Raw genomic sequence first — 57671 nt, 5'->3', positions numbered from 1 at the left:
CTGATTATTATGAAGTTTGATTTCCTGTTGGTATTTATTGATCAGGAAAATACAATTCGTAATTCCGATTACAATAATTAATGGCGGAATGATCGCCGTTAGAATCGTGATTTTATAATGAAATAATCCTAAAGTTCCGAAAGACCAGATTACTCCAACAATCAAAATACAGATGGAGATAAAGGTAGCTCTGTACGAACGGAAGAAGAAAAAGAAAATCAAAGAAACTGTTAGTAATGCCGCGCCAATAAAAAGCCCGATTTCACCTTTCATATTGTCAGCATTGATCGTTCTGATGTAAGGCATTCCCGAAACACGCAAATCGATTCCTGTGGTTTTCTCGAATTTATCAATTTTCGGAACCAGATTTTCCAGAATAAATGTTTTTCTTTCAGCGGTGTTTACAAGTGCTTTGTTGATGTAAATGGCCGAACGAATACTGCCGCTTTCTTTGTTGTAAAGCAATCCTTCGTAAAAAGGTAAATTATGAAACAAGTCATATTGTATCTTTTTTAAATATTCCGGATCTGTTGCTTTGTTTTGATCGATGAACGGAGCAAGAACAAATTTTTCGTTAACGGTATCTTTTTCCAGTTTCTTTAAATCGTTTAAGGAAACTACTAGATCTACTTCTTTTGATTTTTTAAGACCCGTCATTAATTCATTCCAGGCAGCATAATTTTTTGGCGTGAAGAATTTTTTATCCTGAAAACCAATTACAACCAGGTTTCCTTCTTCGCCAAATTTATCCAGAAATTTTTGATAGTCTTTGTTTGCAATATGATTTTTCGGAAGCAAGTTTGCTTCGGTATAAGTCATGGAAAGGTTTTTCCATTGGTAACCAAGGAAAATGGTCAGGGCAGCGACCCCAACGAGTATAGAAATTCTATTTTTAAGTATGATTCGGGCTAATTTTTCCCAAAATCCAACTTGTACGGCGTTTTTCATAAAAATTGTAAAATGGATGCAAATGTAGTGAAAAGTGCTCGAAATCATAAATATTCGGCTTGGTTTTTACGGTTTGTTAACACAATTGGACTGCTCCCGTAATCTAAAAATGGGATATTTTGTAGCATTCTACGCTAGGTTTTCTCATCTTTGTATCTCATTTAAAAAGGCGTAGAAAATGAATTGGATTTTATTAGTAATCGCAGGACTTTTTGAAGTTGCATTTGCCTCTTGTCTGGGCAAAGCCAAAGAAACGACAGGAATGGTTTCGACTTATTGGATGATTGGTTTCTTCGTTTGTCTTTCTATCAGCATGTTTTTGCTGTATAAGGCGACACAGGTACTGCCTATTGGTACTGCCTATGCAGTTTGGACAGGAATTGGAGCCGTTGGAACTGTTCTGGTTGGAATCTTAATTTTTAAAGAACCCGCTACTTTCTGGCGAATATTTTTTCTTTCGACTTTAATCGCTTCGATCATTGGGCTGAAATTTGTTTCCAGTCATTAATGAATGTTGGCACGCGGATTTTACAGATTAAACGGATTTACACGGATTGGTTTATTTTATGCGATTTAAAATTTAATCCAATCTTACAAAATCTGTGAGAACCAAATTTAATCCGTAAAACCCGTGGGCAAAAAAAACTTTTAAACTTTACATAAACAATGCAAGAAAACAATACAATCACTTTTATTTTTCTGGCGATTCTTTTATTGCTTATCGTTATCATCTGTTTTTTGATGTATCAATTGATGCAGTTCAAAAAGGCAAAGGACGATGCTGAGAAAAGTTTCTATGCACTCGAAATGAAGGTTAATGACTTGCAGTTGGAAACTTTAGAGTCTAAACTGAATCCGCATTTGTTTAAGAATATTTTAAATTCGATACAATCTCATGCGTATCAAACCTATTTTGCTTTAGATAAACTGGCCAATGTATTGGACTATATTCTGTATGAGAGCAAAAAGAAATTTGTTACTGCCCGGGAGGAGATTGACTTTGCACTCAATTTAATCGAAATCAATAAAATTAAAGTCAGTCCACTTTTTGAATTGAAAATCAAAACCAATATCAATAAAGAAGACAAATTGTACGAACAGCCTTTATTGGCACCGTTAATTTCGATTGATTTAATTGAAAACGCTTTTAAACATGCCGATCTTCAGAGTGCCGATGCCTTTATCTCGGTAGTTTTTGAGTTTAGAGACAATGCTTTTTTTATGACGGTTTCGAATAAGATATCAAATAAAAAAGTCTTAAAAAAAGAACGAAGCGGTTTTGGTCATGCTACTTTAGAACACCGACTAAGGATTATTTATAAAAACAACTTCAAACTCGAAAGGTTTGTTGAAAATGACGTTTATATTGCTCATCTAAAAATAGATTTACTTGAATACAAAACTGAAATGCTTGCTGCTGGACGATGAGCTGCCGGGCTTAACGTATCTGAAAATGCTTTGTGAACAGATTCCTGAATTGGAAATTGTAAAAACATTTAACAATCCCGAAAAACTCCTTGCCGAAATACCGAATCTCGATTTTGATTTGTTAATATCGGATATCGAAATGCCAGGGATCGACGGTTTGCATCTGGCAGAAATGCTGGACAATAAACTGGTTATCTTTTGCACCGCTTACAAAGAGTATGCTGCCGAAGCGTTTAATATTGACGCGGTAGATTACATTACCAAACCGGTAAAACTCGAACGTTTGCAGAAAGCGATTTCGAAAGCCCTGGAGCGTTTCGATAAGCCTGATGCAGCAAAGAAGTTCATTCAGTTAAATACAGATAAAGGCAAAACATTGCTTTACTTCAATCAGATTCTATACATCAAAACGGCAGTTAGTGACAGTCGTGATAAAACCGTACTTCTTACCGACGGTAGTTTACTGAACTTAAAAAATGTGAAATTCGACACCCTTTTACAGGAACTTCCCGAAGCCGATTTTTGCCGTGTCAACAAAAAGGAAATCGTAGCAGTAAAGGCGATAAAGTTTTTTAATCACAATGAAATCGTTTTGCATCATCAGGAAAAAGACGGTAAAAACAGTGCATTGATTCTAAGTGAAACCTATCGTGCCGATTTCCTGAAAAGAGTCAAACTATAAGATGATCCGCTAAGGCCGAAGTCCGAAGCCCTGTCTGGCTGAGTGAAGTCATGTCCGGCTGATCGAAATCGTGTCAGGCTGATCGAAGTCATGTCCGGCTGATCGAAGTCATGTCAGGCTGAGCGAAGTCGAAGCCCCCCCTTTTTTTTAGTTAGAAAAGCTTTCGACTTCGCTCAGAATCACAATCGTTTTAGCTGTCGTTATTAACTTATTACAAAGTTTTTCGGACTTGTTACATGGATTGAAAATTAGCTGTAAATTTACTTTTGCACTACAGTTGGAGTGTTGATATTTGCAGCAATAAATCTAAAAAACGAGTTATGAATAATCTTAAAAACTCCTTGTTTTACATTACGGTTATTGGCGGTTTTACAGGCCTGATCTATTGGGTAATTTCAAAAGGGGTTTCACTTGAGGCCGGACGCGGAGTCGTTCATAAAAAAATAGAAAGCAACCACTGGAATGATTTTCTTCATTCGATGATAGAAAATCTACAGCATCCTTTGGCTATTTTATTAGCACAGATCGTGACTATTATTTTAGTAGCCCGTTTGTTCGGATGGTTTTTTAGAAAAATAGGACAGCCTTCCGTAATTGGAGAAATGATTGCCGGAATTGTTTTAGGACCTTCTTTGGTCGGAATGTATTTTCCTGAATTTTCTGCCGCTTTATTTCCAAAAGAATCTTTAGGGAATCTGCAATTTTTAAGTCAGATTGGTTTGATTCTTTTCATGTTTGTGATTGGAATGGAATTGGATTTGAAAGTTTTGAAAAACAAAGCACATGATGCTGTAGTTATAAGTCACGCAAGTATTGTAATCCCTTTTGCCCTGGGTCTTTCATTAGCTTATTTTATCTACCATACTTTTGCTCCGGTTGGGGTGGAGTTTGCCTCTTTCGGACTGTTTATGGGAATTGCGATGAGTATTACTGCATTTCCGGTTCTTGCGCGTATAGTGCAGGAGCGCGGAATGCAAAAAACAAAACTCGGAACTATCGCCATTACGTGTGCCGCTGCCGATGATATCACGGCATGGTGTATTTTGGCAGTAGTAATTGCTATTGTAAAAGCAGGTTCGTTTACAAGTGCTTTGTATGTAATTGGTCTGGCAATATTGTATGTAATTGTCATGCTGAAAATAGTTCGTCCGTTTTTAAAACGTGTAGGTGATTTAAATTCAACACGTGAGAGCTTGAATAAACCTGTGGTTGCCATCTTTTTTCTAACCTTGTTGTTCTCTGCATACGCTGCTGAACTTATCGGAATTCACGCTTTGTTTGGCGCTTTTTTAGCCGGAGCAATTATGCCTGAAAACAATACCTTCAGAAATATTTTTATTGAGAAAGTAGAAGATGTTGCGATCATCGTTTTACTGCCATTGTTCTTTGTGTTTACTGGTTTACGTACACAGATTGGTTTATTGAACGATCCGTATTTATGGAAGGTAACTGCCGTAATTATCGGAGTAGCCGTAGCCGGAAAGTTCTTCGGAAGTGCCTTTGCAGCGAAATTTGTCGGACAAAGTTGGAAAGACAGTTTGGCGATCGGAGCTTTAATGAATACGCGTGGTTTGATGGAGCTTGTGGTTCTAAACATTGGTTACGACTTAGGGGTTCTGTCAACAGAAATTTTTACCATGATGGTTATTATGGCTTTGGTAACTACGTTTATGACTGGTCCGGCACTTGATTTAATAGATTTTATATTTAAAGATAAGGTAACCGCCATTCCTCAGGAAATAGGAAATAAAAGCAAGTATAAAATCCTGCTTTCTTTTGCAACGCCTGAAAAAGGAAAAAAATTGCTTAAACTGGCCAACAGTCTGGTTAAAAAACAAGCCGATAATTCGATTGTGACCGCCATGCATTTGTCGTTAAGTACCGAAATACATTCGTTTGATATAAAAGACCATGAGCGCAAAATGTTGTTGCCGGTGGTCGAAGAATCAGAACGTCTGAATCAGAGTATGGTTAGCGTTTTTAAAGTAACAAACGATATTGATACTGATATTATTGATACAGCAAATCAGGGAGAGTATGATTTATTATTAGTCGGATTAGGACAGTCTATTTTTGAAGGAACCTTGCTGGGGAAAATTCTTGGATTTACGACCAGAATCGTAAACCCGGACCGTCTAATCGATAAGTTTACCGGAAAAGAAGGGTTGTTTGAAAATTCTCCTTTTGATGAAAGAACACGTCATATTATTGCAAAAAGCAAAATGCCGGTAGGAATCTTTATCGATAAAAATCTGGAAGAAATCAATCAGGTTTTCATGCCGGTTTTTAGTAAGGAAGATGCTTTCTTAATTGATTATGCCAAAAAATTAATCAACAACAACGGGTCTCAGATTACCGTTCTGGATGCCAGCGGGGAAGTAAAAAATACCAGAGATATTCAGGAAACGATTCGTTCGATCGAACAGATTGCACCGAATCACATCATGATCATGCACGACCGAACGATTAAGAAAGAATTCTTGGAGAATCAGAACTTAATGATTATCAGTTTAGACAGCTGGAAGAAATTAATAGAATCTCAGAGTACCTGGTTGAACAATACACCTTCGGTATTGATTTTGAAACCATAGAGAAATTAAATTTTAATTTTATAAATCCCAAATTCCAATTTTGCTGGAGTTTGGGATTTTTTGTTTGACACGCGGATGACACAGATTCGCTTTGCGAAAACGCTGATTTGCACGGATTTTTTGTTTCCTTATTTCTTTGAGGCTTCTCTTTCTGTTGAAACGAAACTAAACCTTCAATTGGGATTTGGGATTTAAAAAAATGGGAATTTTAGACTTAAAGACCTAAATCCAGCACATAAGAAATTTTAACGGCAATGTTATCCTCAAATTTCATTAACTGGTTCGGACCATATCGATAAAAGCCGCCGAAACCAATGCCTTTGTAAATTTTGTTTAGTTCGATTCCGGATTCAAAAAAGCCCCTGTCTAAAGTTTTATAGATTGGACCTACATGTTGTTGCGGATTTTCCATATTTCCCCATGCCATTCTCGTTACCAGTACTAAGGAAGGACGTACTTTTTTGAGGATTCTGATTCGGTCAAAGCCATGTTTAAGTTGAAAGAAGACATATTGACTGGAGAAAAACTCATTAAAAAACATCGTTTCAAAACTGTTTCGTCCGGCAAAGGTAATACGCTGGATAATGGTTTCCTTTGTTAAGTTGTTGGGCATGGTATTGTAAAGATGGGTAATGGGAACATCACCCGTAGCATAACCTCCCTGCAGAAGCAAACTCGTTTTTTGACCGTTTAGGTATTTCTTCTCGTATTCAGCTTTGAAATCTATTTTTCCAAAAGTAAAATCGTTTTCCATCACATTAGGTAATGATTGTGTGTACTGAAAAGTAAACCTTGGAAATCTTTTATCGGTTTCAGTTCTCCCGGTTGGAGTTTGCATAAAAGCACTAAAAGGAGCCCATACGATCGAAACCATTGCTGTAGTCATAATATAATCCGAATACAGCTTTCCATTGTAATTAAAAAGATAATCAAATTTAGGCTCGACATAAGTTCTCGAAAATTCCAGTACGGCTTCCGTTTTAGGAATAATTTTAGTCTGAATATTGGCTTTCCAGCCCACATATTGATAAAAAGTACTAATGTTAATCGGACGCGGATCGTAAATTTTGAAAACACGTTTGTCAACGGCAAAAACGGTACTCGCAATTTCCCGAACATCATCGGTATAATATCCGTTTACCCAGGTATTGGTGTTTTTGTCCAATAAAAATCCTGCTCCCAGACTGTATTTGTGCTGACCGTCTTTTGTACCGTAAGCCGAGTATCCTTCAATTCTGAAGTTTTTAGAAAAACGATCATTGGTAATACCGCCAAGCCCCAGTCTGAAACCTTCGTAATTGTTGTAACTGATAATCTTTTTTAAATCCAGATCAACAGGTCCGATCGGGAAATAACCGTTGATGATTTTTCGTCCAAGCCCCAAACGATTTTCTATTCTTTTCTTTATCGAAAGACTGTCAATTAACTGATAGGTTCTCTGGCTTTTTAAGTCCAGATCTTCTTTTCTGTATTCTTCCCAGAAGGCTTCCGGTTTTTTGTTGGCATCGTCTTTAATTTCAATGTAAAGTGCCGGATCTTTTATAGGGGCAGTAGTGTTATAGTGAATGTCAAAATTGTTACTCTCAGATAGCAGATAAGTAAAATCGGAAGCCGATTTTTTTCGGGGTTCAAAATTATCCTCAACATCTCCATCAAACTGAATGGTTCCGCCTAAGATTTTAATATCATCATCGTTTTTCCCTTTAACAATTTTAAAAGTAGTGTTGCTTTGGAACCATATTTTTTCACTCGGTACGTATTCAAATTCATGAATCCCGCTAATGTCCAGAACCCCTTTGATACGCATTACCGCTTTAGCTATGGCAAAATTCTCCTGATCGATATACAAAACGCCTTCTAAACCGGATGCCTTTCTTCTTTGTTTGTTTTTGAAGTAAATCATGTACGTTTCACGTCCTTTTATCGTTACCGTGTCCAGAATTTTGTAATTGTAACTTTGAGGAGCACTATTCGAAATTGGATTTTCGTATTTCGTTTCAAACAGTTCGTATTTCGGATCGTAAATCGAAATCGATTGGAGATTAAAAGCAATAACCTCATAAATAGGTTGTTTAAACCCGGACATTTTGGTTCCCAGTATCGTTTCTTTCAGTTTGTTGTTGCCAAACTGGTATTGTGAAACTTTCTCGGTTTGAAACAAGTGCTGCTTGCTAATTATTTCTTTGAATTTATAATCCGAAGAATCAATATTAATGCGCTTTTTGTCGAAATTTTTGTACGTGGCTGTTGAGTCAATTCTGCCGTCAATAGAATCAGGATTCGCTGTTACAATAAGTTTATTGTAGCTTTTGTATTCGAAACTGTTTAGTTTTTTTTGTGGATTGTTTTTGTTTTTATTCGCAATGACCTTCTTAATTATCGTGAGGGCTGGATTTTCATTTGAAACCACGACCTCCTTCAAATCGTCGGTTTTTTGAAAAAGAAAAACGGGGTAAAAAGTTTTGTGGTCCGTAATTACAATTGTCTTCGTTTGAAAACCAATGTAGGAAACGGTAAAAGTCTCCGGTTTTGAAAGAGCTTTTAGAATAAACTTTCCGTCAACATCCGTAATTGTATTAGTACTGCCGGAAGTTGTAATGGTAGCAAAAGGAAGCGGTTTGTTATTAGAGTCCGTTACAATTCCGTTTATTTGAAATTGTGCCTGAATGGTAAGCGTGAAAAACAAAGTCAACAAACAGAATAGCTTCATAGAGAATGTTATAGTTTCAAAAACGGACAACTTGTACTTTTGGTATGCAAAAATAACAATAAAAAAAATCCGTTCAGTATAATTTAACTAAACGGATTTTATTTTGTGTTGAATAGAATTACACCTTCATGATTTCGGCTTCTTTAGCAGCCAGTAATTCATCGATTTTTTTAATGTAAGTATTGGTTAAATTCTGAACCTGCTCCTCAGCTGATTTGCAAATGTCTTCAGAAGTTCCTTCTTTTTCTAGTTTTTTGATATCGGTATTAGCATCCTTACGTACGTTACGAACCCCAATTTTAGCATCTTCTGCTTCAGCTTTCGCTTGTTTAGCCAATTCTTTACGACGTTCCTCTGTTAAAGGCGGAACACTGATGATGATAACATCTCCGTTGTTCATTGGGTTAAAACCAATGTTGGCGATCATGATTGCTTTTTCAATTACTTGGAGCATGTTTTTTTCAAAAGGTTGTAGTGTAATTGTTCTGGCATCAGGAACGCTAATTTTTGACACTTGAGAAAGTGGTGTTGCAGCTCCGTAGTAATCTACAAAAACACTTCCTAACATTGCCGGAGAAGCTTTTCCTGCACGAATGTTAAGAAATTCTTTCTCTAAGTGCGCAATCGAACCGTTCATAGATTCCTCCGTACTGTCTAATATAAATTCTATTTCTTCCGTCATTTTTTTAGATTTTTAGATTTTAGAGGATTGGGTTTTCAAGTTTTAACGAAAATACTCCTCTAATTTACTAACTAATATATTTCTTTTTTTTGATTTTAAGATGGCTGGATTTTTAGATTATTGGAAATTCTCCAAAAAAACGGCATTCAAAACTTTAATCAATCTGTGTTTTTTGACAAATTAGAACTATTGCAACTTCTAAAAATCGAATAATTCAACGATCGAACAATCTAAGTAGTCTAAATGTTAACTACCGTTCCAACGTTTTCACCTTCACAGATTTTCAAAAGATTACCAATTTTGTTCATATCAAAAACAACGATTGGCAATTTGTTCTCCTGGCTTAAAGTAAAAGCGGTAGTATCCATCACGTTTAGTCCTTTTTTAAGAACATCATCAAACGAAATAAAATCAAATTTCACAGCCGATGCATTTTTTTCCGGATCAGAATCATAAACACCATCTACACGAGTTCCTTTTAAGATAACATCTGCATTGATTTCAATTCCTCTTAAAACGGCCGCTGTATCAGTTGTAAAATAAGGATTTCCGGTTCCGGCACCAAAAATTACAATTCTTCCTTTTTCAAGATGACGGTCTGCTCTTCTTTTAATGTAAGGTTCTGCAATAGACTCCATTTTCAAAGCAGTCTGCAAACGCGTTTTCATTCCTTTGTCTTCAAGTGCCCCCTGCAAAGCCATTCCGTTAATTACGGTAGCAAGCATTCCCATATAATCGCCTTGTACTCTATCCATACCGGCACTTGCACCTGCAACGCCTCTAAAAATATTTCCTCCTCCAATTACAATAGCAATTTCTACTCCTTTACTGTGAATTTGCTTAATCTCTTCAGCATATTCGGCTAATCTTTTAGGGTCAATACCGTATTGTAAATCACCCATTAAGGCTTCGCCGCTAAGTTTTAGAAGAATTCTTTTATATTTCATTTCTGTGTTGCGTTAATTTGTGCAAATATAGACATATTCTGATTTTTAGAAATAATGTTTTAAAAAAAATAATAGTTCTTTTCGTTTTGAATTTATAACGTTTTTTCGGATTTCTCCGAATGTGACAAAAGTCATTCTTTAAGTCCTCTTAAAAGTTGTAATTTTATACAACTCAAAAAAACTAAATATGAAAAGTACTATAGCGAAATCATTATTCAACAGTCATTCGTATACCGAATATCGAAAAATAGTTACCGATTTATTACTGGAAGGGAAATCAACAGGCAATGAACAATCCGAAAGCTTAACCAATTACAGTAAGCTGAATGAGGCCAGGATGAACCGACTGGAGAAAACCATGAAAGTTTCCGATGAGGTACTTTTAGAATTGGAAAATTTAAAACATAACTATATCTGGCTGGTGATTTCTGAAGGCTGGTGTGGTGACGCGGCACAAATACTTCCTATTGTCAATAAGATGGCTTTAGCTTCACATAAAAAAATAGATCTCCGAATCGTTTTTCGTGATGAAAATGACGCATTAATGAATCAATACCTGACAAATGGCGGGAGGGCCATTCCAAAAGTAATTGTGATTTGTAAAGAAACCGGAATAGCCCGAGGGGACTGGGGACCCAGACCCAAAGGTGCTAGTGAATTAATGGCAAACTATAAAAAAGAGTTTGGCGTAATTGATGAAAAAATCAAAACTGATTTGCAATTGTGGTATTTGGCCGACAAAGGATTAAGTACTCAAAACGAACTTATGGATATCATGCGTGCACTCGAAATTAGGGAGTAATATGAATAATTTTGAGCAAAACGGATATGTGTTTCTGAAGGATTTCTTTTCGGAAAATGAACTGGCAGCAATTGAAAAAGTACTCGTTAAATTTCACGAAATCTGGTTGCATGATAATGAAATAAGTTATGAAAAAGGGGCTATAAACAGTCACAGCCTGACCAAGGGAGATTGTTTAAAGGAGGAAGAAAAAACACGTCTTTTTGAATTTATAACTCAAACCAAATTTGAAGAAATACGAAGCGTTATTTTTCCTAAGTCGCCTGTTTTTTTGAATACCCAGCTTTTTTTTGATCCAAAAGAGGAAACCCGGAAGAATTATTGGCATCGTGACATACAATATACAGGAATGTCTGTTGAAGATCAAAAGAAGGCCATCAAAACTCAAAATGTAGTTCACTTCAGGATTCCCCTGAAAAGTGAACGAGGAATTGAATTGATTCCGAAAACACATCGCGAATGGGATTTACCGGAAGAGTTTGAGGTTAGAAATTCTTTGAACGGCCGTCTTCAAAGTGACGATTTAAAACGTGGAGAAATTGTAAGATTGAATCGGGGAGATTTATTGGTTTTTTCTGCCAATATGATTCATCGTGGTATTTATGGAAAGGATAGATTTTCTCTGGATATCATTTTTTGCGATAATATTCCTTTAATGAAAAGTTTTATTGATAAGGATAATTTGCCATCAACAAAAATATTGGAGAAGCTAATAAACAAACAGCTTTTTGATATTTAGTAAGTCGATAATGACGAGTAAGACTGTTGAGATAGATTCCTTGGGTTTTTAAGAAATAAATCGTTGAACAGCCTTATTTTTCAGGTATCCTACTGTAAATAAGAATTTTAGTAATAAAAAATATGCTAAAAATATTTGTATTGCTTCAATTTTTTGTAACTTGCGGGAGTCATCCCACTTCTATTATTCATTTTCTTATTTACTCTTTTTATTGGTGTTTATTTAATGTTTAACAACTAAAAATTACACTATCATGAAAAAGTTATTCGAAAGATTTTACGATTTTGTTTCGGGCTTGTTGTTTGGAGGAAAGAGTATATCTCATTACTAACTTCAAAAAACAGAGCTTATGAAATAGAACTACTTTGTAAGAAGTTGGCACATTGCTATGGGGATTCCTGAAGTAATGTGCTTTTTGTTTTTACAACAGGATTTTTAGTGGTCAAAAAGGGCTGTTTCAAAAGGGAATTGTACCTAAAATTCCATATCAAGTAAAATTGGTCTCAAAAGGAATTCCTTTTATTTTTTTCTGAAATTGCTTCGGCGGAGAAAAATGCTTATTGCAAATGTCATTTTCAATAGTATATGCTCTAGCGGAGTGGAATATAACTCTTTTGACACAACCTCTTTTTTTATAAAATGGTTTTGAAATTCTACTCCGCAGTTTTAAAATCGATTAAAAAAGGTTTTAGCCTCACTCCGTTTTGTTTTCTGAAATTATCCGAAATTAAAATTTGGTAATGTTGGCCGGGTTTTAAATCCGCTTTGATAGTCCAGGATTTCATATCCGATGACCAGATTCTTTCTGTGCTTATTCTTGGAAAAAAGTTTTCACCAAGTGGGCCAAAATCTACGCCTGTACTGCGCCCGTTTAACGGTTCCGAAAAAGTAATCGTGATTTCAGTTTCTCCCGATTTTACTTTTTGACTTCCGTTTTTAAATGCAGAGATAGATACAACGTGAGGTCTTTGTTTTTCGTAATTCTGACGTAATTTTTTTAGATTTTGCGGAAACAACTTGGTGCCATCTACTATGCGTGCCACTTCTTTTTCATTGTGGTAATCTAGTTCAATTAAGGTCTTTATTGCTTTCGCTTTGTCTTTGGATGAATTGTAATAACGTTCGCAGATTTCATAACCTATATAATATCCCAGATCTCTAACTTTTAAAAGATTTCTGTTTTCTCCCCAGATCCAGTTGTAATTGTTGCTTTTGATGTGCAAATCTGCGATGAACTGATCAATTACTTTTTGCTGATTGCTTTTCCCGAATTCAATTGCAGGAGAGCTTGATTTTTTATGGGTTACTTTACAGGAAACAAATTCGGCAACACCTTCGTAAAGGCACATCAAAAGCAAATCTTCGACCAGCTCTTTTTGCTGAGTATGCACATATTCGTGCGTGCAGAGCAGTGCAATGTTTTTTCGAGGCTCGTATTCTTTGTAAAAGGGTTGTCTCCAGGCTGGGAGTTCATCAATAACAGTAGTTTCATCTGCCAGACTTAGTTCGCTTCCAATTAAAACACGATCTTCCTGAATGGTTCCGTTTGTTCGAAATGCACCAATAGAAAAATAAATAGTGGATGGTTTTAAATCGGGATAGGCTTGTTTTAGTTTACTGATGTCGGCATCAATTTCCGGATAAAGTCCGGCGGAATTTAAAGTGTTTGGTTTTAATGAATTCCAGAATTTAGGATATTTATTTATGGCATTGATGTAGTCTTTGGCGGTATAATTTCGAACCTCGAGCAAGCTTTTTAAGCCCGGAGTAGCTTTGTCCAGATAGAGTTCTTTTAAAAAAGAGTATTGTTTGATGCTGTCTTTTTCGGCGACAATTTTATCGTAAGCCTTCCAGAAATTATCAATATCAGTGGAAACAATTTTTTGATTAACGGTTTGACTGTTTGATGAGATTGTGAAGACAAACAAGAGTAGTAAAAAGTGGTTTTTCATGTTTTGGTTTTTAATCTTGCGACTAAAGTACAAAAAAAGGAAAATACACAACTTTGCTTAAAGGGGCTTGGGAAAAAAATTATGCTTTATTCCTGCTGAAGACTTTCTTCAAAAAGTGTAATATCAATAGCATTTTTCACATCGTAATCGCCAATTTTAGTTCGGCGTAAAACCGTTAAATGCGATCCGGAATTCATAGCTTTTCCAAAATCAAAAGCCAGAGAGCGAATATAAGTACCTTTACTACAAACCACTCTAAAATCTACTTCAGGTAAAGCGATTCGGGTAATTTCGAATTCATGAATGGTCGTTTTTCTGCTGGCAATTTCTACCGTTTCTCCTGCACGCGCATGCTCGTACAAACGAACACCGTCTTTTTTTATCGCAGAAAAAATAGGTGGTTTTTGGTCAATTTCACCTAAAAATTGTTTCACTGTTTCATGAATCAGTGTTTCGTCAATATGATCGGTTGGAAAAGTCTGATCGATTTCGGTTTCTAAATCGTAAGATGGAGTAGTAGCTCCAATATAAAAAGTTCCGGTATATTCTTTTGCCTGCCCCTGTAGTTCAGAAATTCTTTTGGTAAACTTTCCTGTACAGATTAGCAATAGGCCGGTTGCCAAAGGATCTAAAGTTCCGGCATGACCAATTTTGAACTTTTTAGGAAGTCCGACTTTATTAATTAAAAGATATTTTAATTTATTGACAGCTTGAAACGAACTCCATTTTAAAGGTTTGTCAATCAATAAAACCTGTCCGTTTAGATATTCTTCAGGAGTCATTATATAATCGTAAGAGGATGAATGAAAAAGTGAATCAGCAACAGAATGATTCCTGCAATGATTCGGTAATAACCAAAAACTTTAAAACCGTTTTTAGTCAAAAATCCAATAAAGGATTTGATTGCCAGAAGCGCTACAATAAAAGCAACGACATTTCCAATTACCAGTATGTTAATCTGATCGTGAGACAGTTCGAATCCGGCTTTGTAATAATCATAACATTTTTTTACTGTCGCACCCAACATGGTTGGAACAGCCAAAAAGAAAGAGAATTCTGCCGCTGTGGTACGGGATAATTTTTGAGACATTCCGCCTACAATACTGGCCCCGCTTCTTGAAACTCCCGGAATCATAGCAATACACTGGAATAAACCAATTTTAAAAGCTTGTAAATAGGTAATTTCAGAAGAACTTTCAGTTGCATTTGGATGGTTGAACCACTCGTCAACTTTTAGTAAAATTAAACCTCCTATTAAAAGAGAAATAGCAACTGTAACAGGATTTTCTAATAAGCCATCGATAAAATCACTTAGCAATAAACCTAATACGACAGCCGGAATAAAGGCAACCAAAAGTTTAAAATAAAAATCAAGTGTTTGAAAGAATCGTTTGAAATACAAAACGACTACCGAAAGTATCGCACCAAGCTGAATGACAATGGTGAAAAGTTTAGTGAAATCTTCATGAGCAATTCCGAAAAAGGAAGAGGCAATAATCATGTGACCCGTTGAAGAAACAGGCAAAAATTCAGTGATGCCTTCAATAATAGCAAGAACGATAGCTTGTAATGTATTCATTTAATAAGATTGTTAGATTTTAGATTCTTTAGACTTCTTAGATTTTATAAAAGATTATCTGAATAATCTAAAGATCTAAGAAGTCTAAGGAGTCTAAATAAAGTCTATTTGGATTTTTTGAAAATAGAATAAATCGTGATTCCAAAACCGATTAAAACCGTGGTTGGAGCCAAACGAATACGTCTGAAATTAAAAACATCTTCATTAAAAACATTCGGATCGTTGCTTCCTCCGCCAGACATTAAGATAAAGCCTAAGGCAATAACTCCTATTCCAATTAATAGAATTTTATAGTTAATTCCGTCAAAAAGGAATTCTTGTTTAGGTGCGTGTTCTTCTTTATTGTTGTTTTTCATTTTATTTCTTTTGTGCCGCTGAGCGTAGCCAAGGCTTTTTAAAAATTTGCAAACTAAAATCTATAATCTGCGATCTAAAGTTAATACAGATCGTCAGTTCTTAAATTTAGGAAACGTTGTGTGGCAAAGTGAGTACTTACCCAGGTAATCAAAACCCCTAATCCGAATACGGCTAATAATACCAGTCCAATTAAGGCTTTATCTTCTAAAATACCCAAGCCCGGGAAATTAGTTTCTACATAGAACAAAAGTCCGATAAGGGCAATAATAGCCAGACCGGCACCTAACATTCCTAATTTTACACTGCGCATTACAAATGGCTTACGGATAAACGATTTTGTTGCACCAACCATTTGCATCGTTTTGATGATAAAACGATTCGAATGAATAGATAAACGTAACGAACTGTTGATTAGCAGAACAGCAATAACCGCAAGGAAACCACTGATAATTAAAATCCACATACTTACTTTTTTGATATTGTCATTTACCAGATTAACCAATTGTTTATCATAAACAATATCTTCAATCATGGTGTTTTGACGTAGTTTGCTTTCTATTTTAAGGATACTGTCTCTTTCAACATAATCCGCTTTTAAGTGAATGTCGTAAGAATTCAATAAAGGGTTTTCACCTAAGAAAGTCAGGAAATCTTCTCCGATAATGTCAGTGTGTTCTTTTGCCGCTTTTTCTTTTGTTACGTAAACGAATGATCTTGCAAAAGGCGCTCTTTTTAGTTCCGTATTGAAAGCTTTTATCACGCTGTCATTAGCCTCGTTTTTAAAGAAAACCGTCATGGCAATTTTTTCTTTAAAATCATTAGCCAGTTTTTTAGAATTGATAATGAATAATCCCAGTACTCCTAGTAGGAATAAAACCAGAAATACACTTAATACAACCGAAAAATAAGAGGAAATTAACCTGCGCTTTTGAAATTTATCAAAGTTAGAACTCATAGTTTGCTTAAATTATGGGGTAAAAATAATAAAGAATTTCTTTATATGAAGTTAATAACGGCCAAAGTTTTAACTTTCGTACAATAAATGTACTAAATACAAACCAGAATAAAAAAAAGTGACAAAGACCTTGAAGTTTTGCCACTTTAGCGAATTGATATTTGAAGAATGATTATTTCACTTTGTAAACTTCGATGCTTTTTAGCCAGTAAACATGTCTTGGACCTGTTTTAATATCATTTTTACAGATCAAAATCATTTCTCCGCTCTTTACGGGTTTTCCGTTTTCTTCAAACAATACATAAGTGTTTTCTCCGGTAGGATTATTGAAAATCTCGGCCCATGAAAAAGTGGCTTTGTAATCGTCAGAAGCTCTGGCAACAATATAAAAATTGCGGTCTTTATGCCCGTTTTGTTTGATTTTTGCCTTTTCTAAAATGTCTTTTAATAAAACGCCTTTGGAAACTTTGTTGTCTTTTTTTACTTCTCCACTTTGGCAGACGACTTTAAAGTTGTCGATAGTGGTCACTTTCATTTTTCGTAAAGAGTCTACAGTTAATTGCAGTGGAAATTCGACATCGCCTTTTACCTCGATTTGATGATTGACCAATTTTAAACTGTCGGCAGGATTTAACGCTTTGTGCTCGTCTTTTTTGTCAGAGGTTGTGGTTTCAGGGATAACTTTGGCTTCTTTTTTTGGAGAGTTGCACATGATGCACCCGAAGGCAACGGATAAAACCAGAAGGTAAATTTTTGTTTTCATAAGGATTTTGATTTACTGTTTTTTGAATTAATTGTTGAAAAAGCGAAGTGTCACAAAGAAATTTCTGCCTTCTTCAGGATAACCTTCTGTAAGACTATAGTTTTTGTCGAACAGATTGTTTATTCCCGCATCGATGCTGAAATTTTTAAGAACCCTGGCCGAACCGTAAAAATTAAATAAGGTATAATCCGGAACTCTTGTGCCGTAACTGGTGCTGGATCGGGATGAATTAAATTCAGAATTGGCGATGAAACGGAGTGTTTTAATCGGTGAATATTCGATTGTTCCCATCGCTTTCGTATTGGGAACATCAGTGAAATGGATGGTTGGGGCTGTCAGATTGTTTCTTTCAAGATAGGTGTAATTAAAATTGAGCAGCAAATTCTCCAGTATCGGATAATTGATCTGTGTCTCGATTCCGAAATATTCTGCCTTACCAAAATTTTGCATTTGCGATTTTCCGGGTTGAACGTTGCTAACATTTAAAATAGCATCAGAAAGGGCACTGTAGAACACGGCCGTCTGAAAGGTTACTTTATTAAATGCGTTTGCGGTATAATTGATTTCGTAGTTTGTTGCTTTTTCAGGTTTTAAATCCGGATTAGGAATGGCGGTTCCCATTCGATAAGAATACCGGTCTTTTATAGTCGCAAATCGGGTTTTTTGTGAAACGGTTGCGCCAAGTTTTTGATCGTCGTTTAATTTATAGAACAGTCCAATTTGTGTATTAAAAGCATCGCTTGCAGCTGCGGCCGGATAATCTGAAATTACTTTTGTAGTGGTGTTGTAGTCCTCAGCTTTTTTGTTTTTTCGGATGTTGTAGCTAACACCTGGAATTATGGTGAAATGATTAGAAATCTTGTAAACATCTTCGATTCCAATTAAAATAGTATTGTCTACAAAACGGCGTACCGGTTCACCAAGATTGTTTTCGCGATGAACGTCTTCTTTAAAGTGAAAGGCAATTTTCAGATCATTTTTCGGGATGAACTGTGTATGGTATTCTAGGTTTCCCCCGTAAGTATAATCGTTGTAATTGCTTTGAAAGGCTGAAGCTTTGGTTTGAGTTGAATAATTGGCGTCGTCATAACTGTCTAAGGTGTTTTTAAAACGATCGTAATATATTCTTGTTTTAAAACTGTTTTTAGTGTCAAAGTTAGAATTAGAAATGAAGTAATAACTTTCTTTGTCCCAATTTGGCCACTGCCAGTAGCGAGGTTTGGTTAAAAGAGGATTTTGGGTATCGTAACCCGTATAAACAGGATTTCCTTTTTCTCCCTGCTGGTTGATATAGCCTATAGCGTATTCGTTTTTTTCAGTTGGTGTCCACCCAACTTTAAAACTTATTTTTTGATCGGTTCGATATGAGTTGTCTCGTTGTCCGCCGTCTTCATTTTTGGTCGGTACAAAATTGGAAGACATTCTAAAGGAATTTCGGTCTAGGTAGGAATAGCCTCCCTGAACATAAAATTGGCCCAGTTTAGAACCAATGTTTAGATTTCCTTTATAGCTGTTCGTATTAATCATTCCTAATGAGCCATTGTATTCCAGTTTTTCTGATGGTTTTCTGGAAATTAAGTTAATGGCCCCACCAAGGGAGTTTGGGCCATAAAGAACAGATGAAAAACCTTTAGAAACATCAATTGCTGCAAGATCAAAAGTGGTAAATCGGGCCAGATCGACATAGCCGTCGTAAGGAACATAAACAGGGATACCGTCCATATAAACTGGAACTTGTCTCAAATCAAATCCGCGAATAGAAACCATAGATTCATTTCGGGGTCCGGAAGCCGTCAAACTTACACCCGGCAGCATATTTAATGCTTTTGAAACTTCCATTTTATTTTGAGTTTCCATTGTTTTAGAAGTGACTCTGTTTAAAGTGTCTTTGTTTTGATGGTTGGTTATGATCACTTCTCCCAGCATGAAAATATTGGAAGTTTTTACCGAATCGACAGACATTGGGTTGTTTTGCTGACTTAATCCGATAAGCGGAAAGAGTAAAAAAGGTATCATTTTTAGTTTCATAATATTTAAATGAATTTTCAGTATGTTTTAAAATGAATACTGATGATTAAAAAAGAGTTCAATTTTTAATTTTCTGTTGTTAACACTCAATGTGTTTTTTAAGGAATAGTGCAATCAACTTTTTTTATTCCTCTATTCCATAGGGTATTAAATGTGTGTTCTTTTTTATTTACCAAAAATAAGCCTTTTAAGTGCTTGTAAAATATGATTAAAATCATGCTTTAAATGGGTGGATTTTAAACGACATTTTTTAGTATAAGAGAAGCTTCGTTAAGATTTGTATGAAGCGACTCTTTTAAAATTTTAAATGTTGGGTTTCTTTTTGAGCAAAGTCTTTAATGCGCTTTTCGATTTCGTAAAACAGTGTGATGGCTTTTTCTCCCGCTTCTGTTAGTTTTGCACCACCGCCGCCTTTTCCTCCCAGTAATTTTTCAACTAAGGGATTTTCGGCACGTCGATTCATTTCTTCAACCAATTGCCAGGCTTGTCTGTAGGCCATCTTCATTTCTTTTGCGGCATTGGTAATTGAACCTGTTTTGCGAATGTTTTCTAAAAGCCAGATTTTTCCAATTCCCAAAAAAGGACCGTCTGCCTCCTCAATCCAAAGTCGAACTTCAATTGAATATTTTTTAGGGGTACTCATTAACATCTAGATTAGTGACTATGTAAAAATAACTGTTTTGTTCTGATAATGTTTTTCTTATGATTAATTTTTTTAAAACAAGAGAACAGCAACGGTTCATTTAGAAAGTAAGTAAGGGTGGTTTTATTTTGTCACAAATAAGTATTTTGCTTTTTTATTTGTTTGTCAGTGAAATAGCTTTGGTACAATCTACAATAAATGTAAATTTGCGGCTTAATTAATTTAGTGAAAAGCTTAGAACCTTAGTAACTTAGAATCTTAGTCACTTAGAAATGAAATACAATCCAAACGAAATTGAAGAAAAATGGCAAAAATATTGGGCTGAGAACCAAACTTTTGCAGCAAAAAATAATTCTGAAAAACCCAAACATTATGTGTTGGATATGTTTCCTTATCCTTCAGGAGCAGGATTACACGTAGGACATCCTCTGGGTTATATTGCTTCAGATGTTTATTCTCGTTTCAAAAGGCATCAGGGTTTCAATGTTTTGCATCCAATGGGGTACGACAGTTTTGGATTGCCGGCAGAACAATATGCGATTCAAACCGGGCAGCGTCCGGAAGATACCACACGTGTTAATATTGATGGTGGAGTAGATAAAGAAGGAAAACAAATAGCAGGATATAGAAAACAGTTGGATAAAATTGGATTTTCATTTGATTGGAGCCGAGAAGTGCGAACTTCAAATCCGGACTATTATAAACATACACAATGGATTTTTATCCAGTTGTTTAATTCCTGGTATAACAAGAATGTTGACCAAGCAGAAGATATAACAACTTTAGTTGCTCTTTTTGAAAAAGAAGGAAATGTAAATGTAAATGCAGTTTCTGATGATAACATTGGAACTTTCTCAGCTGAGGAGTGGAATGCTTTATCGGCTGACCAACAGGAGAAAATCCTTTTGCAGTACAGATTGACTTATTTGGCAGAAACAGAAGTAAACTGGTGTCCTGGTTTAGGAACAGTTTTAGCCAATGATGAAATCGTAAACGGTGTTTCAGAACGTGGTGGATTTCCGGTAATTCGTAAAAAAATGACGCAATGGAGTATGCGAATTTCAGCTTATGCAGAGCGCTTGCTTCAAGGTTTAAATGAAATCGACTGGAGCGAGTCTATCAAAGAATCGCAAAGAAACTGGATTGGAAAATCGGTAGGCGCAATGGTTACTTTTAAATTGAAAAATCACGATGAAGTAATTGATGTTTTCACAACTCGCCCTGATACTATTTTTGGAGTGACTTTTATGACTTTGGCACCGGAACATGATTTGGTGGCTAAAATTACAACACCGGAACAAAAAGAGGCAGTTGAGGCGTATATCGAGAAAACAGCAAAACGTTCCGAGCGCGAGCGTATGGCTGATGTAAAAACCATTTCGGGAGTATTTACAGGGGCTTATGCAGAACATCCATTTACGAAAGAACCAATTCCGGTTTGGATTGGGGACTATGTTTTGGCCGGATACGGAACAGGTGCTGTAATGGCAGTTCCTTGCGGAGATGAGAGAGATTATGCTTTTGCGAATTTCTTTAAAGGTCAGAACGGAATGCAGGAAATCAAAAATATTTTTGCCAACGTTGATATTTCTGAAGCTGCTTATGGTTCGAAAGACAATGTGGAGATCTCAAATTCTGATTTCCTAAACGGATTAAATTATAAAGAAGCTACTCAGGCTGCTATTACGGCGTTAGAAAAATTAGGACAGGGAATTGGGAAAACCAATTACCGTTTGCGTGATGCAGTTTTCTCCCGTCAGCGTTATTGGGGTGAGCCATTCCCGGTTTATTATGTGAATGGTCTTCCAAAAATGATTGATACGGAGCATTTACCAATTATTTTACCTGAAGTAGAGAAATATTTGCCAACCGAAGACGGTTTGCCTCCATTAGGAAATGCAGCAGTTTGGGCTTGGGACACCACAAATAATAAAGTTGTCAATACAGATTTAGTAGATCATGCAGCGATTTTTCCTTTAGAATTGAATACCATGCCAGGTTGGGCAGGAAGTTCATGGTACTGGATGCGTTATATGGATGCGCACAACGAAACCGAGTTTGCAAGCAAAGAAGCATTAGCGTACTGGGAAAGTGTTGATTTGTATATTGGAGGAAGCGAGCACGCCACCGGACACTTATTATATTCTCGTTTCTGGAACAAATTCTTAAAAGACAAAGGTTTTGCTCCAACCGAAGAACCATTCAAAAAACTGATCAATCAGGGAATGATTTTGGGAACGACTGCCTATGTTTATAGATTAGAAGGAACGAACACTTTTGTGTCTAAGAATAAAATTGGAGATCAGAATGTGCAACCGCTTCGTGTGGATGTTAATTTTGTAAACTCTTCAGATGAATTGGATGTAGAAAGATTTAAAAACTGGAGAGAAGATTTTAATACGGCAGAATTTGTTTTTGACGAAAACGGAAAATATATCGTCGGACGTGAAGTCGAGAAAATGTCGAAATCGTATTACAATGTAGTAACTCCGGATGATATTTGTAATGAGTACGGAGCCGATACCCTACGTTTGTATGAAATGTTTTTAGGGCCATTAGAGCAGGCAAAACCTTGGAATACGGCTGGTATTTCGGGAGTATTTGGTTTCCTTAAAAAGTTATGGAGATTGTACTTTGATGATAATGGTTTAATCGTAAACAACGACGAACCAACAAAAGACAATTTAAAATCATTGCACAAAACCATTAAAAAAGCGGCAGATGACATCGAGAGTTTTTCTTTCAATACCTCTGTTTCTCAGTTTATGATTTGTGTGAATGAATTGTCTGCGCAAAACTGTCATTCGAGAGCTATTTTGGAGCCGTTAGCGATTTTAGTTTCGCCTTATGCACCGCATATTGCAGAGGAATTATGGCAGCAATTAGGAAATACAACTTCGATTTCAGAAGTTTCTTTCCCGGTTTTTGAAGCGAAACATCTGGTAGAAACAAGCAAAGAATATCCGGTTTCTTTCAACGGAAAAATGCGTTTCACCATCGAATTGCCTTTGGACTTAACCAAAGAGCAGATCGAGGAAATTGTCATGAAAGACGAAAGAACTTTACGTCAATTGGATGGGAAAACACCAAATAAAGTGATTATTGTTCCCGGTAAAATTATTAACCTCGTAGGGTAATAATTTTAATTTTCAATATTTTAAAATTCCAAATTCCAACTTTTGTTGGGGTTTGGGATTTTTTTTGCGCTTATTTTTCAGCCACAAATTGCACAAATTTTGAATATAGAAATTTCAAATTCCAATTTTTGTTAGGATTTGGGATTTTTTTTGTCATTTCGACTGAAGGGAGAAATCACATCAGTTAATCGACAAAGATTGTCGGCTTAGTTTGCGGAGTTTCTTGTGTGATTTACTTCGTCAATCGCTATCGCTCGAGTATCCTTTGTTGAAAGGATGAAAAAGCTAGGGGTGAGTTTTTTTTTAAAACAGCTCCAGCGGAGCAAAATATTTATAGCAAATGTAATTTTCCGGTATCAAGAAGCTCCGGCGGAGCGGAATATAAATATTTGAGACAGCCTCGTTTTATAGTTTTTTTGTATGGACCGGAATTGATATTGTGGTGTGAAAAGATATTTTTTTATCCAAAAACAATAATTGTTTGTGGAGTATCTGAGCCCTTGTAAAGATTGGGGTTTAGGCCTATAGATGAAGGTTGAAATTTGGAATTTGGAAATTAAATTTTATTTTTTTTTAAAACGATTTGTAACATTTTGAAACATCTCGTATCCAAAAGGCGAATTTAACTAATAAACCATTTAACAACTTAAATCTATTAAAAATGAAAAAGTATATCATCTTAGTTATCGCCTTATTGTTTTCAGCAGTATGTTTAAATGTATTTGCACAAACAAAATCATATCCGTTCGAAGTTCTTAAAACCGGAAAAGGAAAACAAGCCGTTGTATTTATTCCAGGATTTGCATCTTCCGGAGATGTGTGGAAGGAAACCAGAGCCAATTTAGAAAAAGATCACACTTGTTATACACTTACCATGGCAGGTTTTGCCGGAGTGAAACCACAGCCAAATGCAAGCTTCAAAAATTGGGAAACTGAAATTGCAGACTTCATCAAAACAAATAAAATCGAAAAGCCAATTGTAATTGGTCACAGTATGGGCGGAGGATTTGCATTGGCTTTGGCAGCAGATTATCCGGAATTGATCGGTAAAATTGTTGTAGTAGACGCGCTTCCGTGTATGGCTGCTCTGATGGACCCTAATTTTAAATCAAAAGAAAATAACGACTGTTCGTCAATGGTGAATCAGATGACGGCTATGACGGAGACTCAGTTTTTAGACATGCAGAAAAAAACAATGCCAAGACTGGTTCAGGATGCTTCAAAAATTGATATGATAGTAGACTGGAGTGTAAAATCAGACCGAAAAACATTTGCCGAAATGTATTGCGATTTTTCTAATACTGATTTAAGAGAAAAAATCTCACAAGTAAAATGCCCATCATTGATTTTACTGGAGTCATATTTTGTAAATTTAAAACCTGCTATTGAAGGACAGTATCAAAATTTAAAAAATGCTAATTTTCAATATGCCGCTAAAGGGTTACACTTTATTATGTATGATGATGCAGCGTGGTATTTAAATCAGGTGAATAATTTCGTAAAATAGTACTAATGGAATTTGAAGTTATCTATAAAACGTATTGGGATAGGATTTTCAGGCTTTGCATGGGTTTTGTTAATGATTATGATATTGCTCAGGATTTGGCTCAGGAGACTTTTGTTATTGTCTGGCAAAAACTGGACACTTTTAGAAGCGAGTCGGGCATTGGAACCTGGATTTTTAGGATAGCTTCTAATAACTGTTTGCGGCAAATAGAAAAAGAAAAGCGTTTTCTTAAATCAGATCTTCCAGTGAATTTGCAGGAAGAGAAACAACAATCGTTAGAACCGCAAATCCAGTTTTTGTACCAGTGTATTGCTGAATTGCCTGAAACGGAACGTATTATTATTTCGCTCGAACTTGAGGAAGTAAAACAGGCTGAAATTGCCAAAATTGTGGGGCTTTCGGAAGCAAATACAAGAGTGAAAATTCACAGGATAAAGGAAAAACTGACTCAAAAATTTAAGGAAAATGGACCAAAATAACAATATAGATTTCAAAGATTTGTGGAAAAAACAATCCGTAAGTCAGCCCGATATGAAAGATTTATTGGGGAGATTGAAAGAATTTAAAGCAGCCGGCCTTCGCCATCTGTGGATTACTAATATTTTGCTTTTGGCAACTACTGCATTTATTCTTTTTGTCTGGTACTACTATCAGCCGGAATTTATTTCTACCAAAATAGGAATTGTACTGGTGATTGTGGCCATGGTAATGTATGTTGGTGTTTATAATGGATTATTGGTCGGTTATAAAAATATTGATACCACGCAATCCAATCAGGAGTACCTGCAGCGATTGATTCTAATCCGAAAAAAACAGCAGTTTATGCAGTCGACGATTCTAAGTTTGTACTTCATTTTATTGGGTGTCGGGATTGGTTTGTATATGTATGAGTATACTTTGAGAATGTCCCTTGTTTATGCGTTGCTAACGTATGGAGTGGTATTGCTTTGGATAGGAGTGAACTGGTTTTACATTCGTCCGAAACAAATTAAAAAACAACAAGCAAAAATCAACGATCTGATTGGGAGATTTGAAGAAATCAATAAGCAATTGGAGTTGTAGAGAAAATTTTTAGCTTTTGTAAAGTCACTTGAGGAATACCCTGACGCTAAAATGTCAAAATGACATTTTTTGAATTTGGTTCAGAATTTGCGGTTTGTACTGTAAATTTAGTAATCAATCAAAAAAAACAAAGATATGGGAAGTGGATATTTAATTCTTGCCGGAGCAATTATGTTGTTCAGCTGGATAGTGAGTTCAAGACTCAAGAGTAAATTTGAGCAGTATTCTAAACTGCAATTAAGAAATGGAATGAGTGGTGCTGAAATCGCCGAAAAGATGCTGGCTGATCATGGTATTAGAGATGTTCGAGTTATTTCGACACCTGGTCAGTTAACCGATCACTACAATCCTGCAGATAAAACCGTAAATTTAAGCGAGGTGGTTTACAACGAACGCAATGCGGCTGCGGCTGCGGTGGCTGCGCACGAGTGTGGTCATGCGGTGCAGCACGCTGTTGGTTATGAGTGGTTGACAATGCGCTCCAGATTGGTACCGATTGTAAGTGTCGCATCTAATTATGTACAATGGATTTTGTTAGCCGGAATTTTAATGATCAGAACCTTTCCGGGGCTATTGCTGATCGGAATTATCATTTTTGCTGCAACAACTTTATTTACAATTATTACGCTGCCGGTAGAGTATGATGCAAGTAACAGAGCATTGGCTTGGTTGGAAAATAAAAATATGCTGACGCAGCAAGAGCAAGCCGGAGCTAAGGATGCGTTGAAATGGGCAGCAAGAACCTATGTTGTTGCCGCTATCGGATCAATCGCAACCTTGTTGTACTATATCTCGGTCTATTCCGGAAGTAGAAGGAATTAATGAGGTAATTTGTCAATTAGATAATTTTTGATAGAGACAAGACCCGACAGGTTTTTAAAACCTTTCGGGTCTAATTGTTTATAAGGGTAGAAGAATTATCTAATTATTTCATTCTCTAATTGATACATTAAAGAGCTTCTAAAGTTGAATTTGCCTGTCGATTTGCTGATCCAGGGAAATAAAGGTTTCTGTTCTGGAAACGCCTTCTATTGCCTGAATTTTAGTATTTAGAAGCTGCATTAAGTGTTCGTTATCGCGACAGATGATTTTAATCAATACCGACCAGTTTCCTGTGGTGTAGTGGCATTCTAAAACTTCAGGGATTTTTTTTAAATCTTTTACAGCTTCGGAGTTTCTGGAGGCTTTGTCCAGATAAACACCAACAAAGGCCATGGTGTTGTATCCCAATACTTTTGGATTAACGGTGAATTTAGAGCCTGAAATAACACCGGATTGTTCCAGTTTTTTCAATCGCTGATGAATCGCAGCTCCGGAAATACCTATTTTATTAGCAATTTGCAAAATGGGTTTTCGCGCATCGTCCATCAGGTAACGCAGGATTTCTTTGTCGATACCGTCAATTTCAATAATAAGGGAGTTGATCTTCATTGGAGTTTTGATTTGAAACTAAATTTAGTTATTTGGTTGTAGTTGTAAATCAAATGTACTCAAAATGATTTGAAAAATAAAATTCCAATCTTTGAAATTCCAAATTCCAAATGGAAACTGAAAATGCTGCTTGTTTTTCTTTGTTAGAGTTTTAGTGATTTAACAAAGATTGGGGAGAGGATTGTTTTTTAAAAGAAAAATTCCAAATTTCAACTCTATGGTTGGAATTTGGAATTTTAAAAATTATTATTTTCTAAAAGGATTATTTTCCTTTGTTTGCTTCTGCAATATATTTCTCTAAAGCCATCGTCATCGAAGGTGTTTCAGGAGTTGGGGCAAGAATATCAATTCTTAAACCATGATCAAGCGCTTCTTTTTGAGTTGTGCTTCCAAAAACAGCAATTCTGGTATCGTTTTGTTTAAAGTCAGGAAAGTTTTTAAACAATGATTTGATTCCGGTTGGACTGAAGAAAGCCAAAACATCATAGTAAACATCAGCCAGATCAGACAGATCGCTCATTACTGTTTTGTAAAAAACAGCTTGTGCCCAATCTACTTTCAGATTGTTTAATGTTACGGGTGCATCAGCGTTTAACTGATCAGACGCCGGTAAAAGGAATTTTTCGTCTTTGTATTTTTTGATAAGCGGCGATAAATCTGCAAAGTCTTTTGCTCCCACGTAAATTTTACGCTTTCTATACACAACATACTTTTGCAGGTAGAATGCAACAGCTTCAGATTGGCAGAAATATTTCAATCCTTCAGGAACTTTATAACGCATCTCATCTGCTACTCTAAAAAAATGATCCACCGCATTACGGCTCGTCAAAATGATTGCAGTATAATGATTAAGATCGATTTTCTGTAATCGGATCTCTTTTGCATTAACCCCTTCCACATGAATAAATGGTCTGAAATCAATTTTTATTTTGTGTTTTTGTTGGAGCTCAAAGTAAGGAGAATTTTCCACTTTAGGTTCAGGCTGTGACACCAAAATTGTTTTCACTTTCATATTATAAACATTTACTAAGCCGCCTGTTTTGTAATCCAATAATACAGGAAATAATAAGGGGCTATTTCAAGAGCGCAAAGATATAAAATAAAATAAAATAACTTGCTGATTATTGCATTTTGATACGTTTTTATTGAAATAAAATAAGAGTACAGGCTAATACACAGCGAAATGGCGATTATTGCCAGGGGTACAATCTTAGGAATATTGTCATAATAAAACAAAACAGCATTAATAGGAAGGATTAAAACGCCTATATAAGTCCTGTAAGTTACTTTTTGTAAGTTAAAAAGTTCTGCAAATTCGTCAATGTTGAATGAAGTGGCTACAATTTTTTCAATTAAAAATTTTCCCAGAATAAAGTAAAGTAAAAAGGTAGCCAGCTGAATGAATAAAATCCAGTCTGTTTTCGATGCATATCCAAAAATGTGCATGGTAAGCTGGATGAAAAAAGCATACGAAACAACTTGTACAAAAAACAAACCAACCGTAAAACTGCTTCTTAAATGATTGTTGTCGCGATAGATTTTAGCATACTTGTCAGAAAAAATAAGCTTACTGAATTCGCTAAATCGGGTTTCGTAAGCTGATTTAGTCATGGCAACAACAGCAAAGGTCAACACGAATAAAAGTGTTGCCCAGTCTTTGTTTTCCAGAATTCGGGGGTGAAGTTGTTCAATCATAGCGATGCAAAATTAGTAATTTTTTGTATCAATAGTTTTATTATATATTTATTATGAATCAAATGCTATAAAAAGTTTACTTTTGCGGTGAAATTACTCAGAAAAATGAATGATTGTATTGTCATAATCCCCACTTACAACGAAATCGAAAATATTGAAAGCATAGTTAGAGCTGTACTTTCGCAACACAAACCTTTTCATCTTTTAATTATTGATGATAATTCGCCTGACCACACTGCCAATAAAGTAGTCGCATTACAGGAAGAATTTCCGGAACGGTTATTTTTAGAAAAAAGAGCTAAAAAATCCGGTTTAGGAACTGCCTATGTCCATGGTTTTAAATGGGCGTTAGAACGTCAGTACAATTTCATTTTTGAAATGGATGCTGATTTCTCTCATAATCCAAATGATCTTGAGAAATTGTTCGATGCCTGCCATTTTGGTGGAGCAGATTTAGCGATTGGTTCCCGATATGTAACAGGTGTAAATGTGGTGAACTGGCCCTTAAGCCGTGTTCTGATGTCGTATTTTGCTTCGGTGTATGTGAAATTTATTACAGGAATGAAAATTCACGACGCAACAGCAGGTTTCGTTTGTTACAAACGAGAAGTGCTGGAAAAAATCAATCTCAACAAAATTAAATTCGTGGGTTATGCGTTTCAGATTGAAATGAAGTACAGAACCTATTGTGCTAAATTTGAAATTAAAGAGGTTCCGATTATCTTTACTGACAGAACAAAAGGAGTTTCTAAAATGAGCAATGCCATTATCAAAGAAGCTATACTGGGAGTGATTTCACTTCGATTGAAAAAACTAGTCAATACTTTATAAAGCTATGAAAATAAATAGGGTTCTAATAAAAAATGCCAAAATTGTAAACGAAGGATCTATTTTTGAAGGAGATGTTTTAATCGAAAACGATCTGATTGTTGAAGTGGCAGACAGCATCAGTTTAAAAACATCCGATTGTAAAGTAATCGATGCCGAAGGGAATTATTTAATTCCGGGGGCTATTGATGATCAGGTTCATTTTAGAGAACCGGGACTAACACACAAAGGAGATATCGAGTCAGAGTCAAGAGCTGCGGTGGCTGGAGGGATTACATCTTTCATAGAGCAACCTAACACAGTTCCGAATGCTGTAACTCAGGAAATATTAGAAGATAAATATCAGGTTGCAGCAGTGAAATCATTTGCGAATTATTCGTTTATGATGGGGGCAACTAATGATAATCTGGAGGAAGTTCTAAAAACAAATCCGAAGAATGTTGCCGGAATAAAGATCTTTTTAGGATCTTCAACAGGAAATATGCTGGTAGATAATGAGGCAGTTTTAGAAAAGATTTTTTCAAGTACTCCGCTATTAATTGCGGTACACTGTGAGGACGAAACGACGATTAAAAATAATTTACAGCTGTACAAAGAACAATATGGTGATGATATTCCGGTAACGGCACATCACTTAATTCGCAGTGAAGAGGCCTGTTATATTTCTTCTTCAAAAGCGGTAGCACTAGCGAAAAAAACGGGAGCTCGTTTGCATATTTTTCATCTTTCGACTGCGAAAGAAATGGAATTGTTTACCAATAAAATTCCACTTGAAGAAAAGAAAATTACTGCCGAAGTTTGTGTGCATCACTTGTGGTTTACAGACGAAGATTATAAAACCAAAGGGAATTTTATTAAATGGAATCCTGCGGTAAAAACAGCAGACGATAGAAAAGCATTGTGGGAAGCTTTAAATGACGGACGTATTGATGTAATAGCAACCGATCATGCGCCACATACTAAAGAAGAAAAAATGCAACCTTATGTGAATGCTCCATCTGGCGGTCCGCTTGTGCAGCATGCGGTTGTAGCGATGTTTGAAGCGCATCATCAGGGGAAAATCAGCGTGGAGAAAATTGTGGAGAAAATGTGCCACAATCCGGCTAAGCTTTTCAAAATAGAAAAAAGAGGTTTTATCAAAGAAGGTTATTTTGCCGACTTAGTGATTGTAAACCCAAGTTTGCCATGGAGTGTGAAACCTGAAAATATTTTGGCAAAATGCGGATGGTCGCCTTTTGAGAATTTTACTTTTAAGTCGAGAATTACACATACTTTTGTAAACGGTGAAATGGTTTACAATAACTTTAAAGTAAAAGACATTCGCGCAGGAAAACGTCTATTGTTTGACAGATAAAAAGCTGATATGAAAAATTTTATAGTGATAATATTGGTGTTGTTTCTTTCTGTAAGTTGTAAAAAAGAGCTGGTAAAGCAGCCTGCAAAGCTTATCGAGAAAGATAAAATGATTGATATTATGTATGATTTGTCTATCCTTGAAGCTATGAAATACCAGCACCCGGTTTCGGCAGATTCAGTTGAAACCAGTCCTACTGCTTTTATTTTAAAAAAATATAAAGTGGATAGTGTGCAATTTTCACAAAACAACCGTTACTACGCTGCCGATTATGAGAATTATAAAAGCATATTCGATGAAGTAGGAAAGCGTCTGGCTGTCAACCAAAGAGCTACAGATTCAATTGTGAAAATTGAAGAAAAGAAAGCAGCAAAAGAAAAGAAGAAACCTATAGTTAAAGATACGATCAAGAACAAGCTGAGTAAGACGAGCTTGGATTCTATCCGAAAAACAACACGATTAAAGAGATAGTTAAAGTCTCGAAACATCTTTTATGTACGCATGTACATCCTGAAAAACCGTTCCTCCCAGAGCGGTTTTTATTTTTTCATTAGAATATAAATTACTGGAATAAGAAGCCTTTGCAGTTGCTTTTGTCAGGCGTCTTTTTTGAAAAAACAGAGTCGAAAAAATTCCGTCGGCAATCCAAAGGAAATTCATGAATAAGGGCGTGGCATGAATGGTTGGTCTTTTTACTTTTAAAGCATCGGCAATAGTATTCAGGATGTCCTTAAAAACAATATTATCGGCAATTAAGGTAAAGCGTTCGTTTTTAATGTCACTCTTCATTAACACGTCAGCTATTTTTATGACATCCGTTATGGTGACAAATCCGGTACTTCCAAGAGTGTAAAAAGAAAGACCGTTTGCAACTTTTGCATAAAGCTCTGCGCTTCCTTGTACGTGAGTTTTGTTTTTTGGAATTGGCCCTAAAATAACACCCGGATTTAAGATGATTACATCTAAACCTTCCTGTAAACCGCGCCAGACTTCCATTTCGGCTCCGTATTTAGAAATCGCGTAATCACTATGAGGTTTTTCGGGATTCCAGTCTGTTTCTTCAGTAATGTAAGTTTCATGAGCTGCTAAATCACCTAAAGCAGCGATAGAACTTATAAAGCAGAATTTTTTTACGTCTTTGGCAATAGAAAAATTAACCATATTGGCGGTTCCTTCGATATTGGTTTTTCGAAGCAGCTCTTCGTCTTTTGGATCAAATGAAATTAAAGCAGCACAATGGTAAACGTAATCAATACCTGAGAACGCAGTTTCCAAAGAGGGAACATCCAGGATATCGGCTTCAAGCCACTCTATTTTTTCAAACAGATCCACTTTTTTGTACAACTCAAAAACCGATTTGGTTTTTTGAATGTTATTTTGAGTTCTGTAAATAGCCCGAACGTTTTCTCCATTCTCAATCAGATGAAGTAATAAATGTGCGCCAACTAAACCTGTACCTCCAGTTACTAATACCATTTTGTAAAGATAACTTTTTGTTTTTAAGGTGCAAAGACTCAAAGGTGCAAAGGCTTGATTTTGCTATCAGCAATTGTGATCTTCCCTTTGTTACTAAGAATTTTGATGTTGAAATTGCTTTTTACCATTGATATTGAAACTGCTTTTTGTCATTGCCATTGTCATTGATTATATTTGCACAAATTATTTTAAAAATGAAGAATCTAGTTGAAGAATTAAAGTGGCGCGGGTTATATCATGATAGCATGCCAGGAACGGAAGAACAATTGCTAAAAGAGGTAACTGCTGCTTATATAGGTTTTGACCCAACAGCAGATTCGCTGCACATTGGCAGTATGGTTCAGATTATTTTATTGGTTCACTTAAAGAATTTTGGACATCAGCCTATCGCTTTGGTAGGAGGTGCAACCGGTATGATTGGTGATCCATCGGGGAAATCTGATGAAAGAAATCTGTTGAACGAAGAAACTTTGGCTAAGAACGTTGCCGGTATCAAAAGTGTTTTGTCGCGTTTTCTTGACTTTAATTCAAAAGAAGCAAATGCTCCTGTTATGGTAAACAACTATGACTGGATGAAGGAATTCTCATTTATTGATTTTGCACGTGAAGTTGGAAAACGTATCACGGTAAATTATATGATGGCGAAGGATTCCGTTAAAAAAAGATTTGCCGGAGACGGTGTAGGAATGTCTTTTACAGAGTTTACCTATCAGTTAATTCAGGGTTACGATTTTTATCATTTATATAAAAATAACAATTGCGTACTTCAAATGGGAGGTTCGGATCAATGGGGAAATATCACCACCGGAACGGAGTTGGTACGCAGAATGGGCGGAGAGAGTGCAAAAGCTTTTGCATTGACAACGCCATTGATTACAAAAGCAGACGGATCTAAATTTGGAAAATCTGAAGGTGGAAATGTTTGGTTGGATACTGATAAAACCTCAGTGTATAAATTTTACCAGTTTTGGGTGAATTCAACTGATGTTGATGCAGAGAAATACATCAAAATCTTTACGTTTTTAGATAAAGAAACGATTGATGCTTTAATCGAAGAGCACAGAACAGCTCCGCATTTAAGAGTTTTACAAAAGAAACTGGCAGAAGAAATTACCATTTTTGTTCACTCTGAAGAAGAATTGGAAAAAGCAATTCAGGCGTCGAATATTTTGTTTGGAAATTCTACAGCCGAAGATTTGAAAAAACTGGATGAAGCTACTTTTTTGGAAGTTTTTGACGGTGTTCCTCAGGCTGAAATCGCAAAAGCCGATTTAGAAAACGGTTTGGAGATTATTACGGTTTTAAACGAGAAAACGGGTTTCTTTAAATCAAACGGAGAAGCAAGACGTGCCTTAACCGCAAATTCGATCTCGGTGAACAGAGAAAAAATAAAAGAAGATTTTGTCTTAACTGCAAATGATTTAATTAATAATCAGTTTGTGTTATTACAAAGCGGAAAGAAGAATTATTTTGTGATTCGAGTGGTTTAGTTTTTAAACTAACGAAAAGATAAGTTAAAAGCATCCTGATACAGGATGCTTTTTGTATGAATGGGCTTTTTTATTTTTTGTAGATCTTTCGTGTTGTATCATTAGATTTAATGATATAGAAATCATTTTTTAAGGATTGCAGTAATTCGTTTTCTTCTTGTTTTGAGTGTACTTCTTTCGTTAAGATCTTTTCTCCTTGGAAATTATAGACTGTTATAGTATAGTTTTCTGGTATATCGTCAGTTTCTAATTTTGTTGCTATTGATTTTTTTCCAGAAGGATTATAGAAAGTTACAGGTATAACTGTTACATTATTATTTTCATTTGATTCGGTATTTGTTTTAGAATCGTCAACAACCATAAGAATGTTCCAGTTATTGTTAAATACAGTACTAATATTGCCAAAATCTGAGGGGAAGATAGTCCCGCCTGGTACTACAAGCAATTCTCCTGCGTTAATGGCATTTACGGTTATAGCACTTCCGTTTGATTTTAAATCTGATGTATCGAGTGTCGTATCGGAGGACAGGTAGAATCTTATATTTGTTGCTGTTGATGCGGCATTTCCTATGTTTTTGATAGATATTAGTGATGGCCTAATTGACCCGGATTGATTGTCGACCCTATGTCTTTTTTTTAATTCACTTAAAGTAGAAGTGCAATCAAAACAATCACTATAAACTAGTGTATTATTTGAATCGATAATTAAATCAGGTTTTCCTATCGGAGTTGGTGTTGGTGTTGGTGTTGGCGTTGGGGTCGGAGTTGGCGTTGTAGGGGCTGTTCCTTCTTTTATAGTTATTCTGTATGTTGATGAGGCGATGTTATTATATTCGTTGAAATCTTCACTGTTTGTGGTTACAGCGGTTAAATAGTACTTACCGGCAATAGCATTGTAGGGAATGTTGTAGACCATTGGGAAGTTATGGGATGTTTTTGGATCTGAAGGTGCAGGTGCATCTGTAGGATTCTGACCAACAGCATATAGTTTAATGTCGTTGCCACTGAGAAAGTTTCTTGATGTCGTGAGGTATAATGTATATGCAGTAGTCGCGTTTTGAATTTTTGTGCCAATATTTCGTACTCCGAAATAAGCAATTTTGTTGCTTGTTCCACGGTAATAATTACCATCGTCCTGATATGGAGTAACATGTACAGCTTGCAGATCGGGTTTTTGACAATTGAATAAAACAAGGGAAAATTGAGAATTGCTATCTGTTGAATCTACTTCGTAATCTGCATCTCCGCTTTCTACACTAGCTCCATCAATTAAATAAAAATTAGGGCCTTTTCCAAAATCCATAAAACAAATGTCACCAGAAGATAACGGTTTTTCTATTTTAATATTTACCATTTCTCTGGTACTATTAACTGTTAACTTTGAGCAAAAGTTATTTTGAGCTTCTTGTAATGTTGATCCTAATAAAATTGGTCTTATATACTTTTTAGACAATGAAGAGCATAAGTCAGTAATTGGAGCGCTAAAATCAGGTGGGGTGTCAACTTCATCTCCCATGTCAGCACCAGAATCTCCTGCATAAGTAACTTTGTAATACCTTGTGCCGAAGTTGCCGTAGTTTAGGCCTAAATCTGCTTTGTAAATTTTACCAACTTCCAATTTAAAATTTTGTCTTAAATTTACTTCTCTAATTCCTACGGGAGGATAATGCTGGGTGCATTCAACAGCAATAGCCCATTCTATAGTAGTGCCTAAATCTTGGAGTTCGTGGTATCTATAATTTGGATTCTGTGACCTGCTTGTAAAGCTAAAAAGGATAAAAACTAATAGGGTAATTTTTTCATAATTTAATATTTAAAAAGTTACAGTGAAAGTAATTTTTAAATATTTGTGTAGTATTTTTTCTACATTAACAATAGGTTATTAAATTAGGTATTTTTTTACATTGAATTTAATGATAAAATAGCAGTAGTATTATGGCAAATTTTGTTTACAAAACCATCAAATTGCAGCCACGAATATCAGAATTATCAAAACGTCCCAATAGCTCGAAAGAGTTGTTGGGATTTTTATTTTAAAGTTCTGATATTAAAAAACGTAATGTTTTTTTATTAAGTTTATTTCCTAAAACTAACCTTACAGATATGATCGGAATTTTATTTATTTACTGGATTTGGAAAGCATTTACAGGCTTAGCTCTTGAATATGATAAGAATAAATGGGGCTATTTTGCGATTGGAATAGTATCGTATTATGGCGGGACTCTTGTTTCAGGATTTGTCGCTGGTTTTTTGAATGTTCTTATTGGTGGTCTTGACAGTGTTGACGATGCAGGGGTTATTAATTCAGGGTGGAATATACTTTTTGTACTTTGTGGAGGTTTGGCCTGCTACGGTGTTTACAAGTTGTTAGAACGCAAAGGAGAAAAAGAAAAAGCCCTTAAGAAAATTGAAAGCATTGACAGCATTGGTCTAACGGAGGAGAATTAGTTTTTTGTTTAATCAATTTTTTACCGATTAAACGATTAACCAGATCAACGATTCAACTTTTACAAAACCATCAGGTTACAGCCACGAATATCAGAATTGTCAAAACGTCCCAATACCTCGAAAGAGTTGTTGGGATATTTTTTGCCTAAATCCTGAGTAGCAATAAAGGAACAGGAATTAATGTTGGCTAAATCGATAACGTTGATTCCTCCGGTTTTTCCGTCTTTAACGTAAGTGAGTGCATCTTCGGGATCACGAACTAAAATGTGCATCCATGACGGACACTCAAAAATACCTTCACCCAGAGAATAAGCTTGTCCCAGAAGTTCGGTCATACCGTATTCCGAGTGAATGGCCGAAACACCGAAACCCGAACAAAGCTGCTCGTGTAATTCCTCACGAATCATTTCTTTTCGTTTGCCTTTCATACCGCCAGTCTCCATAATAATAGTATTCTGAAGATTGAATTGGTGTTTCTCAATCAAATCGAGTAAGGCGTAAGTAACACCAATCAGGATTACATTTTGACCGGATTCGTCTAAAGCGGTTAATTTTTTTATAAGATCGTCGTGATTGTGCAGGTAAAATCCACTCTCAGGCTGATTGGAGAGTTTTATTAAATCTTCGACCATGTAAATTAACGAAGATCCATCGCGCTCGAGATAAGACGGTAAAAGCGCTAAAACAACGTAATCTTCGATATTGCCATAGAATTGTGAAAATCCATTGCGGTAACTTTCTTCGTAAAGACTTACATCGGTCACAATATGTCTGCTGGTAATCATGCCGGTTGTTCCACTGCTGGTAAAAGTTACCTGAGCAGGATCGTTATTAGAAACTACATGATGACTTTTGAAAAACTGAATAGGTAAAAAAGGAATTTGTTCCAATGATTTTACCTGTTGTGGATTTACTTTTAAAAAATCGCAAAAATCACGATAGACAACGTTATTCTCATGTTGAAAACGAAACACTTTTAGTGCTATTTTCTCAAATTGTTTCTGACTCGAAATCGTGAATATATCGTTGGCTGTGATCAAAACTTTTTTTGTGCAAAGATATTGTTTTTAGTGTTTAGTCACAGTATTCAGTCACAGTTTTCAGTTGTCATTTTAGGGTTTCGCAGAAACTGAAAACTGTGACCGCGACTGAAAACTAAAAAAGCTCTAATGAAAATTAGAGCTTTTTGTTTTATCGAATAATGAGCTTTCGTGTTGCTGAAGCATTTTCTTCACTTATTTTGATGATGTAAACGCCTGGAACCAGATCAGAAACGTTTAATTCTCGAGAACTTAAATGTGTTTGAAGTACTTTTTTACCCAGAACATCAAAGATGATAATCTCTTTTTCTAAATCATTTTTAGAGGAGATAGTTACTTTTCCACCAGTTACGGGGTTAGGGTACAAGCTTAAACCCTCAATGGTTGCTACCTGTTGAGGTTTTGGTAATTGCTTACTGTCTTGTGCCGAAACACTAACAGTAAAGAAAAAAGCCAATAAGAAAGTAATATAAAAGTAATTTTTTGCCATCGCGTTATTTTGGTTAGTGTAAATATACAAAAAAAAGTACAAAAATTACACCAAAAAAAACATCCTAAATATTTAGGATGTTTTTAACAGTTTATATTGTAAGTGATTAGAAACCAACTGACCATCCAGCAGCCCATGTTGGAGCTAATACTCCATTTCCAGCTCCGGTAGCAGTAGCCGATTCTGTAACAATAGCACTTACGTTAGCAGAAGAAGCGTCTGTTTTCTTTCCTTTAGTTTTTACAGGTACATCATTAGCAAATAATACATTTGATACTTTTAATGCAGTTCCAACAAAAGCAATAGTTTCGTCGTTTTCAACATCGATTCCGGTTGCCCATGCACTTAAAACTACGTTTGAGATAATAGCTTTAGTTCCTCTTCTTAATTTGATTGCTTGGTTTTCAGCGAAGTTAGCAGCAGCTGCAGTACTTCCAGGTCCAACAAGAGTTAAGTTTGTGATAGTAGGATTAGCGATTGGAGTGAAAGCATATCCGAATTCGAAGTTATCGGCTTCAATTCCTCTGTTTCCTTTTCCGAAGTCTAATTTACCATACCAGTTTTCGTTGATACCATTCCATCCTTCAGTCCAGTCAAATTGATCATCTTCGTTACCGATAGAGATTAAGTTTTTAGTATTTACAGATCCTCCGAAGAATTCGAATCCGTCATCAGCACCGTAGTAAGCTTCAACGTTTTCAACGATTGTTCCTGAACCTACTCCAAAGAATGAGATTCCGTTAAATTCTTTTTCAGAGTTGAAAGCAGCTCCAGCGTATTCAATTCTTAAATATTTGATAGATCCAGAGTTATCAGCAGAGTTAGTTCCACCATAAGTCAATTCAGCAACTTCAGATGTAGCAGTACTAGCACCACCAGTTACACGGTTGATTGGAGCTTTACCACAAATTACTAAACCACCCCATTTACCAGCTTGTTTTACAGAAGCAGTCATGATAACTGGTTTTGCAGCTGTACCGTTTACGTTTATTTTTGCACCTTGTGCAACTGATATATATGCCGCAGTTCCTCCAGTACCTTCAATAACCGTTCCTGCAGGAATTGTTAAAGTTGCTCCGTTTTCTACTTTTATAGCTCCTGTCAATTTATAAGTTTTAGTAGCATCAAGTATTACTTCACCATCAGTGATCTTTCCTTGAAAGTTAGCAGGGTCGGCAACAAACGTCGAAGTAGGTGCTTTTTTATCGTCATCGCTACTTGAACAGCTTGTAAGTAAGCCTCCTGATAAAGCAATAACTGTAACAAAGTTTAAAATTGATTTTTTCATAATCGTTTTAATAATTTTTTTTGTGTGTTTAATTTCTTGATGCAAAGATGGATTAGAAATCCTTTCCGGATGTTAAGCAACCGTGATTGTTAGTTTAATAAAATGAAGCTTTTATATTAACTAAATGTTAACTACTTAACACATTGTTTATAGTTGAAAGAACAAAAAAAGGACAGTACGCAGACTGTCCTTTTTTACTAATTCAATTTATATAGCTTAGAACTCGTAGCTAAATTGTAAGCTTAAGTTTAAACCTTTTTTGTAGCTCAAAACATTTACATCACCAGATTGATTTTCCTGAATTCTGTTAACTGTTGGGTCAAGAATGTTTTTTACAACTAAACCAAGACCATAGTTTTTATTCAGTTTTGCTTTTGCAATGAAATCTAATGAACCAACCGCTTTGTCAACCAAGTCTCCTTTTTCAAGTGTACCAATTGCGTTAACACGGTCAGAGAAATAATTGTAAGCCAAAGTTGTAGTCAGGTTGCTGTTTTTATCATTCCACTCATTGTAGAAAGAGATGTCAGCATTTAGTAAGAAAGGAGAAGCTCCTGTAAATTTACCTGTTGTATTTGTAAAAGTAGTTGGACGTGTTCCTTCAGTTTCTTTCAAAACCTTTTCGTCGTCTAATTGTTGTTTGCTGTACAAATAAGACAAGTTAATACCTCCCGTTAACTTCTTTGTCTGTTCACTGTCAAAGTTAAAAAGTACTTTTTTGTACTCTAATTCAGCTCCGGCTACATATCCATAATCTCCAGAGTTTACATATGAAATATCATTTGTAGAAGAGTTAATGATTACCTCATTAATTGGATTCAAAATGTATTTTCCAAAAGCCGTTACAGAGAAAACTTCGTCACTTTTTGGAAAAACTTCCCATTTTAAGTCAAAGTTGTAATCGTCTGAAGCGTATAAAAATGGATTACCAACTTTAGCCTGTAAAAAGTCCTCATAAATAAAAGGAGATCTTTCTTTGAACTGAGGTAATGTATACGTTTTACTGAATCCTAAACGTAAATTTTGTTTTTCGTTAAGTTCATACTTTAAAACTACACTTGGTAAGAAAGCTGTTTTTTCTAACTTATCGCTTCCTCCTGCAGGATCTAATTGTGTACTCCATTCCACATTTTGTGTGATAACTTCAGCTCTTAATCCTAGTACTGCTGTGAATTTAGGATTGAATTTGTACTCTGTATTTAAGAAACCACCGTTGATCGTTAAATCTCCACCGTAAGTTTGCGGATCCAATGCGTTAGGAACTTCAGGTCCTCCACGGAAAGTTGAAATTGTGAAATAGTTGTTCGCTAAGTTTTGTTGGTTGTAGAATAAATCTAAGTTGTTTGGGTCAACAATATCACCGGTGTGAGATACTGGAAATGTTGTGGTTTTAAGGTTGAATTGAGTAGCCTCAAAATCTCTGTTTTTAAACCTTCCGTTGTATCCTAAAGTGAATTTTCCTTTGAAATCACCTTCGTCATTTTTGTTAAACTTATAGTTTACAGACAAGTTTGCAGCCAATTCGTTTTCTTTTAAGTCCTGAAAGTAACGGTTGTTGTTTGGTGCAGATTGAGAGTTGATTACATAACCACCATTCACTTTGTTCATAGTGTTGTAAGTTCTGTCCGGAATGTTTTGGTTTACAATATTGTAAGAACCTCCCCAGTTCAGTGTACTTCTTTCGCTTAGTTTGTGCTCTCCCAATAATTGATTTACCCACAAAGCTGTTTTTTCGTATTCATTTCTGCGAATATATCCGTTTCCTTCATTGGCAAGATCGACAATGTATCCAGATGACTCTTCTCTCTTTTGTGCAGAAGTATTGATGAATAAAGAGTTGAAGTTGATTTTGTTGCGATTGTTGATTTTGTATCCGGCATTAAACATTCCTGTTGTGTTAGTGCTGTAGGCCAGGTAGTGGTAATCTAAATCTTTTCCGGCAACACCAGCAGCATTTACACTCGCTCTGGCAGTTCCGTTTGTTCTTGACGAATACTCATTTGAGAAAGAAGCAGTTCCAAATACGGTAAGTTTTCCTTCACTTCCAACATTAAACGAATCTCCACCTGAGATTCCGAATGAACCTGCTAAAGGAGTTTTCTTCTCAAATTGAAGCGTGTTGAAATTGTATTGATTCAATGGATTGTTTGGAATTTCAGCTTTACTAAATCCAAAAGCATTTGGGCCTTTTTGCAGGCTAAAGTTGTTTTCACCAAGAGCATTTGTGTTTACTTTTGATTCCACATCAATTTTAAAAAATCCATTTCCTTTGTAATCTTTAGAGATAATATCAACATTTCCTCCAGCAAAATCTCCAAAGAACTTACCGTTGTAAACTTTGTCAATCGATACATATTCGATAATGTCAGTAGAGAAAATATCTAAGTTGATGTTTTTCTTTTCAGGATCGTTTGATGGAATTGGCAAACCGTTCATTGTAGTTGAATTGTAACGGTCCCCTAAACCTCTTACGAAAATATTGTTTGTTCCTTCCTGTTTGGTAATACCAGTCGTTTTTACAACAGCATTGGCAACATCACTAACTCCTTTTTTAGAAAGCTCCTGTGCTCCGATAGATTGTTTAATATCAACAGCATTTTTCTGTTCCAATAGCAGTGCTGATTCTTTTTGTTTGTTTACTGCCGATGATTTTACTACAACATCTTTAAGTGTAAAACTTCCTGACGAAAGTACCTGATTTACAGTAATTGTTTCATTTGCTTTTACAGTAACTGGCTTTTCTACAGATTCATATCCAACGAAACTAAAAATAATGATGTAATTTCCCGGATTTACATTTAAGGAATATTTTCCCTCAATGTCAGTGTTTGCGCTAATGTTTGTTCCCTTTAATAAAACATTTGCAAAAGGTAGGGCTTCATTGTTGGTTTCTTTGTCGGTTAATACACCAGAAATCGTACCTTTGTTTTGTGCGATCGAAATCGTACAGATGAATAATGTGATAAATAGAAATTTTAAATTGAATTTCATTTCAGTGTTGTGTTTAAATTTTTGTGCAAAGAAAAAGACGCTGTGTAAAGTTCATGTTAGCCACTTGTTATGTTTTCGTGTCGCGTAGATTATCAAATTGTTACCAGATTAAATTACCGTTAACCGCAATTTTTAACGGTCGTTTTATTAGTATATTTACCATCTCAAATGAAAATCATCGAATGTATAATAAAGAAAATTTGATGTAAAAATCTCAATTTTTGCTATTTATGAAAAAAACACAAACCAAGATTTTACTAGTTGACGATGAACCAGATATCTTAGAAATCGTTGGCTATAACCTTGCTCAGGAAGGCTACCAGATTGTAACTGCTTCTAACGGAAAAGAAGCAATTGCAAAGGCTCAGAAAGAATTGCCGGAATTGATTATTATGGATGTAATGATGGCAGAAATGGATGGAATGGAAGCTTGCGAACACATTAGAAAAATTCCCGAATTAAATAATGTTATCATAACATTCCTTACGGCAAGAAGTGAAGATTATTCACAAGTAGCTGGTTTTGACGCAGGTGCAGATGATTATATTACCAAGCCAATAAAACCGAAATTATTGGTCTCCAAAGTAAAGGCGCTGTTAAGAAGGTTAAAAGAACAAGAAGTCGTAAGTGATACCTTAAATGTAGGCGGAATAGAGATTAACCGTGAAGAATACAAGATCATTAAAGGTAACGTTGAGATTGCCTTACCAAGAAAAGAATTTGAATTGTTTTACCTGTTAGCCTCAAAACCGGGGAAAGTTTTTAAAAGAGACGAAATTCTCGATAAAGTCTGGGGGAATGAAGTGGTAGTAGGAGGAAGAACGATTGATGTTCATATTCGAAAACTTCGTGAAAAAATTGGAGAAGACCTTTTTAAAACCATAAAAGGAGTGGGGTATAAATTTGAAGTTTAGATTTTTAAGGTGCTGAGGTTCTGAGAAGTTAAGTTACTAAGAACTTTAGTCAGGATCTAAATTCATTCAAATTGTTTTAAAATATTCAATACATTTAAACCATATAAGAATTGAAGTTTATGTAATCTTCATTTTCTTATATGGTTTTTGAGTTATTCCTTTTTTGCTTTTGCCCGAAAGAATAGAACTCAAAAACAGAACTTAATTTTCTTAATCTCTTAATGATCCAATAATTTCAATGAAAATTAATTTTAAAAAAACATACAAATTTGCTGTAAAGTCAGCATTATACATAAGTCTTTTTGCAACAGGATTTGTGATGATTTTGATGTCTTTGTTTTATAAAAACCAATTGAAGTATCAATTTGCATTCGCCATAATCTTTATAATATCCATTTATGCGTTTTCGTTCCTGGTCTTGCAATACCGTGTGGAGCGTTTTATTTACAGAAGAGTCAAGAAGATATACGATGAGGTTTCATTATTAGAGACAACAACATTGATCAATCAGCCTATAACTACTGATATGGAAACGCTTTCACGCGAGGTGAAAAAGTTTGCCACCGATAAAAAGCTGGAAATTGAAATGCTGGAAATCAGGGAGCAATACCGCCGTGAGTTTCTTGGAAATGTTTCGCATGAGCTGAAAACACCTTTGTTTACGGTTCAGGGTTATGTTTCAACTTTGCTGGATGGCGCTATGGAAGATAAGAACATTCGAAAAAAATATTTAAAGCGAGCGGAGAAAGGTGTTGAGCGATTGATTTATATCGTTGAAGATCTGGACATGATCACCAAATTAGAATCAGGAGATCTGGATTTAATCATGAGCGATTTTGATATTGTAGAACTGATTCAAAACGTTTTCGATTTATTGGAGATGAAAGCCGACAAAAAGAAAATTAAACTGGCTTTTGAAAGTAAGAACATTAAGTCAGTAATCATTCGCGGAGATAAAGACAGAATTCAGCAAGTTCTGGAAAACCTGATCGTGAACTCTATTAAGTACGGTAAAGAAGGTGGTTTGACTGAGGTGGGAGTTGTTAACCTAACCAAGAAAAAAGTACTGATCCGTATTAGTGATAATGGTGAAGGTGTTGAAAAACAAAATATTCCGAGACTTTTTGAACGCTTTTACAGAGTCGATAAAAGTGGAACCCGTTCAGAAGGCGGTTCCGGATTAGGATTGGCTATTGTGAAGCACATTATTGAAGCACATAAAGAGAAAGTATATGTAGAAAGTGAGTTCGGAATTGGTTCTGAGTTCTCTTTTACGCTTGAAAAAGCAAATAAAACAGTAAAAGCCGAAGTTAAATAATTGTAAGCTTGTTGGAGTGAAGTGCCGTGAAATCTAGTGTTTTAACACTAATGAAATTTACGTAACCATTTCGAAACAATTCCTTTTTGTTATAGTAACACCTTGTTAATGATATCTTAACATAGGTGATGGATCTTTGCATTCGAAAAATTAAGGGATCAGAAAACAAAAAGAATGAAAATAAGACTAATAGCAATTCTGTTGCTAATTACCTGTGTATCAAAAGCGCAGGATTTAAGTAAAGAAGAGGTAAAAAAAGAAGTAGTACGTCTTCTTGATTCAATCAACAAAGCAAAACTGCCGGATACTGAATCCGAAAAGAATAATGATGAAACGGATAAAGATCGTTGGTACGATAAGATTTCTTTAAGAGGTTATGCACAGATACGATACAACGGTTTGTTTTCTACAAATGATAAAGTATCGTGTGATCAGTGCGACAGATCATGGGGGACAACTTCTACGGCCCCGGATGCAAAAGCAAACAATGGTTTATTTATCAGACGTGCACGTTTAGTGTTTTCCGGTCAGGTTCATCCAAATGTATTTTTCTATTTTCAACCTGATTTTGCGAGTTCTCCGGTTACAGGAGTTCAGAATTTTGTTCAGGTTCGGGATCTATATTTTGACCTTTCTTTTGATAAAAAGAGAGAGTACAGATTACGTGTCGGGCAAAGTAAAATACCATACGGTTTCGAGAATATGCAGTCAAGCGGACAGCGTTTAACTTTAGATAGAAACGATGCGTTGAACAGTGCCATATTAAACGAACGTGATTTAGGAATGTTCTTTTACTGGGCACCGGCTAAAATTAGAGAGCGTTTTGAAATGTTGGTAAAAGATGGTTACAAAGGATCAGGTGATTATGGTGTTTTCGCTTTTGGAGTTTACAATGGGCAGATTGCGAATAGATTAGATGGGAACAGAGATTTGAATGTGGTGGCAAGAGTAACGTACCCATTTGTAATTGGAAGTCAGATTATCGAACCCGGAATTCAGGCTTACGCCGGAAAATGGGCTTTTTCAGGTGAAATTTCATCAGGAGTTAAAGTGAACAATTCGCAGCACGTAAAAGATCAAAGGGTAGGAGCAACTTTTGTATTGTATCCAAGACCTTTTGGAATTCAGACAGAGTACAATATCGGAAAAGGTCCAAGATACAATTCAGTAACTAACGCAGTCGATGAAACAGATCTGGACGGTGGTTATGTATTACTGAACTACAAATTAGATATTAAAAAACAAGTTATTTATCCTTTCGCCAAATTTCAATATTACGACGGAGGGAAGAAATATGAGAAAGATGCCAGAAGTTATGTCGTTAGAGATTATGAATTTGGTATAGAATGGCAGCCTCTAAAAGCCTTTGAACTTACGGCGGAATATGTGATTGCCGACAGAACTTTCCAGGACAGTGCACTTCCTGTGAACAGACAGCAAGGAAACTTATTGCGTTTGCAGGCACAGTTTAACTTCTAGTTTTCATCCTCAAAAACGGTAAACAGAGTATCCCAGTCTATCGTATCGTTAAATTGAGTCAGACCTTTAAACGACTTTACTTTTGAAAGATCTTCAATCGTAAAGTCGTCTTGCATTGCATAAGGTACTAAATTTTCCTTCTGAAGCTTTATGGCCAGATATTCCTGCTCGTATTGCCCCGGGGTTGGAATAAAAAAGGCTTTCTTGCCTAATTTTGCCAAATCCATAACGGTCGTGTAACCGGAGCGGCATAAGACAAATTCACTTTCGTTAAAAGTCTGTTCCAGCTGTTTAGAGTTCATGAAATTATAATACGTAACATTTCCGGCTTGCCATTTGGTTTGTATTTTTTCCACAATACCCTGAACAAACACTACTTTACCTTTATAATTGACAACTTCTTTCTGTAATTTTTCGTCCAAAAAAGTACGCTGAGGTTCAGGTCCTGATAGGATAATCATCAGATCATATACTTTTGGAGTGTCCTTTTTACGCATTCTGCTCAATGGACCAATATATTTTAATTTTAGATCATCCGTTTTAAGATGCCCCAGTTCTCCGGTTAGATTTACCGTGTCATTGGTGTCCGGAACCCAGCACTCTGTGTATTTTTTTATGATATGCTGATGGCATTTACTGGTGAACCAGGTGGTGTTCCCGGTCATGACATTCAATTGATGTGTCATAAATACGGAAGGAACTTTTTTACTGAAAACCCCCAATCGGTTATCCGAAATAATACCGTCTATTCCGTGTTTTTTGATCCAGCTTTTTACGATTTTTTTTTCGTCAAGGATGGCAACAATCATTTTTGGCAGGTTTTTAATCAGCTTCCATTTGAAGTTTTTAGCATTCTTGGCGTATTCGATATGATAAGATGGTAATTCAAGGGTTTGAATGTATGGAAACTCTTTTCGTAACAATGCTAACGCAACACCGTCAGAAGCAATTATCGGGATGTAATTGTTTTCCTGAAGCGCTTTTATAATAGGGATGCATCTTGTCGCATGACCTAATCCCCAGTTTAATGGAGCAACTAAAATTGTTTTGTTCGCAGAATAGTCAATGCTCATAGTGTAACACTTTTTAAAAACGAAGATAAAGAAATATGCTTTTTATGTTATTTGATACGTATTACTAAATTATTAACTCTATAAGGGTCTTCAGCCCATATAATTCGTTGTTTAGGTTTTGGAATTAGTAGTGTTTGGAAGGAAAAGTTACTTGTATGTTAACGAATATTTGGTTTCTCAATAAACAAAAAAAAGGAGTTACTGTAAGTAACCCCTTTCAGATATTGGTAAAAGGAACTTTAATCCTGAATATAGGTTTTGTTTCCATTTTTATTAATGTAGTATTTACCGCCTTTTGGTCCGGTATATACTTTTTTCCCATTGTATTCGCCAGTTACTTTATCGGCTACTTTTGGAGCTTTTTCATTCGTTTCTTTTATTGTTTTCGAAACTGTTTTTTTTGTCAGCAGTGGCATCTTTTTGTGCTGCTTTTGAAGCTTCAGTTGCTTTTGCTGCTGTTTTTGTAGCGTCAGCTTTTACACCGGCGGCTTTTGTGCTTGCCGCTTTGTCAGCAGTTTTTGTTGCTTTGGCAGCTTCACTTTTTGCTTTAGTGGCCTGCTTTTCGGCGGTTTTTTTAGCAGCACTTGCAGATTCTTTTGTGGCTTTTGTTGCTGCATCGCCGGCATCTTTAGCGGCTTTTTTAGATTTTGCAGTTTCTTTTTTAGCATCGGCTGTTGCTTTGTCGGCTTCTGCTTTTTTCTTTTTCGCAGCAGCTTCGGTTTTGCTTTTCGCTGCTTTTGTAATTGACTCTTGTCCATAGAAATTAGAAGACAGAAGAACTACAAAACAAAGTACTAATAATTTTTTCATAATGTTACAAGTTTAAATTCCTACTAAAATTAAACAATTTATGAATATGATTTTCGTAAAGTGTTAAAAATAAGCTCGGAGCTGTACATTTCCGGTGTGAACCACCGAGCCTGTCTCACTTTTTCGTCCCTGATAATTTAAATTCACATCTAAAAACTGTGTGATGTTTTTTTGTAAAAGAAACTTCCACACCAGGTTTTGTCCGGCCTGTAGTCCTTCCAGCATTTGAAATCCTACTGATGAAAATTCATTTCCTCTGAATTTATTCTGGTAAAAAGAAAATTCTCCGTTTACCGTTATTTTTTTCTCTCCCGCAAATGAAAAAGAAGTTCCCAATCGATTTTGAACCAGAGTTTCAAAATTTCCTATCTGATTCTCTTTATTCTGAAATTCAAAAAAGAAATCCAGACTGGTGTTTTTTGAGAACAAGTAACTCACTTTGGGAGCCATTTGGTAGCCCGTGATAGCATAGTTTTTTTCGACAAAATCTTCAGAAACCAGGTCGGTTTTAATCGTTTTGGTAAATAAGTTAAACAGCCAGCTTTTTTGATACAAATGGGTGTATTGCAATTGATGTGAATTGTTTTGAACATTTTGCGATCCAATCGAAAGCAGGTTTTTACCTTTATTGACCAAATAAGTATAGGTAACGGAATGTTTTTGTTTGCCCCGGTTGTAGTACAAACTATTTCTGAAACTCGAATTAAGGCCCAGAATATTTTCTTCTGAAGAATAAAACGGATTCAATTCCAGACGCTCTCCCTGACTTTTTACTTTCCGATCCATAATAAAGGATGTCTGATTGTAAAAATAAGACAGGAGTTTTTTGAAACCGGTTTCGTTCTGCCACTGCAATGGATTTAATGCCACAGATTGGGAGAACCTATTTTGATTGGTTTTGATGTAGACTCGATTCGGCAGAAAGATTCGGATGTATCGAGCCTGATCGGGAAAGGCAGCAATTTCAAATTCTTCGAGTTCCTGAATTCCGTTTCCGTTGTAATCGTTCCAGGTATAAACACCCTGACCCGTCGGAACTTCAATATAGGTAAATTCCTGTTGGGCAATCGTTCCCGAACTGGTTTCATAGGTGGTTCCAATTTGCAATAGTTGATTAAAAAAACGATCGTTATAAAGTATTCTGGAGTTTAACGAAGGTTCATTTTTTCGGGAAGCATCTGTAAAATCCAATTTGCGATAGCTGGCATATACGGCCAGATCCGTTTTCTTATTCTGAATTAATTTTGATTTTAAAAAGTAAGTTTGAGAATTGTTTACATGTTGTAAAAATCCGTTTTGCAAACTATCGTTTCGACGTTGCAAATAACCAATTTCAACAAAAACTTTAGTGCTGTCACCACGGCCAATAAAAGCACCAAACTCTGAAAATCTTTGGCTTAAAGCCGAAAACTGATTAGTGATTTTATTCTTCTGCTGATTGTCTTCAAGCTGCATACTTGCGCCGACCCAGTTTTTACCAAAATGATATTTAGTTCGGGTTTGATTCCGAATAAATTTTGAAGTAGAATTTATAGCATCTGAATTCAGGAAGCTGCCCCTGTTTTCGATCGTCCATTGCTGTAATTTAAAAAGTGCTGTTGAGGTGTGACGCGATCCGGAATAACTTTCGGAGTAATCTAACTTCTCAAATTGATAGGTAAACAATCCAATATTGGAGGTCTCTTTTTTGGCAAATAAATCAAAATTTAGTCCTGTGATCAACATGTTTTGGTTCCCCAAAAGTATCTCGTTTAAATTCCAGTCGCGGTTGAATTCGATATTGTACAAACGCTCAACAGACCTAAAATCTTCCTGAACGAATTGATAGTTTGCAAAGGCATCCAAGGACCAGCTTCGTGTAAAAAGACGTTTTTTGATGTTGGCTTTAACAGCGATACCGTCATTATTAGCATCATCTATTTTAGAGAACAGGTTTTTGTCGTTGTTGCTTACTGCAATCTCAAAGTCTACTAGGGTCTTTTCGTCCGGATTGTATTTTCCTAAAAAGGTCGCTACCTGCAATTTTATAGGTGCGATCAGATTTACAAGTGGTTCGTAATTTCCTTGTAAAATTCCGTTAACAGGAGCTACATATTCATAAATGCGTTCTACCGAATTGTTGTTCTGAATGATGTAATTACCCGTATTGTTTCCGACAAGACTAAATTTTACGTTGTATAAAACAGTGCTCGCATCTTTTGAGTATTCATAAATTTCGACAGAATTGACTAATTTTTTTTGTAAAGTATTTTAGTATCGGCATAGGTGTCTTCATACGCCGAAGGGGCTTTCATTAAATTCGGATCATCTCCGGCCTGGCTTAAAATCTGAACCTGCTCTTTTGAAAGATTCTGCTGCAAGGGCTGATTCTTCATGTCGTTTTCAGAATAGAGATAACCGCCAAAACTCCAGTTTTTGCTTTCGTGAGTTCCGCCTGCGTAGGTCACAAGTCTGTTGTAATTTCGTTCAGAATATTGGTACTCTACATTAATTCGCATTTCGGACGTAATCGTAAAAAGAGAAGTGAAAGTAATTTCACCGGCATTATAGTCGATCACATAATCGTTGTTTTCTCCGCGTTTCAGTAAAACACCATTTACATAAACACGCTCAGAGCCTGAAATTACGAGAACATACAATTCACCATTTTGTCCTTTTAATTTATATGGTCCCTGATTTCCTTCCTGGCCTGTAAAAGTACTTTTGGCATATTGTCCCTTTACAAAAGCCACCGAAGCAAAAATGTTGGTTTTGTTCTCGCCTGTGCCAAAATTAAAATTGGCCGAAAGCCCCTGAACTTTTTTATTGAAATTTAAAAACTGAGTTTTTCTGTTCTCTAAAAAAACATCTCCGGCCCTGATGTTCCAGTCGTCTGTGAAAAGTTCCATGAAGATATTATCAAACTGATCCAGTTTTTGAGAGTAACCGCCATCCTGAAGCGGGATATTGCTGTCTTGTAAGGAGGCCCGTAAACTAATTTTGTCGGATATTTTTCCTGTGATCTGCAAATCCAGATTGGAATTTAGAACTGTATTTTGGTTGTTTCCAACGGTTACCCCTCTTGTAATACTTCCGGATGTATTTAAACCATCAAACGGAGTGACTTTTTTAGCGACAGCATTATCAATTTTATACAGTTTTTCAGTGCCAATGTCGTTGGATACGACCTGATTTGATTTGTATAAGGTATATTCCCTAGTGAGAAAATCGGGGTACTTTAAATAATTGACTAATAAAGTATCACCTGTTGTGACAAGTTTTTCATTGAGGAGTAAAGTACCTTTTTTAAAATCAACTTTATAAAAGGCAGAATCGAGAGGTTCGTTTTTGGTATTGAAAAGCTGAAAGAATCCCGAATTGATACTTACTTCTTCAAGATGAATAGTATCCCGGCTGGCAATTATTTTCCTGGTTTTGTACGATGATACCGTTTCCTGTGCCTGAAGCCCGGAAAACCAGATAAAAATAGTAAGAACCAGTAATTTTTTCAACATAAATACTTTAACTCTCAAAAATCAAAAGTAGTATTTATAATTGGGAAATAAAGAGTCAGTAATTCAGACTAACTCATGATTGATCAGCGTTATCTCCCGCTTCTGATCTGACAGCACATCGTCATAAAAATAGAAAGTGCTAAAACAAGAGCGGTTCCCGTTTTGATCATGCTGCCGGCACGTTCTGAATTGTAAAAGAAGTAGGCCAGATAAAGACAGCTTATAACAGCAATGCTGTATTTGAGTATAAAAAGTTTCATGTTTTTAAGGGTGATTTAAAAATAATAATCAGCTGTTTTGAGCTCAGGTACTAAGAGTTTCTTGTGAAAATTAGTAGTACAGCGATTATTGCTATGGCGGTGCATATTGAATTTGGGGTTGCAAAATTTATGGTCCACCCAAGTTGTTTAATTTTTTTTGGAGGGAACAATCTTTTATCCAGAGGATTGTAATAAAAAAATTCCCAAATCCAATTGTTTGGATCGCGGTTCCAGTTGTTTTGGGTTTCTTTTGTAGGTTTAGTATTGAAATCCATTATTTTAGAGGGTTAAGTTTTTATCAGAGGAGGGGGATTTTGATAAAATGATTTAACTGTTTTTTCTACTAAAGCGATATCCTAATGCTATAATAATGATCAAAAGGCAGAGAAATAAGACTGGTCGGGTCATGGTTTTTTGGGTTTAGTGTTTTTTGGTGTTAATCAAATTCCTGTGCGTGGTTAAGCTCAAGAAATTATTTATTTGTTTTTCGGTGGCGCTAATTTAGCATTTTGTAAGGTTCTCTATTATGTGATTATCGGGTATTTTTAATAAGAAATTGGCATATGTTTTTTTATTCTAAAAATAATTTGTTTTTTGTGAGTATATATGTGTAAAAGTGTCCTCTATTGTTTAGGACGGAAAAATTTGCTAAATTATGAATGTAATTGTAGGAAACAAGCTTAAAATACTTCGGAAAAATAAGAGAATGTCACAGGAAGAAGTGGCAGATTTTCTTCATATCTCACAATCAGCATATGCCAGAATGGAAAGTGGTGAAAGCAGTTCATGGGCGAATCATATTTTAAGAATCTGCGAAATTTTTGAGATAATTCCCGAGGATTTATTGAAAGTTGAACATAAAAAACAGGATCTGAATGGAGAGGGTTCCTCCACTACCACCGCTCATTTATCGGGTAAAATAATTGAGGAATATGAAGAACGTATAAAAGAGTTGAAACAAACCATTCGCGATCTGAAGAAGGTGTAGTTTTTATTTTAAGAAAGAGAAGAAAAGTAGTTAAAATAGTATTTTTTTTTAGCTTTGCACGGAATGTAACAACCTTAAACAATGGATTCCAGTAAAGAACTTTTATTCTTTTTTAGTGCATTAGGAGCTTTTAACGGAATTATCTTAAGCATCTATTTCTTCTTTTTTACTAAAAAAAGATTTCTTACAAACTACTTTTTAGGAGGCCTTTTGTTCGCTTTAAGTATACGAATCGCAAAATCAGTATTTGTTTATTTTAATCCAACTTTACCCAAAATGTATTTGCAGATTGGGCTAACAGCTTGCTTTTTCATAGGTCCTTGTTTGTACTTTTTTCTAAAATCAGCTGTAGACGAAATAAATGTAATGCCAAAATCCTGGAAACTCACGCTTCTATTTTGGGGGATTCTTAGTGTTTTAGTTGGTGTTATTTTTCCTTATGAATATTATCCGGAACTTTGGAGTTTTCGTTTTATCAGAATTATTTATCTGCAATGGTTTATTTATATTGTTTTTTCAGGGTTTACCATTAAAGCAATTCTGAAAAAAATCTTTAGCAGAAAAGAGAAAACGTCTCCATCTGAAATGTGGTTTGGAATGCTCTTTTTAGGTATCCTTTTACTTTTCGTTTTTTATTTTCTTGCTTTAATTGGAGCACCGGCCGCAATTTATATCAGCGGTGCAGTTGTTTTTTCTTTTATTCTATACTTAGTGGTATCAATCCTTTTGTATCGAAAGAGGTCTGATGATTTATTTCTGTTAAATGGTACAAAAGGTGCTGTAAAAAAAATAGATACTGAAGAGGCAGGAGTTTTATCTCAGAAGTTAGAAAGTGTAATGAATGAAAAAGCATTGTATAAAAATCCAAATCTTTCACTGCAAGACCTGGCTAAAGAGGTCAATATTACAAGCCATCAATTATCACAGTTTTTAAATAATAATTTAGGTAAGAACTTTACCAGTTTTGTAAATGAATTCAGAATTAGAGAGGCCCGCGAAATTATAATTTCAAATGATAAGCTTACTTTAGAAGCTATTGGTTACGATGTTGGTTTTAATTCCAAATCGACATTTTTTGCGACATTTAAAAAGTATACCGGAAAAACACCTTCTTATTATCAAAGTACAGATTTTAGAAACTCAAACCAAGTGTGAATTTATAAAATTGTACTCCTGATTTCTATTTTGAAGATCTCATAACGTGATTTACTGCTGACTTTTGTTCCAATAAAAGTCAAATTTTAATTACCACAAACGATGAGATCTGTTGTTACTCTTTATTCCTGTTTTTTATTTTTCTGTTCTATAAGCTCAAAAGCACAATCTAAACCAACAAATCAAGATAAGGTTTTAGATCAGAGTGATGAGTTAAAGGAAGTGGTCATAAAAAGCCAGCCGTCATTGATAAAGCATGGAGCAAACGGAAGTGTTGAGGTTCAGGTCGCAAATACATTACTTTCCACCAGTAGTTCTGTTATTGAATTATTAGGAAGAGCTCCAAATGTTATTGTAGCTGATGGACAAGTTAGTGTGCTAGGTAAAGGTGAAGCAATTATTTATCTCAATGGAATTCTGATTAACTACGAGAGATTTGCTGCAATTCCAGTTTCTCAAATTTTGAAGATTGAAGTTGTTTCCAATCCTTCCTCAAAATATGATGCCGAAGGAAAAGCAGTGATCAATATTGTAACCAAAAAGAATATTGATAGTGGGATAATGGGATCGGCAAGTCAGCAAATTACCGTTTCAAAGTTTGCCGGAACCAGTACCAATACACTGCTTGATTTTAATTATACAAAAGGCAAATTCTCTTTTATAACCAATTATGGTTTGCAATTAGGAAAAGGAAGGGAATTGTTATATACCACAAGAACAAGATCCAATACCGACGAGTATATGCAATCAAAACTGACTACAGATTGGCAAAGACAATTTAACAATTATTCTAATTTTGGATTTGGATTACAATATACCTTCTCGGACAAGCAGTACATTACGTTGGGGTATAGCAGTAATGTTGCAGATCTAGGGGGAGCGGTAAAAAGTCGAAATGCAATAACAAATAACATTGGCAGTAGCCTTTACAGTACTAACATTTCTAAAAATGATGTGTTGTTAAATCAGTTCATTAATTTAAATTATAATGTGGTAACGGATGATCAGGGTTCGTCATTATTTGTGGGCACTCAATATTCTAATTATAATGGAAATGTTAAGGATTTCATTGATGAAAATGGCCTGGTCGATAGCTTTCTGACTGAAAAATATTTAAAGAACAATGTAGAAAATACCACAAATATTACAAGCATACAGTCAGATTATGCTAAAAAAATCGATGAAGATACAACATTAGAAATGGGAGCTAAATTTAGCTACGCTGTGATTAATTCTGAAACGAATTTTCTGGTATCGAAAGTAAAAGAAGGCGATTTTGAAGTGGACACTGGGCTTTCAAGTGATTTTAAATACGATGAAAAAATTGGTGCCGCTTATTTTAGTTACCTGTCATCATTAAGTGAAAAGTTTAGTTATTCGCTTGGCGCCCGTGGTGAATGGACCAATTACGATTTGCGTACCAATGCGAACGGAAATCAGGAATTTAAAAAAAGTTATGCGAATCTTTTTCCAAACGTTCTGTTGAATATGAAGGTTTCGGATGAATTAAAAGCACATGTTTCCTATGTCTCCAGAATAACAAGACCGCGGTATCAGTCTTTAAATCCATTTGTTATTTACCAGGATCCTTTTACGACCATAGAAGGAAATCCTGATTTGTTGCCGGAAAAAGTTCATGCTTTTGAAATTGGCGCATTCTACAGAAAATTCGATTTTAAAATAGGATATACACATAAAACAGATCCTATATCCGGAGCTGCTTTGCGAGGAGATAATCCGAACAGTTATATATTAAGATCGATAAATTTTGATAGAGAAAATACTTTTTTTGCTTCTCTTTCAAGATCGTTCAAGAATAAAATTTGGAGTTCTGTAAATACGGTAAGTGTCAGTTATAGCAAAGCGGTTGATCATAAATATTCGTATGAATTTGGCGCTGTAAAACCACAGTTGTATTTGTATTCGAACAATACGATTACAATCCCCAATCTTTTCAAAATTCAGCTGCTTGCCTGGTATTTGGGAGACAGAAGTTACGGATTGGGTCATGATGATGATCGGTCGACAGTAACTATTGGAATTGAAAGAAACTTTTTTGATGATGCTCTGAAATTAAATTTTACAGCCAATGACATCCTTCACAAATTTAGAACTTCCGGAAATTATAATGTTGGACAAACCGAAATCTATTATCACAGGACCTATACAACAAACTATTTCAGACTGGTTGCGACCTATACTTTTGGAAACTCAAAGAAACAGACGTTCAGGAAATTGAAAACAGAAGAAGTAGAGAATAACAGAGCAAGATGATTAAAAGTAAAAGCTTTACTTAATCAAGAGGAATAATCTTTTTCATGTTTTTATTTTATGGAGTTTTTTAACTGTATATTTTTTCTTTCTAATAGTAATTGTTTCATTTTTTCATCTCCGATTTGAGATCCTCGGTTTTTTAAGAAGTAGGGGTAAAATTTTTTCTTGTTGATTTTCAGTTCCGGATATTTTTGAAAAAGTTTTTCCTCAGCTGTTTTAAAAGCGATTAAATTGCGAATCCTATTTTCAAAGTCAACATATCCCGCTTTTTCTTTGGCTTTTGCAAAGTCTTTGAAATTTTTAAATTTATTTTGTTCTAAGTCTTCCGTGAATTTTTTATTTGAGGTTTGATTTACATTATCTCTGGGATATTTTATGATATCTTCCCAGTGCTTACTGTAGGCTTTATCCATTGACTCAAATAGAGGGTCGTTTTTTAATTCTTGTGAAATCTCTCCGTCTTTATTAATCATTTCATCTTTTGCACAGGATAAAAAAGTAAGAGATAACATTAAGATTAGCATTGCAAATGATTTGATTTTCATAGTGGAGCAGTTCTTAGTTAATGTAGAATTTTTCTTTTATTAAAGTTAAACTGCTTTCGGGGAAATTGTCAGCCGAAAATCGGTTATTTAAGGCCTGCTTTTAAATAATTGTAAAACAATTCCTATATTTATGCACAAGAAAGGTATCAATCATGAATAAGACTGTAGGGGAAAAATTAAAGATGCTGCGTAAAGCGAAAAATATGTCACAAGAAGAAGTAGCAGACAGTCTTCATATATCACCATCGGCTTATGCAAGAATGGAACGCGGAGAAAGTACTTCCTGGGCAGTTCATTTTAAAAGGATTTGCGAGGTTTTTGAAATAGCACCGGAAGAATTAGTCCGAGAAGAGATAGGGGTAAAACTTATGAGAGTTTGATGAATATTGATCAATTGATAGACTATTCTATGCTTGGTGTTTATCGAAAGATTATCAGAAAATACGAATTAGAGATTGAAGATCTTAAAAGTATAATTAAACATTTGAATAAAGGACAGGAATAAAAAAAGCTTCACCAGTAAAGTGAAGCTTTTTAAGTATATGAATTATATAATTAACGTATAATGCAGATTTAGTTAATTTCTTTAGTAACGATTTGCATCGTTTCGCGGCTTACTTGTTTTAATAAAACGGCTTTGTTTTCTTCTACCGTTTGTGCCGCTTGTTCTGTAAAATGACGAATGGTATACAAAGTCACATTCTCGCTAAATTCTACTTTGAATTTTTTCGAAAGAATGGCGTTCAGGTCATTAAAATTCCCAAATTTATCTTCCACACAAACCGAAAAACTAATGGCAGAATTCTGAATCAGATTTACTTTTATTTTAAATTGGTGAAACAAAGCAAAAATCTCGCTGATATTCTCTTCCATAATAAAAGAAAAATCAATCGAAGAAAGAGAAATTAAAAGTTGTTCTCTTTTTACGATAAAACAAGGATATTGCGGCTCCAAATCGACACCTTTAGAAACACAAGTCCCTTTTAAAAGTGGATTAACAAAAGATTTTACGTACAACGGAATTTCCTTTTTCTGTAAAGGCTGCAATGTTTTTGGGTGAATTACAGTAGCTCCATAGAAAGCCAGCTCGATCGCTTCACGATAAGAAATCTGGTTTAATAAACTTGCATTTTCAAAATAACGCGGATCGGCATTCATAACTCCCGGAACGTCTTTCCAAATTGTAACACTTTCTGCATTTAGGCAGTAGGCAAAAATTCCGGCAGTATAGTCAGAACCCTCACGACCTAAAGTGGTAGTAAAGTTGTTCTCATCGGCACCTAAGAATCCCTGAGTAATGTTTAGAACTTTACGAGGA

At 35.5% G+C, this 57671-nt stretch carries 51 protein-coding genes and 1 pseudogene (2 of these 52 cut by a window edge); 23 read left to right on the top strand and 29 right to left on the bottom strand.

What is annotated here, in order from left to right; all coding sequences use genetic code 11:
* Nucleotides 1-948 carry the 5' end (the start) of an RND family transporter gene (locus tag C245_RS0108900; RefSeq protein WP_017496244.1) on the bottom strand. The gene continues 1419 nt to the left of window position 1, outside the view, so the window shows 948 of its 2367 coding nt (coding positions 1-948); its start codon is at nucleotides 946-948; the stop codon falls past the left edge of the window.
* 178 nt (nucleotides 949-1126) lie between these two features.
* Between C245_RS0108900 and C245_RS0108895 the strand changes: the two genes are divergently transcribed.
* The 4 genes from C245_RS0108895 (at nucleotide 1127) to C245_RS0108880 (ending at nucleotide 5649) form a co-directional block, all read left to right on the top strand.
* Complete coding sequence (locus C245_RS0108895; RefSeq protein WP_017496243.1) at nucleotides 1127-1456, top strand: multidrug efflux SMR transporter; 330 nt, start codon at nucleotides 1127-1129, stop codon at nucleotides 1454-1456.
* Nucleotides 1457-1614: 158 nt separating this feature from the next.
* Nucleotides 1615-2376, top strand: a complete 762-nt coding sequence (locus C245_RS0108890) for a sensor histidine kinase (protein WP_017496242.1) — start codon at nucleotides 1615-1617, stop codon at nucleotides 2374-2376.
* Nucleotides 2339-3058 carry a LytTR family DNA-binding domain-containing protein gene (locus tag C245_RS0108885; RefSeq protein WP_017496241.1) on the top strand — a complete coding sequence of 240 codons (720 nt, stop codon included), beginning with the start codon at nucleotides 2339-2341 and terminating at the stop codon, nucleotides 3056-3058. The genes C245_RS0108890 and C245_RS0108885 overlap by 38 nt, the downstream gene beginning before the upstream one ends.
* 320 nt (nucleotides 3059-3378) lie before the next feature.
* Complete coding sequence (locus tag C245_RS0108880; RefSeq protein ID WP_017496240.1) at nucleotides 3379-5649, top strand: cation:proton antiporter; 2271 nt, start codon at nucleotides 3379-3381, stop codon at nucleotides 5647-5649.
* Nucleotides 5650-5863: 214 nt separating this feature from the next.
* Here the strand turns inward: C245_RS0108880 and C245_RS0108870 are convergent, their stop codons facing one another.
* The 3 genes from C245_RS0108870 to pyrH form a co-directional block, all read right to left on the bottom strand.
* Nucleotides 5864-8359, bottom strand: coding sequence for a DUF5686 family protein (locus C245_RS0108870; RefSeq protein ID WP_017496238.1), 2496 nt, complete (start codon nucleotides 8357-8359; stop codon nucleotides 5864-5866).
* A gap of 118 nt (nucleotides 8360-8477) precedes the next feature.
* Nucleotides 8478-9041, bottom strand: coding sequence for a ribosome recycling factor (gene frr / locus C245_RS0108865; protein ID WP_017496237.1), 564 nt, complete (start codon nucleotides 9039-9041; stop codon nucleotides 8478-8480).
* Between the two features lie 239 nt (nucleotides 9042-9280).
* Entirely contained in the window at nucleotides 9281-9988 is a 708-nt protein-coding gene (pyrH, locus tag C245_RS0108860; RefSeq protein WP_017496236.1) for a UMP kinase, read from the bottom strand.
* Nucleotides 9989-10175: 187 nt separating this feature from the next.
* Between pyrH and C245_RS0108855 the strand changes: the two genes are divergently transcribed.
* Both C245_RS0108855 and C245_RS0108850 read left to right on the top strand, forming a co-directional pair.
* Nucleotides 10176-10790, top strand: a complete 615-nt coding sequence (locus tag C245_RS0108855) for a thioredoxin family protein (RefSeq protein ID WP_017496235.1) — start codon at nucleotides 10176-10178, stop codon at nucleotides 10788-10790.
* 1 nt (nucleotide 10791) lies between these two features.
* Nucleotides 10792-11529 (top strand): phytanoyl-CoA dioxygenase family protein, encoded by a 738-nt coding sequence (locus tag C245_RS0108850; protein ID WP_017496234.1) that lies wholly within the window; start codon nucleotides 10792-10794, stop codon nucleotides 11527-11529.
* 653 nt (nucleotides 11530-12182) lie between these two features.
* Here C245_RS0108850 and C245_RS0108845 read toward each other — a convergent pair.
* The 8 genes from C245_RS0108845 to C245_RS0108810 form a co-directional block, all read right to left on the bottom strand.
* A complete protein-coding gene (locus C245_RS0108845) occupies nucleotides 12183-13481 on the bottom strand; it encodes an Ig-like domain-containing protein (protein WP_017496233.1) in 1299 nt (432 codons plus the stop codon).
* 86 nt (nucleotides 13482-13567) lie between these two features.
* Entirely contained in the window at nucleotides 13568-14263 is a 696-nt protein-coding gene (truB, locus tag C245_RS0108840) for a tRNA pseudouridine(55) synthase TruB (protein WP_017496232.1), read from the bottom strand.
* The gene (locus C245_RS0108835; protein ID WP_017496231.1) at nucleotides 14263-15060 is read right to left on the bottom strand and encodes an undecaprenyl-diphosphate phosphatase; all 798 of its coding nucleotides are present in this window, start codon (nucleotides 15058-15060) and stop codon (nucleotides 14263-14265) included. Before C245_RS0108835 ends, truB begins: the two co-directional genes overlap by 1 nt.
* A gap of 104 nt (nucleotides 15061-15164) precedes the next feature.
* Nucleotides 15165-15416, bottom strand: a complete 252-nt coding sequence (locus tag C245_RS0108830) for a DUF3098 domain-containing protein (protein ID WP_017496230.1) — start codon at nucleotides 15414-15416, stop codon at nucleotides 15165-15167.
* 80 nt (nucleotides 15417-15496) lie between these two features.
* Nucleotides 15497-16372 carry an ABC transporter permease gene (locus C245_RS0108825; RefSeq protein ID WP_017496229.1) on the bottom strand — a complete coding sequence of 292 codons (876 nt, stop codon included), beginning with the start codon at nucleotides 16370-16372 and terminating at the stop codon, nucleotides 15497-15499.
* Between the two features lie 172 nt (nucleotides 16373-16544).
* On the bottom strand, nucleotides 16545-17135 hold the full coding sequence (locus tag C245_RS0108820; RefSeq protein ID WP_035746420.1) for a molybdopterin-dependent oxidoreductase: 591 nt from the start codon (nucleotides 17133-17135) through the stop codon (nucleotides 16545-16547).
* A 27-nt stretch (nucleotides 17136-17162) separates the two neighbouring features.
* On the bottom strand, nucleotides 17163-19151 hold the full coding sequence (locus C245_RS0108815) for a TonB-dependent siderophore receptor (RefSeq protein WP_157495803.1): 1989 nt from the start codon (nucleotides 19149-19151) through the stop codon (nucleotides 17163-17165).
* 307 nt (nucleotides 19152-19458) lie between these two features.
* The gene (locus tag C245_RS0108810; protein WP_157495802.1) at nucleotides 19459-19806 is read right to left on the bottom strand and encodes a winged helix-turn-helix domain-containing protein; all 348 of its coding nucleotides are present in this window, start codon (nucleotides 19804-19806) and stop codon (nucleotides 19459-19461) included.
* 272 nt (nucleotides 19807-20078) lie between these two features.
* On the opposite strand from C245_RS0108810, the gene leuS reads away from it, so the two are divergent.
* The 5 genes from leuS to C245_RS0108780 all read left to right on the top strand — a co-directional run bounded on the left by leuS (nucleotide 20079) and on the right by C245_RS0108780 (nucleotide 26334).
* A complete protein-coding gene (gene leuS / locus C245_RS0108805) occupies nucleotides 20079-22943 on the top strand; it encodes a leucine--tRNA ligase (RefSeq protein ID WP_017496225.1) in 2865 nt (954 codons plus the stop codon).
* A gap of 661 nt (nucleotides 22944-23604) precedes the next feature.
* Nucleotides 23605-24450, top strand: coding sequence for an alpha/beta fold hydrolase (locus C245_RS0108795; RefSeq protein ID WP_017496224.1), 846 nt, complete (start codon nucleotides 23605-23607; stop codon nucleotides 24448-24450).
* Between the two features lie 5 nt (nucleotides 24451-24455).
* Nucleotides 24456-24929: an RNA polymerase sigma factor gene (locus C245_RS0108790; protein ID WP_026109961.1), complete on the top strand. Its 474-nt coding sequence runs from the start codon at nucleotides 24456-24458 to the stop codon at nucleotides 24927-24929.
* Nucleotides 24916-25512 (top strand): hypothetical protein, encoded by a 597-nt coding sequence (locus C245_RS0108785; protein WP_017496222.1) that lies wholly within the window; start codon nucleotides 24916-24918, stop codon nucleotides 25510-25512. Before C245_RS0108790 ends, C245_RS0108785 begins: the two co-directional genes overlap by 14 nt.
* A gap of 135 nt (nucleotides 25513-25647) precedes the next feature.
* A complete protein-coding gene (locus tag C245_RS0108780; RefSeq protein WP_017496221.1) occupies nucleotides 25648-26334 on the top strand; it encodes a zinc metallopeptidase in 687 nt (228 codons plus the stop codon).
* A gap of 138 nt (nucleotides 26335-26472) precedes the next feature.
* On the opposite strand, the gene C245_RS0108775 is transcribed toward C245_RS0108780, so the two are convergent.
* The 3 genes from C245_RS0108775 to C245_RS0108765 all read right to left on the bottom strand — a co-directional run bounded on the left by C245_RS0108775 (nucleotide 26473) and on the right by C245_RS0108765 (nucleotide 28638).
* On the bottom strand, nucleotides 26473-26943 hold the full coding sequence (locus tag C245_RS0108775) for an Lrp/AsnC family transcriptional regulator (RefSeq protein ID WP_017496220.1): 471 nt from the start codon (nucleotides 26941-26943) through the stop codon (nucleotides 26473-26475).
* 262 nt (nucleotides 26944-27205) lie between these two features.
* Entirely contained in the window at nucleotides 27206-27955 is a 750-nt protein-coding gene (locus C245_RS0108770) for a uroporphyrinogen-III synthase (protein ID WP_026109960.1), read from the bottom strand.
* A gap of 14 nt (nucleotides 27956-27969) precedes the next feature.
* Nucleotides 27970-28638: a DUF4271 domain-containing protein gene (locus C245_RS0108765; protein ID WP_017496218.1), complete on the bottom strand. Its 669-nt coding sequence runs from the start codon at nucleotides 28636-28638 to the stop codon at nucleotides 27970-27972.
* 105 nt (nucleotides 28639-28743) lie between these two features.
* Here C245_RS0108765 and C245_RS0108760 point away from each other — a divergent pair, with 105 nt between their 5' ends.
* From C245_RS0108760 to C245_RS0108750, 3 genes are read left to right on the top strand one after another with little or no spacing between them, the layout of a single operon-like run.
* Nucleotides 28744-29469, top strand: coding sequence for a polyprenol monophosphomannose synthase (locus C245_RS0108760; RefSeq protein WP_017496217.1), 726 nt, complete (start codon nucleotides 28744-28746; stop codon nucleotides 29467-29469).
* Between the two features lie 10 nt (nucleotides 29470-29479).
* Nucleotides 29480-30820 (top strand): dihydroorotase, encoded by a 1341-nt coding sequence (locus tag C245_RS0108755; RefSeq protein ID WP_026109959.1) that lies wholly within the window; start codon nucleotides 29480-29482, stop codon nucleotides 30818-30820.
* A gap of 9 nt (nucleotides 30821-30829) precedes the next feature.
* On the top strand, nucleotides 30830-31291 hold the full coding sequence (locus tag C245_RS0108750; protein ID WP_017496215.1) for a DUF4296 domain-containing protein: 462 nt from the start codon (nucleotides 30830-30832) through the stop codon (nucleotides 31289-31291).
* On the opposite strand, the gene C245_RS0108745 is transcribed toward C245_RS0108750, so the two are convergent.
* Nucleotides 31292-32296, bottom strand: coding sequence for an NAD-dependent epimerase/dehydratase family protein (locus C245_RS0108745; protein WP_017496214.1), 1005 nt, complete (start codon nucleotides 32294-32296; stop codon nucleotides 31292-31294).
* A 194-nt stretch (nucleotides 32297-32490) separates the two neighbouring features.
* On the opposite strand from C245_RS0108745, the gene tyrS reads away from it, so the two are divergent.
* Complete coding sequence (gene tyrS, locus C245_RS0108740; protein ID WP_017496213.1) at nucleotides 32491-33786, top strand: tyrosine--tRNA ligase; 1296 nt, start codon at nucleotides 32491-32493, stop codon at nucleotides 33784-33786.
* Between the two features lie 70 nt (nucleotides 33787-33856).
* Here the strand turns inward: tyrS and C245_RS0108735 are convergent, their stop codons facing one another.
* Nucleotides 33857-35404 (bottom strand): CARDB domain-containing protein, encoded by a 1548-nt coding sequence (locus tag C245_RS0108735; RefSeq protein ID WP_017496212.1) that lies wholly within the window; start codon nucleotides 35402-35404, stop codon nucleotides 33857-33859.
* A gap of 485 nt (nucleotides 35405-35889) precedes the next feature.
* Here C245_RS0108735 and C245_RS0108730 point away from each other — a divergent pair, with 485 nt between their 5' ends.
* Nucleotides 35890-36234, top strand: a complete 345-nt coding sequence (locus C245_RS0108730; RefSeq protein ID WP_017496211.1) for a hypothetical protein — start codon at nucleotides 35890-35892, stop codon at nucleotides 36232-36234.
* A 59-nt stretch (nucleotides 36235-36293) separates the two neighbouring features.
* Here C245_RS0108730 and C245_RS0108725 read toward each other — a convergent pair whose 3' ends face one another.
* The 4 genes from C245_RS0108725 to C245_RS0108710 all read right to left on the bottom strand — a co-directional run bounded on the left by C245_RS0108725 (nucleotide 36294) and on the right by C245_RS0108710 (nucleotide 42043).
* Nucleotides 36294-37274 carry an acyltransferase gene (locus C245_RS0108725; protein ID WP_017496210.1) on the bottom strand — a complete coding sequence of 327 codons (981 nt, stop codon included), beginning with the start codon at nucleotides 37272-37274 and terminating at the stop codon, nucleotides 36294-36296.
* A 151-nt stretch (nucleotides 37275-37425) separates the two neighbouring features.
* On the bottom strand, nucleotides 37426-37764 hold the full coding sequence (locus C245_RS0108720; protein ID WP_017496209.1) for a T9SS type A sorting domain-containing protein: 339 nt from the start codon (nucleotides 37762-37764) through the stop codon (nucleotides 37426-37428).
* 106 nt (nucleotides 37765-37870) lie between these two features.
* Entirely contained in the window at nucleotides 37871-39052 is a 1182-nt protein-coding gene (locus tag C245_RS0108715) for a hypothetical protein (RefSeq protein WP_026109957.1), read from the bottom strand.
* A gap of 216 nt (nucleotides 39053-39268) precedes the next feature.
* Nucleotides 39269-42043: a TonB-dependent receptor gene (locus C245_RS0108710; protein ID WP_017496207.1), complete on the bottom strand. Its 2775-nt coding sequence runs from the start codon at nucleotides 42041-42043 to the stop codon at nucleotides 39269-39271.
* 230 nt (nucleotides 42044-42273) lie between these two features.
* Between C245_RS0108710 and C245_RS0108705 the strand changes: the two genes are divergently transcribed.
* The 3 genes from C245_RS0108705 (at nucleotide 42274) to C245_RS0108695 (ending at nucleotide 45754) form a co-directional block, all read left to right on the top strand.
* Nucleotides 42274-42957 carry a response regulator transcription factor gene (locus tag C245_RS0108705; RefSeq protein WP_017496206.1) on the top strand — a complete coding sequence of 228 codons (684 nt, stop codon included), beginning with the start codon at nucleotides 42274-42276 and terminating at the stop codon, nucleotides 42955-42957.
* Between the two features lie 238 nt (nucleotides 42958-43195).
* Nucleotides 43196-44275: a cell wall metabolism sensor histidine kinase WalK gene (locus C245_RS0108700; protein WP_017496205.1), complete on the top strand. Its 1080-nt coding sequence runs from the start codon at nucleotides 43196-43198 to the stop codon at nucleotides 44273-44275.
* Nucleotides 44276-44449: 174 nt separating this feature from the next.
* Nucleotides 44450-45754: a porin gene (locus tag C245_RS0108695; protein ID WP_017496204.1), complete on the top strand. Its 1305-nt coding sequence runs from the start codon at nucleotides 44450-44452 to the stop codon at nucleotides 45752-45754.
* On the opposite strand, the gene C245_RS0108690 is transcribed toward C245_RS0108695, so the two are convergent.
* From C245_RS0108690 to C245_RS24540, 6 genes and pseudogenes are all read right to left on the bottom strand, one after another.
* Nucleotides 45751-46827 carry a glycosyltransferase gene (locus C245_RS0108690; RefSeq protein WP_017496203.1) on the bottom strand — a complete coding sequence of 359 codons (1077 nt, stop codon included), beginning with the start codon at nucleotides 46825-46827 and terminating at the stop codon, nucleotides 45751-45753. The two genes, C245_RS0108695 and C245_RS0108690, sit on opposite strands and share 4 nt — an antisense overlap.
* A gap of 239 nt (nucleotides 46828-47066) precedes the next feature.
* A complete protein-coding gene (locus C245_RS24545; protein ID WP_017496202.1) occupies nucleotides 47067-47243 on the bottom strand; it encodes a hypothetical protein in 177 nt (58 codons plus the stop codon).
* Entirely contained in the window at nucleotides 47191-47637 is a 447-nt protein-coding gene (locus C245_RS0108680; RefSeq protein ID WP_017496201.1) for a hypothetical protein, read from the bottom strand. The genes C245_RS24545 and C245_RS0108680 overlap by 53 nt, the downstream gene beginning before the upstream one ends.
* 63 nt (nucleotides 47638-47700) lie before the next feature.
* Nucleotides 47701-51131: pseudogene (locus C245_RS22815) on the bottom strand (hypothetical protein).
* Between the two features lie 89 nt (nucleotides 51132-51220).
* Nucleotides 51221-51391: a hypothetical protein gene (locus C245_RS24245; RefSeq protein ID WP_017496200.1), complete on the bottom strand. Its 171-nt coding sequence runs from the start codon at nucleotides 51389-51391 to the stop codon at nucleotides 51221-51223.
* Nucleotides 51392-51441: 50 nt separating this feature from the next.
* Nucleotides 51442-51666: a DUF5808 domain-containing protein gene (locus C245_RS24540; RefSeq protein WP_017496199.1), complete on the bottom strand. Its 225-nt coding sequence runs from the start codon at nucleotides 51664-51666 to the stop codon at nucleotides 51442-51444.
* Nucleotides 51667-52046: 380 nt separating this feature from the next.
* Here C245_RS24540 and C245_RS0108660 point away from each other — a divergent pair, with 380 nt between their 5' ends.
* The 3 genes from C245_RS0108660 to C245_RS0108650 all read left to right on the top strand — a co-directional run bounded on the left by C245_RS0108660 (nucleotide 52047) and on the right by C245_RS0108650 (nucleotide 55808).
* Nucleotides 52047-52379, top strand: a complete 333-nt coding sequence (locus C245_RS0108660) for a helix-turn-helix transcriptional regulator (RefSeq protein ID WP_017496198.1) — start codon at nucleotides 52047-52049, stop codon at nucleotides 52377-52379.
* Nucleotides 52380-52460: 81 nt separating this feature from the next.
* Complete coding sequence (locus tag C245_RS0108655) at nucleotides 52461-53534, top strand: AraC family transcriptional regulator (RefSeq protein WP_017496197.1); 1074 nt, start codon at nucleotides 52461-52463, stop codon at nucleotides 53532-53534.
* 102 nt (nucleotides 53535-53636) lie between these two features.
* Nucleotides 53637-55808 carry a TonB-dependent receptor domain-containing protein gene (locus C245_RS0108650; protein ID WP_017496196.1) on the top strand — a complete coding sequence of 724 codons (2172 nt, stop codon included), beginning with the start codon at nucleotides 53637-53639 and terminating at the stop codon, nucleotides 55806-55808.
* A gap of 50 nt (nucleotides 55809-55858) precedes the next feature.
* On the opposite strand, the gene C245_RS0108645 is transcribed toward C245_RS0108650, so the two are convergent.
* Entirely contained in the window at nucleotides 55859-56353 is a 495-nt protein-coding gene (locus C245_RS0108645; RefSeq protein ID WP_157495801.1) for a hypothetical protein, read from the bottom strand.
* A gap of 152 nt (nucleotides 56354-56505) precedes the next feature.
* Between C245_RS0108645 and C245_RS0108640 the strand changes: the two genes are divergently transcribed.
* A complete protein-coding gene (locus C245_RS0108640) occupies nucleotides 56506-56733 on the top strand; it encodes a helix-turn-helix transcriptional regulator (RefSeq protein ID WP_017496194.1) in 228 nt (75 codons plus the stop codon).
* 193 nt (nucleotides 56734-56926) lie between these two features.
* On the opposite strand, the gene C245_RS0108630 is transcribed toward C245_RS0108640, so the two are convergent.
* On the bottom strand, nucleotides 56927-57671 hold the 3' portion of the coding sequence (locus C245_RS0108630) for an aspartate kinase (RefSeq protein ID WP_026109956.1). 515 nt of this gene lie beyond the right edge of the window; only the last 745 of its 1260 coding nucleotides appear in the window; its start codon lies off the right edge, out of view; the stop codon is at nucleotides 56927-56929.

This window comes from Flavobacterium sp. WG21, from assembly GCF_000335775.1.
Lineage (GTDB): Bacteria > Bacteroidota > Bacteroidia > Flavobacteriales > Flavobacteriaceae > Flavobacterium > Flavobacterium tructae.
The sequence above is the reverse complement of the archived record's forward strand: the minus strand, read 5'-3'. Positions and strand labels throughout refer to the sequence as shown.

Coding starts and splice junctions, on each gene's coding strand:
- C245_RS0108705 (WP_017496206.1), top strand. CDS start 42,274: ATGAAAAAAACACAAACCAAGATTTTACTAGTTGACGATGAACCAGAT.
- C245_RS0108655 (WP_017496197.1), top strand. CDS start 52,461: ATGGATTCCAGTAAAGAACTTTTATTCTTTTTTAGTGCATTAGGAGCT.
- C245_RS0108785 (WP_017496222.1), top strand. CDS start 24,916: ATGGACCAAAATAACAATATAGATTTCAAAGATTTGTGGAAAAAACAA.
- C245_RS0108650 (WP_017496196.1), top strand. CDS start 53,637: ATGAGATCTGTTGTTACTCTTTATTCCTGTTTTTTATTTTTCTGTTCT.
- C245_RS0108775 (WP_017496220.1), bottom strand. CDS start 26,943: ATGAAGATCAACTCCCTTATTATTGAAATTGACGGTATCGACAAAGAA.
- C245_RS0108720 (WP_017496209.1), bottom strand. CDS start 37,764: ATGGCAAAAAATTACTTTTATATTACTTTCTTATTGGCTTTTTTCTTT.
- C245_RS0108870 (WP_017496238.1), bottom strand. CDS start 8,359: ATGAAGCTATTCTGTTTGTTGACTTTGTTTTTCACGCTTACCATTCAG.
- C245_RS0108715 (WP_026109957.1), bottom strand. CDS start 39,052: ATGAAAAAATCAATTTTAAACTTTGTTACAGTTATTGCTTTATCAGGA.
- C245_RS0108855 (WP_017496235.1), top strand. CDS start 10,176: ATGAAAAGTACTATAGCGAAATCATTATTCAACAGTCATTCGTATACC.
- C245_RS0108700 (WP_017496205.1), top strand. CDS start 43,196: ATGAAAATTAATTTTAAAAAAACATACAAATTTGCTGTAAAGTCAGCA.
- frr (WP_017496237.1), bottom strand. CDS start 9,041: ATGACGGAAGAAATAGAATTTATATTAGACAGTACGGAGGAATCTATG.
- C245_RS0108730 (WP_017496211.1), top strand. CDS start 35,890: ATGATCGGAATTTTATTTATTTACTGGATTTGGAAAGCATTTACAGGC.
- C245_RS0108815 (WP_157495803.1), bottom strand. CDS start 19,151: ATGATACCTTTTTTACTCTTTCCGCTTATCGGATTAAGTCAGCAAAAC.
- C245_RS0108780 (WP_017496221.1), top strand. CDS start 25,648: ATGGGAAGTGGATATTTAATTCTTGCCGGAGCAATTATGTTGTTCAGC.
- C245_RS0108795 (WP_017496224.1), top strand. CDS start 23,605: ATGAAAAAGTATATCATCTTAGTTATCGCCTTATTGTTTTCAGCAGTA.
- C245_RS0108830 (WP_017496230.1), bottom strand. CDS start 15,416: ATGAAAAACAACAATAAAGAAGAACACGCACCTAAACAAGAATTCCTT.
- C245_RS24245 (WP_017496200.1), bottom strand. CDS start 51,391: ATGAAACTTTTTATACTCAAATACAGCATTGCTGTTATAAGCTGTCTT.
- C245_RS0108710 (WP_017496207.1), bottom strand. CDS start 42,043: ATGAAATTCAATTTAAAATTTCTATTTATCACATTATTCATCTGTACG.
- C245_RS0108845 (WP_017496233.1), bottom strand. CDS start 13,481: ATGAAAAACCACTTTTTACTACTCTTGTTTGTCTTCACAATCTCATCA.
- C245_RS24540 (WP_017496199.1), bottom strand. CDS start 51,666: ATGGATTTCAATACTAAACCTACAAAAGAAACCCAAAACAACTGGAAC.
- tyrS (WP_017496213.1), top strand. CDS start 32,491: ATGAAGAATCTAGTTGAAGAATTAAAGTGGCGCGGGTTATATCATGAT.
- C245_RS0108645 (WP_157495801.1), bottom strand. CDS start 56,353: ATGAAAATCAAATCATTTGCAATGCTAATCTTAATGTTATCTCTTACT.
- C245_RS0108850 (WP_017496234.1), top strand. CDS start 10,792: ATGAATAATTTTGAGCAAAACGGATATGTGTTTCTGAAGGATTTCTTT.
- pyrH (WP_017496236.1), bottom strand. CDS start 9,988: ATGAAATATAAAAGAATTCTTCTAAAACTTAGCGGCGAAGCCTTAATG.
- C245_RS0108660 (WP_017496198.1), top strand. CDS start 52,047: ATGAATGTAATTGTAGGAAACAAGCTTAAAATACTTCGGAAAAATAAG.
- C245_RS0108765 (WP_017496218.1), bottom strand. CDS start 28,638: ATGATTGAACAACTTCACCCCCGAATTCTGGAAAACAAAGACTGGGCA.
- C245_RS0108695 (WP_017496204.1), top strand. CDS start 44,450: ATGAAAATAAGACTAATAGCAATTCTGTTGCTAATTACCTGTGTATCA.
- C245_RS0108890 (WP_017496242.1), top strand. CDS start 1,615: ATGCAAGAAAACAATACAATCACTTTTATTTTTCTGGCGATTCTTTTA.
- C245_RS0108745 (WP_017496214.1), bottom strand. CDS start 32,296: ATGGTATTAGTAACTGGAGGTACAGGTTTAGTTGGCGCACATTTATTA.
- C245_RS0108760 (WP_017496217.1), top strand. CDS start 28,744: ATGAATGATTGTATTGTCATAATCCCCACTTACAACGAAATCGAAAAT.
- C245_RS0108640 (WP_017496194.1), top strand. CDS start 56,506: ATGAATAAGACTGTAGGGGAAAAATTAAAGATGCTGCGTAAAGCGAAA.
- C245_RS0108790 (WP_026109961.1), top strand. CDS start 24,456: ATGGAATTTGAAGTTATCTATAAAACGTATTGGGATAGGATTTTCAGG.
- C245_RS0108680 (WP_017496201.1), bottom strand. CDS start 47,637: ATGAAAAAATTATTAGTACTTTGTTTTGTAGTTCTTCTGTCTTCTAAT.
- C245_RS0108820 (WP_035746420.1), bottom strand. CDS start 17,135: ATGAAAACAAAAATTTACCTTCTGGTTTTATCCGTTGCCTTCGGGTGC.
- truB (WP_017496232.1), bottom strand. CDS start 14,263: ATGACTCCTGAAGAATATCTAAACGGACAGGTTTTATTGATTGACAAA.
- C245_RS0108835 (WP_017496231.1), bottom strand. CDS start 15,060: ATGAATACATTACAAGCTATCGTTCTTGCTATTATTGAAGGCATCACT.
- C245_RS0108880 (WP_017496240.1), top strand. CDS start 3,379: ATGAATAATCTTAAAAACTCCTTGTTTTACATTACGGTTATTGGCGGT.
- C245_RS0108810 (WP_157495802.1), bottom strand. CDS start 19,806: ATGAGTACCCCTAAAAAATATTCAATTGAAGTTCGACTTTGGATTGAG.
- C245_RS24545 (WP_017496202.1), bottom strand. CDS start 47,243: ATGCCACTGCTGACAAAAAAAACAGTTTCGAAAACAATAAAAGAAACG.
- C245_RS0108750 (WP_017496215.1), top strand. CDS start 30,830: ATGAAAAATTTTATAGTGATAATATTGGTGTTGTTTCTTTCTGTAAGT.
- leuS (WP_017496225.1), top strand. CDS start 20,079: ATGAAATACAATCCAAACGAAATTGAAGAAAAATGGCAAAAATATTGG.
- C245_RS0108825 (WP_017496229.1), bottom strand. CDS start 16,372: ATGAGTTCTAACTTTGATAAATTTCAAAAGCGCAGGTTAATTTCCTCT.
- C245_RS0108690 (WP_017496203.1), bottom strand. CDS start 46,827: ATGAGCATTGACTATTCTGCGAACAAAACAATTTTAGTTGCTCCATTA.
- C245_RS0108895 (WP_017496243.1), top strand. CDS start 1,127: ATGAATTGGATTTTATTAGTAATCGCAGGACTTTTTGAAGTTGCATTT.
- C245_RS0108770 (WP_026109960.1), bottom strand. CDS start 27,955: ATGAAAGTGAAAACAATTTTGGTGTCACAGCCTGAACCTAAAGTGGAA.